Source organism: Ruegeria sp. CK3 (assembly GCF_056536565.1).
In genome coordinates this window covers 284,345-336,333 of record NZ_JBQFPV010000007.1, presented here as the reverse complement: position 1 = coordinate 336,333, position 51,989 = coordinate 284,345, and the positions used below count along the sequence as shown (strand labels likewise).

Here is a 51,989-nt window from a genome sequence, read left to right as displayed (position 1 = left end):
TGGCGATGGCGCGGTGCAGGGTCAGCGTTTGGAAGTTCTCTTGCTTCAACCGCCGCTCGATATCTTCGGCCCAGTGCCAGCATAACCCGCGAGGGCGCAGGCCCTTGTTGACCTTGGCATTGTGGATCAACGGAGGATCGGTGATCTCGTATTCCTGCACCAGCTGCGCGGTGTAAGAATACGCAATGCGGGCGGCCCGGTTGGCCTCAGCCGGGTCGATATCGGGACCGAGGCTTTGGATTTCCGAGGCAAGACGCTGAACTTCATCACCGGTGGACGGTGGCGGGGCCGCACAGGCGCCCAAAGTCACGAGGGCCAGAACGCAGGCCAAAGCTCTGATCATTGTGATGTCCCTCGACCGATAGACCGTGAAACATGATCATAGAACCGCTTCGGCGCGGACGGAAGACTGAGCTTAACTTTTTGGGCGTGCGGCCTTTTCGGCGATACCGCTAAGGCCCTGACGCCGCGCCAACTCCGCCAGCACATTGTCCAGCGCAACGTCGCGCGAGGCCAGCATGACCAGAAGGTGATACAGCACGTCAGCGGCCTCGGCCGTCAGCCCGTCTTTGTCATTCTTGACGGCTTCGATGATGGCCTCAACGGCCTCCTCGCCGAATTTCTCAGCGCATTTCTCTGGACCCTTGGCCAGCAGCTTTGCAGTCCAACTGCTGTCCGGGTCCGCCCCTTTGCGCGCCTCGATTGTGGAGGCCAGATCGTGCAGAATGCTCATGTCAGCCTCATCGGGATACCGGCGGTGGCCATGTGTTCCTTGGCCTCGCGGATGGTGTATTCACCAAAATGGAAGATCGAGGCCGCAAGTACGGCGCTCGCCCCGCCCTCGGTGACGCCTTCGACCAGATGGTCCAGATTGCCAACCCCACCCGATGCGATCACAGGCACATCCACCGCGTCGCTGATTGCGCGGGTTAGCGGCAGGTTGAACCCTGACTTGGTTCCGTCCCGATCCATCGAGGTCAGCAGGATTTCTCCAGCACCTTTGGCAACCACGGTTTTCGCGAACTCGACCGCGTCGATGCCGGTGGGCTTGCGGCCACCATGGGTGAATATCTCCCATTTTCCGGGGCTGACGGTTTTGGCGTCGATGGCGCAGACGATGCATTGGCTGCCGAACTGGTCTGCCGCCTCGGCAATGACATCCGGGTTGGCGACAGCGGCCGAGTTGAAGCTGACTTTGTCAGCCCCTGCCAGCAGCAGGGCACGCACGTCATCCTTGGTACGCACGCCGCCACCCACGGTCAGAGGAACAAAGCACTGCTCCGCCGTGCGCTGAACTACATCGAACATGGTACCGCGGTTCTCATGCGTTGCATGAATGTCCAGAAAACAGATCTCATCTGCGCCAGCGGCGTCATAGGCCTTGGCCGATTCCACCGGGTCGCCTGCGTCGCGCAGACCCACGAAATTCACACCTTTGACCACACGGCCATCGGCAACATCCAAACAGGGAATGATACGGGTTTTCAGCATGCGCTTTCCTTTGTTGCCCGCACCCTTACCGGCAAAGCCCCGCCGATGCCAGACTTGTGATTGTCACCCTTCTCAAACCTGTGAAAACTGTCCCCAAATTCATCAGGAGATCAATAAGATGCGAAACCTTATTCTGACCACCACTTTCCTTTTTGCAGGAGCAGTTGCCGCAATGGCTGACGATATCATCAAAGTAGAAACCACAAAATCTGTGCCCGAGGCGCTGGACGCACTCGAAGCCGCTGTGGGCAACGCAGGCGCAACGGTCTTCGCGCGCATCGACCACGCAGCCGGTGCCGAAAAAGTCGGCACGCCGATTCCGCCCAATCAGGTGCTGATCTTCGGCAACCCAGCCCTCGGGACACCCGCGATGCAGATCGACCCGCGTGCAGGCCTGTTCCTGCCGCTAAAAGTGCAGGCCTATGAGGATGCGAACGGGCAGGTCTGGCTGGCTTATGAAGACCCAAAAGAGACGATGGATGACCTTGATGAGGTCGAAAACTCGCCCGTGATCGAGAAAATGCGCGGTGCGTTGAAGAAACTGACCTCGGCTGCCGCGCAGTAAGGCGTTTAGCTCAGGGCGCGAATGGCCTCGGCCAGGTCAATCGCGCCATCATACAGCGCCCGGCCCGAGATCGCGCCGTTCAGCTCAACACCACAATCGCGCAGGGCGATAAGATCGTTCAATGAGCTGACGCCACCCGAGGCAATGACCGGAATGGATACGGCTTGGGCCAGCGCGGCTGTGGCTTCGATATTCGGGCCTTGCATCGCGCCGTCGCGGTTGATGTCGGTATAGATGATTGCCGCAACGCCAGCATCTTCGAAGCTGCGGGCCAGATCGGTGACCTGCACATCGGTTTCCTCGGCCCAGCCTTTGGTTGCGACCATGCCGTTGCGAGCGTCGATGCCAACTGCGACCTTACCGGGGAAGGCTTTTGCGGCCTCACGCACCAGATCAGGGTTTTCGACCGCAACAGTGCCCAGAATAACCCGCGCCAAACCCTTTTCGATCCAAGTCTCGATAGTGGCCATGTCCCGAATACCGCCTCCCAGTTGGGCGGGCACATCGCAAGCCTTCAGGATCGCCTCGACCGGAGCAGCGTTGACCGGCTCGCCCGCGAAGGCACCGTTCAGGTCGACGAGGTGCAGCCACTCACATCCCGCTTCAACAAAGGCACGGGCCTGCGCGGCCGGGTCCTCGTTGAAAACGGTGGCTTTGTCCATTTCTCCGCGCAGCAGGCGAACAGCGTTGCCGTCTTTCAGGTCAATTGCGGGATACAGGATCATGTCGAGCGGCCTTATCTGAATGTTACACGGGCGGCGTATCGCACAAGCGGGTTAGCGACGCAAAGTCAATCTTGCCCGTAGCCCGACACCGGGCCAGAGTGAACCCAAATCAGGGAGGTTATCATGAAGAAACTTGCACTTTCGATTGCTTTTGCATCACTGGCCACAGGCGCGATGGCGGCAGATCCGGCGGATGGGCTGTGGAAAACACAACCGGGCGACACAGGTGGGTACCTGCACGTGTCGATCAGCGAATGCGGCAGCGCAATTTGCGGCACTATCGACAGCGCCTTTGATGGCAATGGCGACCAGATACTGGACTATGAAAACCTGGGTAAACAGATCATCTGGGACATGGTTGCAGAAGGCAGTGGCAGCTATGACAACGGCAAGATCTGGGCCCCGGATCGCGACAAGACCTACAACTCCAAAATGACACTGGACAACCAGAACCAGCTTACGGTCAAAGGCTGTGTCGCAGGCGGATTGGTCTGCCGGGGGCAGACCTGGACCCGCATTCAGTAACGCCCTAGGGCGCCCAAGTCAGGAAGTTGCCGATCATACGCAGGCCAACATCCTGGCTTTTCTCGGGGTGAAATTGCATCCCAAGCATCGTGTCGCGGCCAATTACGGCCGTGACGTCCTGCCCATAGTCCACATAAGCCAGCCTTTGCGCCGGATCCTTGACACGGAAATGGTAGGAGTGGACGAAATAGACATGATCGCCGGATTTCACACCATTAAACACCGGGTGATCGCTATCCAAAACCAGATCGTTCCAGCCCATATGCGGCACCTTGAGCGAAGCGTCCGAAGGCTCGATCCGCAGCACGTCCCCAGCGACCCAATTCAGACCATCGGTTTCGGTATATTCATGGCCTTTTGAGGCCATCAACTGCATCCCGACGCAGATACCGAGGAAGGGGCGACCTTTCTGTTCGACCGCCTCAACCATCGCGTCATAGATGCCCTTGTGTCCACGCAGCTCGGCGGCGCAGGCCGGGAACGCTCCGTCTCCGGGTAGCACCAGCCGGTCCGCGCGCGCGACAACATCCGCGTCCGAGGTCACAACGACCTCACCCGCGTTCAGTTCTTTCGCCATACGCTGAAAAGCTTTTTCGGCCGAGTGCAGGTTGCCGCTCTCGTAGTCGATGATCGCGGTGAGCATTTGAGTCCTTTCTGTGCGCAACTTGTCCGAAAACCGGTGCCCACTTTTCGGGTTACGCTTACAACGCGCCCTTCGTTGACGGAATCGCATCCGCCTTGCGCGGGTCGGTTTCGACCGCATCCCGCAGTGCGCGGGCAACGGCCTTAAAGGCAGCCTCAGCGATGTGGTGGCTGTTGAAACCGTGCAGCTGGTCGATATGCAGCGTGATGGCGCCATGGGTGCTGAGCGCCTGAAAAAACTCGCGAACCAGTTCGGTGTCGAACGTGCCGATCTTCTGGGTGGGCAGGTCCACGTTCCAGATCAGGAACGGGCGCGCGGACAGGTCCAGCGCACAACGCACCTGAGCGTCGTCCATGGGCAAGTGACACTCGCCGTAGCGGCGGATGCCTTTCTTATCGCCCAATGCCTGCGTAAGAGCCTGACCCAGCGCGATGCCGGTGTCTTCGACCGTGTGGTGGTCGTCGATGTGATAGTCGCCCTTGGCGCTGATCGTCATGTCGATCAGCGAATGACGCGCCAACTGATCCAGCATGTGGTCAAAGAAGCCAACGCCGGTCTGGTTGTCATACTGGCCGGTGCCGTCCAGATTGACCTCGACCGAGATCTCGGTCTCGGCGGTCTGACGGCTGATCTTTGCGCTGCGCATGGGCGAATTCCTTTTGCTACAGGCGCGCTTATAGACGGGGTTGGGCGAGTTGATCCAGTGCCCGCAGCGCATTCGTTTCAAACTGTTGCAGGGGATTGCACACAGGTCCGGGCCATGCCAGCCTGCCGGAAACTCAAGTCAAAAGGCCCGGCACATGTCCACCTGCGTTTTCATCCAAATCCGCTGCAAACCCGGCACCACCTACAAGGTAGCCGAAGAGATCGCCCTGCGCGAGATTCACTCGGAGCTTTACTCCACCAGCGGCGAATACGATCTGCTGCTGAAACTCTATATCCCAGAAACCGAGGATGTCGGCCATTTCATCAACGAACATCTTCTGGTGATTCCAAACATCGAACGATCCTTGACCACGATGACCTTCAAAGCGTTCTGAGATGAACCTGCACTCATGATGCGGCAGAATCGGCCCGGTCGCGAAAGACCTCCGGGCCAATGCCAAACACAGACGCGCCGCGTTCAGTCAAAATCAATCAGTTTGGAAGGTTTGTATCTGGAGCGGGCGAGGCGATTCGAACGCCCGACCCTAACCTTGGCAAGGTTATGCTCTACCCCTGAGCTACGCCCGCATCAGATACATATGTTGGTCCGAAGACCTTAACTCAATGGAGCGGGCGAGGCGATTCGAACGCCCGACCCTAACCTTGGCAAGGTTATGCTCTACCCCTGAGCTACGCCCGCGCCGTTGAGTGAGGAGGGATGTATAAATTCCCGCGCGAGCCTGCAAGCGGAAAAAGACAAAAACCTGCAAAAATCTTTCGACGGAAATTCGGAGTTGATGCGTTGAATGGGTAATGAGGCTTACAAGGCGAAGGGACGCGTGATGAAATCAAGGGCTTTGGTAGAAATGAAGACGGCACTGTTGGCTGCGCTGATTGTTTTCGCGGTATTGCTCTGCCCGCCCGAGGATAATCCGTTGGCCGAGGCCCCCTCCCCTATGTATGAGCGGCAGGTATTGACTGGTTAGGCCACCTTACCAGGTTTTGCCAAAAGGGTACCGCATTCGGCTAGGGCGTAGTTCAAGCCGGCCTCTGCGGACAGGTGGCACGCCTCGATTTATTTGCGATGTCTCCAGCAGCCAACCACCTGCTTGCCAGTTACGGCATTTACCGATGAAGGCGCAGGCTGTAACACCGGAGCAAGGAGCCCGGCAAGAACAGGACGAAGATGCAGGTTGTTATCCACGCAGGCGTGGCCTTTTCCGACAATGACCGGTTGATCGAAACCCTAATGGCGAACGCGTCGGTTCTGAACCAGCAGCGGGTCATTCCTCTGGACCTCGCGCAGGGAAGGCAGTTTGTGAAAATTGCGTCAGATTCCATGACAACCGGCGTGCCTCTGCCAGAGGTTCTGATGGGCCTGAACGAGGTTCTTCCCGACCGCACCACCTGTGATCGCTCTGTCCTGTCCAGCGACAAGGTTTTTGGCCCCAGGCGAGCCGCGATTCTGCACGGGCAATTTTATCCCAATGCAGCCGAGCGGATTGCGTTCCTGGACCGTGTTCTAGAGGCGGATCAAATCGAGCTGTGTTTCGCGCTGGTGAACCCAGCGAGCTTCATCTCGAAACTGCTGATGTCACTGCCCGAAGAGCGGCGGAAAGCCGTTCTAGGGAACACCGACCTGAGCAGCCTGAACTGGCTGACCATGATCAACGACCTGCGAGAAAGAGCTCCGAACGTTCAGATCACGCTCTGGGCCAATGAAGACACTCCGCTTATCTGGGGCGATATCCTCAGAACGCTTGCCGGACTACCGGACAAGGCGGCCCTGCAACATGAATACGCGTTCCTTGCCTCAGTGCTGACGGACGCGGGCCGCGCAGAGCTGACGCAACTGCTGGAACAAATTGCCTGGCAGGATCGGGACATGCTGCGGGAAAGTCTGACCCATCTGTTTGATGAACATGCCGACACCGCCCAGATCGAGGAAGAGCTGGAGATTCCGGGCTGGACTTCAGACGTGGTCAGCGCGTTTTCCGAGATCTATGAACAGGATCTCGCGGCACTACGCGCCATGCCCGGCGTAAGGGTTCTGCAGCCCTGACACGGGCTGCATTTCGCTACATACCCAGCGCTTCCTTATACATTTCGAGAACCGCCTCTTCTTCGGCGATATCATCCTTGTCGCGCTTACGCAGAGCGACCAATTTGCGCATGACCTTGGTGTCGTAGCCGCGCGCTTTCGCTTCGGCCATGACCTCTTTCTGCTGCTCGGCCAGATCTTTCTTTTCGGCATCCAGACGCTCGATCCGTTCGATGAACTGGCGCAGCTCGCCTGCAGTCACGCGGTAGTTGGCGGCGGCCTGATCTTCGGTCATGTCTTCCATGTAGGTCTCTCCCAGAGGCTGAATTGCGATGCTGAGACATCGGGCATGGTGCCGGATACATCGCCGGTGCCCGGGTCGCAAGCACCCAATCCCATGGGCGGGCTTGTCGGCAGGCCCCTGATCCGCTAAGCGCAAAAACACGGCACCAGCAAAGGCAGGCAACCATGTTCGAAATCATCACCTGGGGCGGCGCCGCCCTGTCAGTGGCCGGGCTTGTCGGTCTGATCTGGTGTATTCTGCGCGTGATGAAGGCCCGCAAAGCGGGCCTTTCAGATGACGAACTGCGCGCTGTTGTTCAGGGTGTTCTGCCCTGGAACCTTGGGGCGTTGTTTCTGTCGGTCATGGGGCTAATGCTGGTCATCCTCGGCATTTCGCTGGGATAACCCGACCGATCAGATCGGCAAATTGTCAAACCGCGCTTCCATTGCGTCCTCGCACAGGGCCGCATCCAGTCGGCGCATGCGCGACGGAACATGCATCCCCTGCTGACGCATGCGATCTACGATCTTGCTGAAACTAGGCTGCAGCGCCAATCGGGTATCCAGACACGCGTTCTGAAGCTTTTGCTCTAGCTCTTGCGCTTCGAAATAGAGGCTATCTGTCGTCATTGTGATCCTCCCAATTGTCAGTATCCCCGATATAGGTAACGCGGATACGACACGAAGATGCTACCGGAAACGATGGCGGTTTATTGCCCGCTAAAATAGCCTGTTCGGCAAATCTGCGCGTCTGGGTTAAAGTTTAGGCAAATTTCATCTGTCGTGCCTTGACGGACATCAAAAACCGAACTGGCTCTTGTATCATATTCTGTTTTTCTTATATGTCGTCTAAGTGGAGGAAACCATGAAGCCAAAAGTGAAAGCGTTCTTCGACGACCAGACCTTTACGGTCTCGTACGTCGTCCACGAAGACAGCAGCCGCGCTTGTGCGATTATCGATAGCGTTCTGGATTTCGATCATGCTTCGGGCCGGACGGGGACAAGTTCTGCCGACCAGATTATCGCTTATGTGCGCGCCAACGACCTCAAGACCGAGTGGATTTTGGAAAGCCATGTGCATGCAGACCACCTCTCGGCTGCGCCATATCTGCAGCAGGAACTGGGCGGCAAAATCGGGATCGGACATCACATCGTCGAGGTGCAGGAAACCTTTGGCAAAATCTTCAACGAAGGGACCGAGTTCCAGCGCGATGGCAGCCAGTTTGATGCCCTCTTCCGCGAGGGCGACAGTTTCCACATCGGACAGATGCGAGGCGATGTGCTGCACACACCCGGTCATACGCCGGCCTGCCTGACCTATGTGATCGGCGATGCCGCCTTTGTCGGCGACACCTTGTTCATGCCCGACTTCGGCACCGCACGATGCGATTTCCCAGGCGGCTCGTCCGAGACCCTTTTTGCTTCAATCCAGAAAATCCTGTCTCTGCCCGATGAGACCCGAATTTTTGTGGGGCACGACTACAAGGCTCCGGGCCGGGATGAGTATGCGTGGGAGACGACGGTGGGCGAGCAAAAAGCGCTGAACATCCATATCGGGCAAGGTCGCAGCATCGAAGAGTTTGTTGAAATGCGGGACGCACGCGACGCGACCCTCTCCAAACCCAGGCTGATTCTGCCGTCGCTTCAGGTCAATATGCGCGCGGGTCAGATGCCCCCGGCCGACGAACAGGGCGATGTTTTCCTGAAATTGCCGATCAACAAGCTGTGACCTGCGCCACCAGTATAGGATGGATATAGAATGAACCCGGACTGGATATGGGGCCTGTGTGGCGGCATCCTGATCGGCTGCGGCGCTGCGCTTTACCTGCTTGGCAATGGCCGGATCATGGGGGCCAGTGGCATTCTGGGAGGTTTAATCGACGGCCCGGCAAGGCGCGAGAAACTGGTATTTGTCTTGGGGCTGATCGGTATGCCGCTGATCATGAGCCGTCTGATGAGCGAACAGCCTCAAACTCACCTGACAGAAAATCTGGGCCTTCTGGTCGTTGCCGGGTTGCTCGTTGGCATTGGCACGCGGTTGGCCAACGGTTGCACATCGGGTCATGGGGTCTGCGGCATCTCTCGGTTTTCTCTGCGCGGGATTGTTGCGACCCTAATCTATATCGCTGCTGGAGCGGTGGTTTTGGCCTTGTTCCGCCACGGTTTGGGGGTGATCTGATGCGGTTGTTGATCGCTTTGCTGTCGGGCGCGCTTTTTGGCGCGGGGCTATTGCTGTCGGGGATGACGGATACCCAAAAGGTACAAGGCTGGCTGGATATCTTCGGCGCATGGGACCCGACTCTGGCCTTTGTCATGGGCGGCGCGATTCTTCCCATGTTGGTCGCGTGGCGCGTGACCAAGACCCGCCAACCGTTGACTGGCGGCACATTTCCCGCACCTGCACGGACCGAACTTGACCGAGGGCTGATCCTCGGCTCAGTCCTGTTTGGCGCAGGCTGGGGATTGGTCGGCCTATGCCCCGGCCCAGCCATGGCGGCACTATCCTATGGCGGGACCAGCAGCGCCGTCTTTCTGGTTGCGATGGCGGCGGGGATGCGGTTGGCGCCGGGGCTGCGCGCGCAACTGGACAGGGCGGCCAACGCGGCCTAATCAATTGGCATGGAGATTCGACCAATAACCCCCCGCTACGCCGTGTCCCCGCAGATCACTGTCGAGGACGTGCCCGCCATTGCCGAGGCCGGCTTCGTCAAGGTTATCTGCAACCGACCCAATGCTGAAGTTCCCGAGATCATGCAATCAGATGCCATCGGAGACGCGGTCCGCGCAGCCGGGCTGGAATACGAGGTGCTGGAACTGACCCACCAGACCATGACACCCGAAAACGTCGCCCGGCAGCGGGGTATGGCCGAAAATTGCTCTGGCCCGGTTCTGGCGTATTGCGCGTCCGGCACGCGTTGCTCGGTCGTTTGGGCTCTGGGTCAATGCGACCAGATGAGTACGGATGAGATTCTGACTGCTACCACCAATGCTGGATACCAATTGGAGCAGCTGCGCCCCACTCTGGATCAACTGCGCAACACGTCAGACTAGATCAGACCTCCCCATCCTTCGGGCCATCGAGGCCCGCCAGTTGCGAGATTTCTGCAACCATTCGATCAGGTTCAACAAGGCTCAGGTCGTCGTCGACCGGATCGGCAACTGAGGGGCTCGCGACCAGATCGAGAGGGTCGGACAGGATATCTACGTCTGTGTCAGCCATTTCGCCCCGGACATTAGCGGGGCGGGTTTCTATGAATTCGGCGGACTCCAAAGCATCCAGCGCGGGCAGCGGTGCGTTTTCGTTCAGCCGAACGGCGCGCATCCCGCCCGACTGGCCCAGTCGCCCGACCGAGGCGCGGGTGCGCTCGATCGTCAGAACCTCAGTCCGATCCAAGCGTGCGCCGGTCAGCGGCAACAGGCTGCCTACCTCAAGCGTGGAAAGATGTGCCAACGGCAACCTCATCCGGCACACCACGGCGTTCAGCTCGGCCCGGACGACGCCTGATGACTGCTCCAGCCGAGGGCCAGTGTCGATATCCAGCTCGACCTCAGCTTCGTCGGGCGCCGGCGGATCGGGCAGCACGATCGTGATCTGGCCCTGACGCAACCCGCCTCCCAGTTCCACAGTCAGGTCAAAAACGCGGCAGCTATCTGCCACCAGCGACAAGGTCAGACCGCGCAAATCCACCGCCCGTGAGGCATACTCATACCCTGTCAAACCCGGCTGATCTGCCGCATCGACCAGACCGACAGCACGGCGCAACGCATCCTCGACCAGTGGTGCGGCCATGGCGGCATCCGTATCCGTAAAGCCTCGCGCGGCGGGCGCGTCCGGTGTAACCTCACCAATGGTTTGGGTCTGAACGATGGCCGAGACGCAGTTCAAATCCAGACAGGCCGCAGCAATCCCCTCTGGCCCCGTAAATTTCAGCAGCAACCAATCCTCGGCCAATGTGGCCGCAAGCCCGTTCTGCGCCCGATCTGCCTGTTTTGCCCCAATAACAGCCAGCGGAAGGTTCAAACGCTCACCTGCGGCCCGTGCAAAGCCCAAGCGCAGCGCCCGCAGGATCGAGCGGGGTCGATCCCCCAGATCCCCCTGCCCCAATGACAATTTGCGCGCCAGAGCGGCGCCGGCCGTGTGTGCCATGGCTTCGCTACCATTCGATTTCTTGTCGAGAGTCTCGGTGTAACCCGACAGAGGTTACGAACTTCTTTAAACCAAACTATTGCGCCGCTTGTCGGTAGGCCAAAGGAAGGCTTACCCGGAACGCCGCGCCCCCCTGCCCCGGCAGATATGTAATATCGCCGCCCAAACGGTGCATAATCTCGCGGCAGATTGCCAAACCAAGTCCGGCACCGCCGGCCTTGTCCCCGCCGACCCGAGCGAATTTCTCGAAGATCATCGACCGCGCCTCAGGCGGGACACCGCTGCCATTGTCGATGAAGTCCACAACCAGCTGCCCGCCCACATCATGCGCCGAGATCGTCAAAACGGGCTCATCGGCATCACAGTATTTCCGAGCGTTGGAGATTAGGTTGATAAACACCTGCCCCAAGCGATCGAGATCAGTTTGCAAGGGGATACGCTCGGATGGCTTGCTGCGCCGCACAACGAGCCTCTGATCCATGCCCGCCAGCGCGCTGGAGATCGACCGGTCAAGAACCGAACGCAACGTATCGTCGCCAAGGTTCAGCCTGACCTGCCCGTTCTCCAGAACGCTGAGGTCAAGCAGATCGTCCAGCAGACGTGTCAGGCGCAGCGCCTCGTCGTGAATGATGGCGGCATATCGGGTCTGTTCTTCGTCGCTCAGCCCCTGGGTGTCGCGCATAATCTCGGAAAACGCCCGGATTGAGGTCATCGGCGTGCGCAATTCATGACTGACCTGGCTGAGGAAGCTGTCTTTCTGCTCAGATATTTGGGTTAGCTTGGCGTTGGCATCGCGCAACTGGCGTGCCGTACGGCTAAGTTCGGCAGATTTCTCTTCCAACTGACTGGAGTATTCCAGCAATTGCGCAGATTCGTCGGCAACTGCCAGGAGGTCCTCGACCGAAACCGAGGCTCCTCCCACGATCTGCCCGATCATGGCATGCGCGGTGGCCGCCCCTACTGAGCCGCTGAGCTCCCGTTCAAGCCGGGCCAAAAATCCGGGTGTCGGCTCGGGCAAGGGCGAGCGTCCGCCCTGAACCTCGGCCTCGCGCTGGAACAGTTCCTGGGCGGGCGATGTGCCCAGAATGCGTTGCGTCATGATCATCAGATCTTCGCTTTGTGCAACCGACCCGGTCCAACCGCGCGGCGCGACCGAGTGGTCAAATACATTGACAAATTGTGCACCCTGAAGCCGCTCCAAAGGGCTGGGAAAGCTCAGCAGGGACGCAACACAGAACACAATCGCATTCAGGGAAATTGACCACATGACCGAATGCACCATTGGGTCGATACCTTCGATCCCGAACAGGGCCTGAGGTCGCAGCCATGCAATGCCAAATGGTCCGTTCAGCAACACACTCTCAGGCATCCACGACGCCCCCATTCCGGGAAGAAGCAGCGTGTAGATCCACAGCACAAAACCCACGGTCAAACCTGCCAGGGCACCGGTTCTGGTGGCTCCGCGCCAGAACAATCCGCCGACCATCGCTGGCAGGATTTGCGAAATACCGCTAAAGGCCACCAATCCGATTGAGGCAAGCGCCGCGCCGCCGCCAGACAGGCTGTAGTAGAAGTAACCGAGCGCCATGATCGCAGCGATCGAGATACGCCGCGCCATTAATACGATGTTGCGAACGTCTCCGGGGACAGACCCGACCCTCTCATGCGTGTTCAGCCAGATCGGCATTACGACGTGGTTCGACACCATCGTCGACAGGGCCATTGCCGTTACGATCACCATCGAGGTCGCCGACGAGAACCCCCCGATAAAGGACAGCATCGCCAGCCCGTCCTTGCCCTGCGACAACGGCACGGTCAGAACGAACAGATCCGGGTTGGACCCTTCCGGCAACATATCGAGCCCGACAACGGCGATGGGGACGACAAACAGGCTCATCAGTAGCAGGTAGAGAGGAAAGGCCCAGGCGGCGGTGCGCAGATGGCCCTCGTCATCATTCTCAACTACCATCACCTGGAACATACGCGGCAGGCACACAAAGGCGGCGGCGGACAGGAAAATAAAGGTTGTCCAGCGACCGGCATCCACTTGCCATTTGCCAATCTCGGAGGCGTCGATCCGCTCCATCATCGGGCCGAAACCACCGGCAACACCCCAGACGACGAAGATGCCGACAGCCACCAGCGCAAACAGTTTGACCACCGACTCGACCGCAATGGCAGTGACCACGCCGTGGTGACGCTCATTGGCGTCCAGGTTGCGGGTGCCGAATAGGATCGCAAACATCGCCAACCCAGCCGCCACCCAGAACACGCTGGAGCCTTCGCGGTAGAGGCCCGAGGGTTCGGCCTCGGCAAAGATCGAGAAAGACAGGGTAATCGACTGCAATTGCAGCGCGATATAGGGCGTACCGCCGATCACGGCCAGAATCGTGACGCACACCGCAAGTGTGTTCGACTTGCCATAGCGCGAGGACAAAAGGTCCGCGATCGAGGTAACGCGCTGGCTGCGCCCGACCCGCACCAGTTTGCGCAGCCCCCACCACCAGCTGACCATAACCAGCGTCGGCCCGAGATAGATTGTCACGAACTCCAACCCCGAACGCGCCGCATTGCCGACCGCGCCGTAAAAGGTCCAAGCCGTGCAGTAGATCGAGAGGGACAGCGTGTAGATCAAAGGAGAACGCAGCCATTTGCCCCGCCCGGCCGCTGCCATCCTGTCTGCGGCAAATGCCACGCCGAACAGCAGAACCACATAGCCCAGACAGACCAGAATCAGGACGTTCAGCGTTGCCATCAGCCCGCGTCCGCCTCTGAACTGTCATCCGCGCCGGTGCGCCGGGCAATGAGTCCAAAAAACAGGCTGACTAGAATCAGACCGATCCAGCAGGCGAAGATGTAGAAGATCGCCGACGACAGCGGCACACCGCCGGTTTCAGACTCGGCATCCGGCCACAGCAGCGGTAGCAGCAGCAGCGCACCACCTAGAAATGGCAGCAACCGAGCCGAATCAGCCAGCCTGCGACGGCGATAGCTTTGCCGTTCCAGAAACAACGAGGGCCGCGCACCAGACGACGTGCGGTCGTGACCCTCGGGCGACGTCATAGCTGCGTCGCCTGCGCATGCAGATCGCGTACAGCGGTCAGCACCTCAGCGTTGGAAAACGGTTTGGTCATGAAGCGGCTAACACCCGCATTCTCGGCCATCTCACGATCTCTGGACTGCCCGCGCGCGGTCAGCATCAGAACCGGCAAGTCCTGCATGTCGTCCAAGGCACGCAGATCGCGCAGGATGTCCATCCCGCTCTTGCCCGGTAGCATCACGTCCAGAATCACCAGATCGGGCTGTGCGCCCTGAATCACCTGAAGCGCATCTGCGCCATCGCCATGTGTCTCGACCTGCCACCCCTCACGAGTCAGCAAGAACCGGATGGCCTCGGCGATGTTGGGCTCATCCTCAATTAACAGAACCTTACGGCTCATTTGTGTATATCCTCCCGATGACTGGCCTCCACCCCGGAACCAGTCATCGCCAGATTAAGCGGTTGTTCGGGAACCTGTCAAAAGCCTTCGCTGAGAATCGACGGCTCGCGACGAGAACCGCAATCACCGCTTGGGCAAATTCGGCAGCTTGGCCCGACTCGTGTCGCCTCTGGGTTCGGTTCGGCCTCGACCAGCGGCCATATCAGCATGGCCGCGCGATACGATGGTTCCTGGTCATATCCGGACACGCCGTGCGGCCAAGCATAAGCATGACATTCGAACATTGCAGCGGCACGCCCCTGCTGCGCGACCTGCCGTCTGATCGGAACCAGAGGCCGGTTCAGCGCAGAAAACAGCGGCCAATGCGGGCAGGCCTCGCCATGGCGCGGCAATGACAAGCCGGAAACAGGCTTCAGAAACAGGATACTGCCTGAACCGTCGCAAATCACCAGCCCCACTGGGCGGTTCAGCACCTCTTCTGGCAGGCTGGCTAGGCGTCGGAACACTGTCGGCAGATCGACCGAGAATCGATGCGCCAGTTCCAGAGGGTTCGGATCACCATCTGCCAGCGTGGTTTTGAGGGCATCCAGCGGCATGGCCTTGGCATCAGCCTCACTCTGCTTAAGCCATTCCCCTGCAAGGTTACGTGCAGCCAAGGTATTTAGACCCTCTAGATCAATGACCTCTGCCCCTTGCCCGGCGTCGAGTTCGGGAAAACTGTAGCCGCGCGACTCAAGAAACACCTCGACCTCTTCCAGCGGTGCGCCACGCGGGTCTTTCGACGTATCGCTTTCGTCCAGATAGGTCACCAGCGCTTTAGAGCTGTCGGCCAGTCGTTCGGCATCCTGATGAAGGTTCTGGTGGAACCGATCCTGCCACTCGGCGTCGATATCCTGCGGGTCTGCCAGAATCGCTGCTGTCGACCGAATCGCCGCTGCAGTCGACAGCACTTCGTGCATGGAGGCCGCCAGATGCGGGTCATGGGTCAACCGATCCGAAAGCGTTGCAACCGTCCGTTCCAGCGACACCACACGACGATGCATCTGCGCCAAAACCCCGGACCAACCGGGAAAGCGGCCTGCGAATTCCTCAAGCGTTTCAATCTCGGCTTGCTGGCCCACCGCATCGGCCGCCGCTTCGCGCAAAGCCGATATCAAGGTCGCTTCGATCCCTTGCGTCAACACGGAGGGCTCAACTGCCAGCGCCCCTGCAATATCGACCAGCAATTTGCCCCCAATCCGGCGGCGGTTGTGTTCGATCAAGTTCAAATAAGAGGCCGAGATCCCCACCTGACGCGCAAGCTCTGCCTGCCTCAGACCCGCGATCTGCCGTCTTTCGCGGATCCGACTACCGGTCAGCAAATCCCGCATGATCAAGGTCCTCTGTCACGTTCAGCTATCTTTGGTTGGCCGTGTTTTCAGTTTATTCTATCATTTTCTTAAGGTTACGCACCAGTTTTCAGGCCGAATTGACAAAATTAACAACTTACGGCCCTCGGCGCCGCCGCCAGAGGCGCTTCGCCCCTTCTCATTTCCTGCATTTACCGCCACCATATGGGTATGAGCGATCCAGCTTTTGAATATGCACCCATCGGCCTTGTCGAATTGGAAAACCGCATCATCCGACGGTGCAATTTGCAATTTGCGCGCACCTTTGGCGGGGATGAAGCCGAGTACAACAACATGCCCTTGCTACATCTCTACCCCTCGGTGGCAGATTGGGAGAGAATCGGGCAACGCAGCCTGCAGGTGATGCGCGATACCGGCTACTACACCGATGAACGGGTGATGCGCCGCCGGAACGGAGACCTGTTTTGGTGCCGCGCGCGTGGACGTTCGCTTACACCTGATGATCCGTTTCGCCATGGAATCTGGAGCTTTTCCGACATCTCGGAGGAGCGGCCTCTGGTGGAACTGACCGTGCGCGAGCGCGAAGTTGCGATCCTATCTTGCCGCGGCCTGTCTGCTAAGGAAATCGGGATGGAACTGGGCCTGAGCTACCGCACGATCGAGGCCTACCGCGCCCGGCTGCTGGAAAAATTCGGCGCCCGCAAACTGCCGGAACTGGTTGCAAAGCTCTCTGGTATGCCCCTGTAGGCACAACTGCCCGTCACAAACCATCCAAACCCCCTATTTTCAGGCATAAACGGCGCTTTCCATGGCTGCTCGCTTGGCTTATAACGCTGCGTAATCAGATCGAAGCCCGCGTAGATACAGACGGGCCAAAGGGGAACCTTCGAGGATACTCATGACAGATACCAAACACGAAGCGGATGTGGCGTTCATCAAAGCCTTGGCCGAACTGCTGCGCGAAAATGACCTGACCGAGCTGCAGGTCAAACGCGAATATGGCGAGGAAGACAGCCTGAACGTGCGCGTCAGCCGCGCGACGCAAGCGGTTGCCGCTCCGGTTCAGGTTGCCGTTCCGGCTGCAGCCGCAGCACCTGTCGCTGCCGCGCCGGCCCCTGCAGCAGCCCCCGCAGCCCCGGCCGCAGAGGTGGAAGACCCGGCCAGCCATCCCGGCGCTGTGACCTCGCCTATGGTCGGCACGGTTTACATGCAACCCGAGCCCGGTGCGCCCTCTTTCGTTTCGGTCGGTGCGTCTGTTTCCGAAGGAGACACGCTGCTGATCGTCGAAGCTATGAAGACGATGAACCACATCCACGCGCCCAAATCGGGCACCGTGAAACGCATTCTGGTCGGCGACGGCGACGCTGTGGAATTCGGCACCCCTTTGGTCATCATCGAGTAAGGCGGGCCCATGTTCGACAAGATCCTGATTGCCAACCGAGGCGAGATCGCCCTGCGCGTCATCCGCGCCGCGCGCGAGATGGGGATTAAGACGGTCGCCGTCCACTCCACCGCCGACAGCGACGCAATGCATGTGCGCATGGCGGACGAATCGGTCTGCATCGGCCCCCCGCCCAGCCCGCAAAGCTATCTGTCCGTCCCCGCCATCATCTCGGCCTGTGAGATCACCGGCGCGCAGGCGATCCATCCCGGCTATGGCTTCCTATCCGAGAATGCCGAGTTTGTGCAAATCGTCGAAGACCACGACATCACCTTCATCGGCCCAACTGCGGAACATATCCGTGTCATGGGTGACAAGATCACCGCAAAGGACACGATGAAGGCACTGGGTGTGCCGTGTGTTCCCGGCTCCGACGGTGGCGTTCCGACGTTGGAAGACGCCAAGCGTATCGGTGAAGAATTCGGCTATCCCGTTATAATCAAAGCCACCGCCGGTGGCGGCGGACGCGGCATGAAAGTCGCGATGAGCGCGGATGAGATGGAAAGCGCCTTCATGACCGCACGTGCCGAAGGTAAAGCAGCCTTTGGCAACGATGAGGTCTATATCGAGAAATACCTCACCACACCGCGCCATATTGAGATTCAGGTCTTCGGTGACGGCAAAGGCAACGCCGTCCATCTGGGCGAACGCGACTGCTCGCTTCAGCGTCGTCACCAGAAGGTGTTCGAAGAGGCTCCAGGCCCCTGCATCACCCCCGAAGAGCGCGCCAAGATCGGCAAAATCTGCGCCGATGCGGTGGCAAAGATCAATTATATCGGCGCAGGCACCATCGAGTTCCTCTACGAAAAAGGCGAGTTCTACTTCATCGAGATGAACACCCGCCTGCAGGTGGAACACCCGGTGACCGAGGGTATCTTCGGCGTCGATCTGGTGCGCGAACAAATCCGCGTGGCCTCGGGCTTGCCGATGTCGTTCGGGCAGGATGACCTTGAGATCAATGGCCACGCCATCGAGGTTCGGATCAACGCGGAAAAGCTGCCCAACTTCTCGCCCTGCCCGGGCAAGATCAGCGCGTATCACGCACCGGGTGGCCTAGGCGTGCGGATGGATTCGGCGCTCTATGATGGCTACTCGATCCCGCCCTACTACGACTCGCTGATTGCCAAGCTGATCGTTCAGGGCCGCGACCGCGCCGAAGCGCTGGCCCGTCTGGAACGCGCTTTGGGAGAGCTGATCGTAGACGGCATCGACACCACAGTGCCTCTGTTCCACGCGCTGTTGCAGGAGCCGGACATCCATAGCGGCGACTACAATATCCACTGGCTGGAGCATTGGCTTGCGGAGAATATGGCCGACTAACCCCACAGGGCCGGTAGGCGCGCGCCGCCCGGCCCTTGGACGCTTTTCATGAGCCTGTCACCAGAACTTTTGCTGCACGGCTATTCGATCGGCATTTTCCCGATGGCCGAGCATCGCGATGACCCGGACCTGTTCTGGGTCGACCCCAAACTCCGCGGGGTTTTCCCGCTGGACGGTTTCCACATCTCGCGCAGCCTTGCACGGCGGATACGGAGATGCGGCTTTACTATCTCGATCAATCAGGATTTCGAAGGCGTCGTCGATGGGTGTGCCGATCGTGCGGACACATGGATTAACGCCGAGCTGCGCGACCTGTATCGACAGGTGTACAACGCAGGCCAAGCGCATTCTCTGGAAGTATGGGAAGACGACCAGCTTGTCGGAGGCGTTTTCGGAGTGGCTCTGGGCGCTGCGTTCTTTGGCGAGAGCATGTTCTCACGTCGCACCGACGCCTCGAAAATTGCGCTGGCTTATCTGGTGGACCGCCTGCGACAGACCGGTTTTCAGCTGTTCGATGCACAGTTTCTGACCGCCCATCTAGCCTCACTCGGCGCGATCGAAATCCCCCGGAGCGACTATAGAAAAGCGCTGGAAGAAGCGATTGGCGATAGCGCCGACTTTGCCGCCGAGGTGCCTCAGTCCGCCGATGGAGTGATACAGCGGATCACCCAAACGTCGTAGCGCGAATGATCTAAGGCATTCAGTGCCGGAGAGGTCGCGATCATCCAACCGTCAAACAACTGCTCCGCCTTGCCTTGTTCCCAGATGGTCAGGAAGGCAAACGCATCCCCGGTCGGGTTATCGACGGGATAGCGGCAATCCCCCAAAGCGACATCCAGACCAAAGACATCCTGTGTCTGACCGGTCTGTAGCTCAACATCCACGGTCTGACCGTTGACCTTATCCAGGCCGCGCAACATCGCGCCGGGTCCGGACTGAACCGTTTGCTGTGCCGTCGCGGATGTCGCGGCCAGCGCCAACGCAAATGCCAGAGCGCGCATCATTCGCTGCCGTCTCCGGCGACGAACTTCACAAGCAACGAGATCAGGCTGACCGCGCCCTGTGTATCTTCGATTTGATCACCGGGCTCAAAGTAGAACGGAGAACCGCCTGGCATCACCTCAACAAAATTGCCCCCCAACAGCCCTTCGGAAGAAATCACGATGGCGCTGTCATCTGGCACGAGGACACCGTCCGCGACCGAAAAGGTCGTATCAGCGCGGTAGGTCTCAGGGTTCAGGGTCACGTCGGTAACGGTCCCGATTTTGACACCCGCAAGTCGCACATCGGTTCCGACATTGACCCCTTCCAGCGACCGGAAGGACGCCCCAAGCTCATATCCGGCACTGCCTTGTGACAGGCCGGTGGATTGGCTGGCATAAACACCAAACGCGACGGCGCAGGCCAGGACGACACCGCCGACGAATACTTCGGTCCAGTTGTGGGTCGACATTGCTCGCCTCGTCTTATTCCGGGCTCCAGGCCTCATAGTCTTTGCGCTCAACAGGCTCTGCTCGGCGCAATGACCCCGCAGGGGTGTAAGCAAGCGCGGTGCCTGTCAGGTTCTCCTGATGCGGTTTTTCCCAGGCCTTGTGCGCCAGCGGTTTGTCTGTCGGCGGCTCATCCCAGGTGCGGTGAAGCCAACCATGCCAATCTGGATCAACCCTGCTGGCTTCAGCCTCACCATTGAAAATTACCCAGCGTTTGCTGTCATCGGCGGTTCTATAGAAGACGTTGCCTTCATTGTCCTCACCAACTTTAACACCTTTACGTGCGGTGAAAATCTGTGTGTTCAGGGTTGCCCCGTTCCACCAGGTTACGGCCCGCAAAAAAGTGTTCAGGATGCCCATGATCCGCCTCCGGCAATTCGGTCCCGAGAAGGTATGACCCAAAGGCGCGCCAAGGTCCAGTACCCGCCGCGCGACTGCGTCACTGCGGCAATAAAGCGGTCACTTCGATCTCGATTCGGTATTTGGGGTCGATCAAACCGCATTCAATCATCGTCGCGGCTGGAGGATTGGCTCCAAAAACCTCGGATAACACGGGCCAGCAAGGCTCGAACTCGGTCCGGTCGGGCAGCATGTAGGTCACACGAACAACATCGGCGAAACCTGCGCCAGCCTCTACCAATGCTTTCCCAATGACGTCCAATGCTGATCTGCATTGATCGACAACGCCACTACCCTGCCCAACAGTGCCGGAAACGTGAACCCACCCTCCGGCCACCACTGCTCGGCAATAGCCAACCTTGCCCTCAAATTCACCACCTGAAGAGATACGCTTGATTGCGGACACGGCTCATTTCTCCGAGAATTTGAATGTCATGAGGTTTTGCGAGGCTCTGCCTCGCGCTCCAGGATATTTATGGCCAGATGAAGTAAAGGATCCCCTGTTCATCTGGCTGGAAATACCTCGGGGGAGGCGCCTGAAGGGCGGCGGGGGCAGCGCCCCCTTACCCCTTAGCCAGCTGACGCCGACTCTGGCACGGCATCCGCATAGATGATCAAGGGTTGCGAGTCAGAGGTCACGGCTTCTTCGTTTACCACCACTTCGGTCACATTTTTGAGGCCCGGAAGTTCGAACATCGTATCCAGCAGGATATCTTCGAGGATCGAACGCAGCCCCCGAGCGCCGGTTTTTCGCTCGATCGCTTTCTTGGCGATCGATTTCAGCGCCTCATCGGTAAAGGACAGTTCAGCATCTTCTAGCTCGAACAAACGCTGGTATTGTTTGACCAAAGCATTCTTGGGTTTGGTCAGGATGGTGACCAGAGCGTCCTCGTCCAGATCCTCCAACGTCGCCAGAACCGGCAGACGACCGACGAATTCCGGGATCAACCCGAATTTCAGCAGATCTTCCGGCTCGAGGTCCTGGAAGATTTCGCCAACGCCACGCTCGTCATTGTCACGTACGTCAGCGCCAAAGCCCATTGCCGAGCCTTTGCCGCGCTGCGCGATGATCCTATCCAGACCGGCAAAGGCACCGCCACAGATGAACAGGATATTGGTGGTGTCCACCTGCAGGAACTCCTGCTGCGGATGTTTACGGCCGCCCTGAGGTGGAACTGAGGCGACAGTTCCTTCCATCAGTTTCAGCAACGCTTGCTGAACACCCTCACCCGAGACGTCACGGGTGATCGACGGGTTTTCGGACTTGCGTGTGATCTTGTCGACCTCGTCGATATAGACGATGCCACGCTGCGCGCGTTCGACATTGTATTCGCTGGCCTGAAGCAGCTTCAGGATGATGTTCTCGACGTCTTCACCCACATAACCAGCTTCAGTCAGCGTCGTCGCATCGGCCATGGTGAACGGCACATCCAGAATACGCGCCAGCGTCTGGGCCAGCAGCGTCTTGCCGCAACCGGTCGGGCCGATCAGCAGGATGTTCGACTTGGCCAGTTCAATATCGCTGCCCGCTTTCTGGGCGTGGTTCAGACGTTTGTAGTGGTTGTGGACCGCAACCGACAGAACCCGCTTGGCTGTGGCCTGACCGATCACGTAATCGTCCAGAACCTCACAGATATCCTTGGGTGTCGGCACCCCGTCCGAGGACTTCAGACCGCTGGCCTTTGTTTCCTCGCGAATGATGTCCATGCACAGCTCGACGCATTCATCACAGATGAAAACGGTCGGGCCTGCGATCAGCTTACGCACCTCATGCTGGCTTTTTCCACAAAAGCTGCAGTAGAGCGTGTTTTTGCCGTCACCGCCTGAATTCGTCGCCATGATCTACCTTTCGGGCTTCGTCTCTGCGCCCCTACCTGTGGGGCACGCTTGCGCATGTTCGTGCAGCTTAGGCCAGCGCTCTGGCGGCTACAATCTCAAAATGGCCCCGCACTTGGCGCGCGGGACGCGTTTCTTAGGCCTCTTCCGTGTCCATCTTGGCACGGTTTTCGACGATCTCGTCGATATGGCCCCAATCCTTGGCCTCTTCGGGACTCATGAAGTTGTCACGATCCAGAGCCTTTTCAACGGCCTTCTTGGTCTGACCCGTGTGACGTACGTAGATGTCATACAAGCGATCTTTTAGCTTCTGCGTCTCGGCAGCATGGATCATGATATCGCTGGCCTGACCCTGATATCCGCCGCTGGGCTGGTGAACCATGATCCGGCTGTTGGGCAACGAAAAGCGCATACCTGTCTCACCGCCGGCCAGCAGAACCGAGCCCATCGAGGCCGCCTGACCGATGACCAATGTGGAACATTTCGGCTTGATGTACTGCATTGTGTCGTAAATCGACAAACCGCTGGTCACCACGCCGCCGGGCGAGTTGATGTAGATCGAGATTTCCTTGTTCGGGTTTTCCGCCTCAAGATGCAGCAACTGCGCGACGATCAAATGGCTCATCCCGTCGTGAATCGGACCGTTGATGAAGATGATCCGCTCTTTGAGCAGGCGCGAGAAAATATCATAGGCGCGCTCCCCCCGGCTGGTCTGCTCAACGACCATGGGCACGAGCGTATTCATATAGGTATCTACTGGATCGAACATTCGGAACCTGCCTGCTTTGCTATGGATCGGGACATTATCCCAACAAGAGTTACCCGAGTCTTAGTGTCGCCACTGGGGGGCTGCAAGGGGGGCCAGCAAGAACGACCTTGCAAACTGTTCGCAAGATACAGCGGAGCTTGTCTTTGGCTCACCTTGCACAGAGGCCGAAAACGGCGCTTTTTTGTTCACCGCTTCTTTGATCACAGTATTTTGATGCATGCATATAGGCGCAAAAGTGCAAAATCAGTAAATTGGATGTACTCATACAGCAAGTAGTATATGGCAGGCATCACCCATAGCGGGATCGTAAGGAACGAAGAATAGATGGCACTCCCCCAAGTAACCCAGGACACCCCTTCAGCAGAGCTTGACCACATGGTCGAAAACGCGGCGAGGGCGGCGAATTTTCTGAAGGCAATTAGCCACGAAGGGCGTCTGATGATCTTGTGTCACCTGGCCTCTGGCGAGAAATCTGTCACCGAGCTTGAGACCCTGTTGTCCGCCCGCCAGGCCGCCGTGTCGCAGCAGTTGTCGCGTTTGCGGTTGGAAGGGCTGGTGACGCCCCGCCGCGACGGCAAAGCGATCTATTACCGACTGGCCGATGACAAGCCCCGTCGGATGCTGGAAACCGTCTATGAGCTGTTCTGCAGCGAAAACACAGGGCACTAATAGTTTGCCCGGCAGACCGCAGGCGTAGACGCAGCGCGACCTCCGGAAAACCACAAAAGTGCTAGCCTCCTCAGTAAGATACTGCTACCGAAGGCCTGATCGAGCATGAAGGAGAAAAACATGATCCGCGCAATTCTGATTGGCCTGAGCCTGTTTGCACTGACCGCCTGCGAAACCGCCAAAGGTGCAGGTAAAGACATCGAAAAAGCGGGCGATGCGATCCAGAACGCAGCCTCGGACGTGCAGGAAAACCTCTGATTTATACCTTCATCTTGCGGGTCGCAGGATGGCGCACGCAATATATTGTTGATGCGGTGGGCTGAACTGGCTATTATGCAAGCACAGGTGCATAGACGCGGCATTGCATCATCTGACGTTTACACGGGGCTCTTTTGCACACGCGAAAGAGCCCCGTTCCCATTCTGACGAGGGGTGGGTGGTAGCCTGCATGAAGCCAGCAAGGGAAAAGGCGTCAGGTGCGCAGACGCGGTCTTTGCATGCGCCCTTGCGGGCAACCCCTGACGCCTTACCCGGACGAAGTTTGTCCTAAGACCACTTCGATCCAGTTGCCCCGGCCCCCGAGGGAACCGCAGCCGCCGCCACAAACTCGAAAGTCGCCGCGACGCACAAAGCCCATTTGAGAAGATGATCCGTCGACCCAAGACACGAAGCCCCAACTCGATACACCACCCACTGGTAAGCCCTTGCAAAAAAACGTCAATCCTGAGATCAACCTTCCCTGCGCAGACCCCCTTGGCCTTTGCATCCCGCCTTCTGATCCGAGGAACTCCAGCGGTGAAACCAATCTTGCATTGCACCCGTAATCGGGCAAGAAAATAGCACTGCAGCATGGAAATCAGACGGGGATAAGTTGTTGATATCTGCCGGGAGGGTACTGTGGATAACTCCGGATTTCTTGACAACCACCTAGGGTTAGAAATGCAAAACTCTTTTCACCAAATTCTGACCGGAATTTTGCGATTTGCTGCAGACGCAAAGGGCAACAGACAATAAACTGATCGCAAATTCCAGAAACTGGCAACGCCACAACGTCCGCAAAACCGAATCGTTCGGACTGAAACAGGGCTAAACTCCCTACCTAATCACCTACGCTGTCGAACAAATGGACAAGACGGTTTTCAGAGCGAGGCTTGCGCCCGGTATTGATCCTTAGCCGACGCTATAAAAACACCGACCGTGCTGATGTCGGTCGGGGAGGCAAAGCAGATATCTTCGCAAAAGATCGACTGGGCAAATCCTCCCAGCAGAATCTGCGGCATACTGCGGATAGGATGCCATTATGAAATGGGGCTTGGACCGGACGGCGAATTTTTCACCGCGCGCGACTTCGCGCTGAAGGATCGCGAGATCCGAATACCCCGAGTCGAGGAACACCGCGTGTAAACCCGGCATATCATGGATCATGTCGCGAGCGGCGAAATTACCGTCCGGTCCGCCTCCTCCCTATGGAGACGAGTTTTCCGATATTGAGAAGCGTTCCGACCCGGACGGTTTACCTACTATTCTGTCGCAGTCAAAATCAGGCGACAGTCCGTACCCCCTACAGTCCGTCCGGGCCGAAAACGCTTCAGTTCACCTGACGTTCCAGAACGGTGCTGTAGGTAGTTCCAGTCCGCAGGCTACGGAAATCCGCGTAGATTCGCCCATCCTCGTAGCGCGCGTCGATCAAGGCGTTTACGCCAATCGCCGGCTCGGCCGAGCTTTCCACGATCCCGATCTTTCCAGAGCCATCCTGGCTGATGGAACCGGTGGCCTCGTACATCGTCCAGTCATCCATGGCATTGCGTCGCCACATACTCGGCCCCCAGAACACATTGTCGTTCTGAGCCTGAATTTCGAGCACCCATTCCGACTGGTTAAATCGTGGAGCATCGCCGGTAGCCGAATTCGACGGCGAAACTGTAGTCTGGCTGGCCGTCCAAACACCGCGCAGATCAGGCGTGGTTTCGGCAGCAGCGGCAGTACCAAGGGCTAAGCTCGTGGCCAGAGCGGCTGCTCCGGCAGTCATAAATCTGGTCATGGTCTCTTTCTCCCTGAAATCGGTGCTATCTCTGGCTGTGTTCAACAGATTGGTAGGAGTGCGACGGGTTACAACTTTCCTGAAGGAACCTTCATCAAGCGTTCATGCTGTGTTTGATCGTGCTGCCCGCTTTCCGCTCTATACATCCGGCGCCTCACTCGGTAAGGAGAGCCCTTCGACGATCATCCGCGTATAAGACGCTCTGAGGGTGACCGCAGCATCCCAATGAGCCGAGCCATGAAACAAACACTTCAAGACGCCCTTGATCGCAAAGGGTATGACACGCTGACCCCTGTCCAAACCGCCGTATCCGCGCCCGACCTGCAAGGGCGTGACATGTTGGTTTCGGCGCAGACCGGATCGGGCAAAACCATTGGCTTCGGCCTTGCCATCGCCCCGACCGTTCTGGGCGACGTGGATGTCTTCGATAAGGCGGGCGCGCCTTTGGCACTGGTCATCGCACCAACGCGCGAATTGGCGATGCAGGTCAAACGCGAACTGGCGTGGCTCTATTCGGATGCAGGCGCGTTCATCGCGTCCTGTGTCGGCGGCATGGATATGCGAGACGAGCGGCGGGCGTTGGCGCGCGGCGCGCATATCGTGGTCGCAACGCCGGGCCGCCTGCGCGACCATATCATGCGCGAGTCGATTGACCTGACCGCTGTGCGCGCAGTGGTTCTGGATGAAGCCGACGAAATGCTCGACCTGGGCTTCCGCGAAGATCTTGAGTTCATTCTGGAACAGACGCCCTCCGAACGTCAGACACTGCTGTTTTCCGCTACAGTTCCTCGCGCCATCGCATCCCTCGCCGCCCGCTATCAGCGCGATGCCGAGCGTGTCAGCACCGTCAGCGAGCGCACGCAACATGCCGATATCGAATACCGCGCAATGAATGTGGCCCCGCGAGATGGCGAGAATGCAATAATCAACGTGCTGCGCTTCTATGAGGCCCCCAACGCCATCATCTTCTGCAACACCCGCGCCATGGTCAGCCGCCTTACGGCGCGGCTGTCGAATCGTGGCTTCTCGGTCGTGGCCCTGTCCGGAGAGCTGACGCAAAGCGAACGTTCGAATGCGCTGCAAGCCATGCGCGACGGACGCGCCCGCGTCTGTGTTGCGACCGATGTGGCCGCGCGCGGCATCGACCTGCCGAACCTTGATCTGGTGATCCACGCGGAACTGCCGAACAGCCATGAAACGCTGTTGCACCGCTCGGGTCGAACCGGACGCGCCGGGCGGAAGGGCGTCAGCGCGCTGATCGTGCCGCCTGCATCGTTCAAAAAGGCGCAGCGCCTGCTGAAATTCGCCAAGCTGACCGCCGATTGGGGGTCTGCGCCCTCAGCCGATGAGGTTCAGGCGCAGGACATGCAGCGGATGTTCAGCTCGGACGACTGGACCGTGGATGTGACCGAGGGCGAAAGTGCTCTGGTTGATGATCTGGTCTCGCGCTTTTCACCGCAGCAACTGGCGGCGGCCTATCTGCGTCAATACGGGCGCAAGCACTCCGCCCCCGAAGAGCTGAGCGACGCACAAGATACCGCGCCAAAGCCGAACGTTCCCTTCGGCCCAAGCGTGTGGTTTTCGTTGTCGGAGGGACACAACGAAAACGCCTCGCCTCGCTATTTGCTGCCCATGTTGTGCAAGGCGGGCAAGATTACCAAAGACGATATCGGCGCGATCCGCATTGCTGACACCGAAAGCTACATCGAGATTCGCGAAAGCAGCGTTGAAGGCTTCCTGAAGGCCATCGGCCCCGAGATGACGGTCGAAGGCACCAAGACCCTGGTGCAACTGGACGCGCCGCCTGCCCTTGCCGGTGGTGGCCGCAAAGGTCCCAAGCGCGACTTCAAAGGCAAGAAGCGCCCCGAACGTGCTGAACGTCCGGCCCGCGCGGCTGAGCCACAGCCCGCAAAACCGCGCCGCAAACCTGCCGAGAAACCCAAGCCCGAAACGCGGCCCAAACGGGATGAGGCCCCCTCGGGCGATCAGGACAAGAAACATGCGCGCCGTCCGAAGGGCCCGCCTCCGCCCAAAGGCAAGCCAAGCAGCAAGAAAAACCGCGCGCGGGCGACTGCGATGAAGGGTGGCAACGCGATGCCCAAGCGGAAAAAGTAGGCCGCTTTAGCGCACGTGACTGGTTGTGCAAGCGAAGAAATTTATTTTCCTCGCCGCACCATATATTGACAACACGCCACCACCAACCCCAATATGGTGTTGCTTCGGTTCTTTCGATTCCTGTTGAAAGCTAAGAGGGAAACCGGTGAAAAACCGGCGCTGCCCCCGCAACTGTAAGCGGATAGTTCGGCTGAATACGCCACTGAAAGCGTGCTTTTGGGAAGGCCAGTCCGAACGTCAATCCGCGAGCCAGGAGACCTGCCGCAAGCAAAGAAAGAGAACCGCGAACGGAGGGTTCGGGGGCGTGTTCAGGGTTCATTTTGCCCGCAGCGTCCTCGGCATTCATTAAAAGGACAGAGGACGACATGAGCATTACCGTATATTCCAAACCCGCATGCGTACAATGCACCGCCACCACCCGCGCGCTGGATGCAAAAGGCATCACCTATGACGTCATCGACCTGACCCAAGATGACAGCGCCATGACCCATGTGACCGAGCTGGGCTATCGTCAGGCCCCTGTCGTTGTGGCGGGCAGTGATCACTGGTCGGGTTTCCGCCCGGACATGATCGCCCAACTGGCCTGACCCATGGCCGCGCCGATCCCGGCGCTGGTCTATTTCTCATCGAAATCCGGAAACACCCACCGCTTTGTCTCGCGGCTGGGCCTGACTTCTTTCCGCATTCCGAGCGGGATGGACCCGCTGCCTGACCCCGCACACCCCTATGTGCTGATCAGCCCCACCTATGCCGATGGCGAAGGGCGCCGGGCGGTTCCGAAACAGGTGATCCGGTTTCTGAACGACCCGGACAGACGCACCGGGATCGTTGGGGTGATCGGCACAGGCAACCGCAATTTCGGTGCGACCTACGCTTTGTCCGGTCGCATCATCGCCCAGAAATGCAACGTACCGCTGCTCTCCACGTTTGAGCTGGCCGGCACAGAGACCGACATCGCCCGCGTCCGCGCCGGGCTGGAAAAACTAGGGAGAAACCTATGCTCGACAGCAGCGTAAACGAGCAGGACTATCACGCATTGAACGCGATGCTGAACCTCTACGATGGTGAGGGTAAGATCCGCTTCGATGCCGACCGTATGGCCGCGCGGCAGTATTTCCTGCAGCACGTCAACCAGAACACCGTGTTCTTCCACTCGCTGGATGAAAAGCTCGGGTATTTGGTGTCCGAAGGCTACTACGAAGAGGCCGTTCTGGACCAGTATTCCAAGAACTTCATGCGCAAGATCTGGGATGCGGCCTATGCCAAGAAATTTCGGTTCCCGACCTTTCTAGGCGCATTTAAGTATTACACCTCATACACGCTGAAAACCCGTGACGGGCAGCGGTTCCTGGAACGCTATGAGGACCGCGTCGTCATGACCGCGTTGGCGCTGGCGCGCGGCGATGAGGCGCTGGCCCTGTCCTTCATGGAGGAAATCCTCGACGGTCGCTTCCAACCCGCCACGCCTACCTTCCTGAACGCGGGCAAAGCCTCACGCGGCGAGCTGATCTCGTGCTTCCTGCTGCGGCTTGAGGACAACATGGAGAGCATCGGGCGCGGCATCAACTCGGCCCTGCAACTGTCTAAGCGCGGCGGAGGTGTGGCGCTGCTGCTGACCAACATCCGCGAGCACGGCGCGCCGATTAAGGGCATTGAGAACCAATCCTCGGGCGTGATCCCGGTGATGAAACTGCTGGAGGACAGCTTCTCCTACGCCAATCAGCTTGGCGCGCGGCAAGGTGCGGGTGCGGTGTATCTGAACGCGCACCACCCGGACATCATGCGCTTCCTCGACACCAAGCGCGAAAACGCGGATGAGAAGATCCGTATCAAAACGCTGAGCCTTGGCGTGGTGATCCCTGACATCACTTTCGAGCTGGCGAAGAAAAACGCCGATATGTATCTGTTCTCGCCCCATGACGTGGAAAAGGTCTATGGCGTGCCGTTCTCGGAAATCTCGGTGACCGAGAAATATCACGAGATGGTCGATGACAAGCGCATCCGGAAATCCAAGGTCAATGCGCGTGAATTCTTCCAGACCATTGCCGAGATCCAGTTCGAATCCGGCTATCCCTACGTGATGTTCGAAGACACGGTGAACCGGATGAACCCCATTGCGGGCCGGATCAACATGTCAAACCTGTGCTCCGAGATTTTGCAGGTCAATGAGGCGTCGGAATTCAACAATGACCTCAGCTATGCGCATCTAGGCACGGATATCTCTTGCAACCTCGGCTCGCTGAACATTGCCAAGACGATGGATGGCGGTGATCTGGGCCGTACTGTCGGCGCTGCGATCCGCGCGCTGACGGCGGTGTCCGAAATGTCAGCAATCGACTCGGTGCCGTCGGTGCGTCGAGGCAATGATGAAAGCCACGCAATTGGTCTGGGGCAGATGAACCTGCACGGGTTCCTTGCCCGCGAACATATCCACTATGGCTCGCCTGAGGGGGTCGAGTTCACATCCGTGTACTTCGCAACCGTGGCGTATCACGCGATCCGCACCTCTTGCGATCTGGCGCAGGAACGCAACGCATCATTCAAGGGGTTCGAGAACTCCGACTACGCCTCGGGCACCTTTTTCGACAAATACACCACCCGTGACTGGCTGCCCGAAAGCGAGCGGGTGAAGGCTCTGTTCGATGGCATGACCCTGCCCACAAGCGACGACTGGGCAGCGTTGAAGGCAGATGTGATGAAACACGGCCTTTATAACCGCAACCTTCAGGCGGTGCCGCCGACCGGCTCGATCAGCTATATCAACAATTCGACCTCTTCGATCCATCCCATCGTCTCGAAGATCGAAATCCGTAAAGAGGGCAAGATCGGCCGCGTCTACTATCCGGCGGCTTTCATGAACAATGACAACCTCGAATACTACCGCGACGCCTATGAGATCGGCCCCGAGGCGCTGATCGACACATATGCCGCGGCCACCGAGCATGTGGATCAGGGCCTGTCTCTGACCCTGTTCTTCCCGGCCGAAGCCACGACCCGCGACATCAACCGCGCGCAGATCTACGCGTGGAAGAAAGGCATCAAAACCATTTATTACGTGCGTCTGCGCCAGGAGGCCCTTGAAGGGACCGAGGTGCAGGGCTGCGTATCCTGCTCGCTGTAAGGGGCCACTAACATGAAAGACATGATCCAAACCAAGATCCCCCGCGCCATCAACTGGAACCGGCTGGAGGATGACAAAGACCTTGAGGTCTGGAACCGCCTGACGGTCAACTTCTGGCTACCAGAGAAGGTACCGCTGTCCAACGACATCCAAAGCTGGGCCACGCTGACGGATCACGAAAAGCAGCTGACCATCCGCGTCTTCACCGGCCTGACCCTGCTGGACACGATCCAGAACACGGTCGGTGCCCCTGCTTTGATGCCCGATGCCGTCACTCCGCATGAAGAGGCCGTGCTGACCAACATCGCCTTTATGGAGGCGGTGCACGCGCGCAGCTATTCCTCGATCTTCTCGACGCTCTGTTCGACCAAGGAGATCGACGAGGCCTTCCGTTGGTCCGAAGAAAACCCGCATCTGCAGGCCAAGGCCGAGGCGATCCTGAACACATACGCTCCGGGCAACGATCCGCTGAAACGTAAGATCGCGTCGGTGTTTCTGGAGAGCTTCCTGTTCTATTCCGGCTTCTACCTGCCAATGTACTGGTCCAGTCGCGCCAAGCTGACCAACACCGCCGACCTGATCCGCCTGATCATCCGCGATGAAGCCGTGCATGGTTATTACATCGGCTACAAATTCCAGCGCGGCTACGAGAAGCTCTCTGAGGCCGAACAGCAGGAGTTGAAGGACTATGCCTTTGGTCTGATGTTCGAGCTTTACGGGATCGAGAACCAATACACCGAGGAACTGTATGACGAGCTCGGCCTGACCGAGGACGTGAAGGTCTTCCTCCACTACAACGCTAACAAGGCGCTGCAAAACCTTGGATTCGAGGCCCTGTTCCCGCCGGAAGTTTCCGAAGTGAATCCGGCGATTCTGGCCGCCCTCAGCCCGGATAGCGAGAACCACGACTTCTTCTCGGGCTCTGGCTCCTCTTATGTCATCGGCAAGGCCGTAGCGACCGAGGACGAAGATTGGGATTTCTGATGGCAAAGGACACTCTAACCATCGTTCGGGACTGGCACGAAGCCTTCGAAGTGCCGGTCGTGGACGCACCCGCAATCCCCGAGACGCGTGCACAGATGCGGTTGGCGATCCTCGAAGAGGAAGTCGCGGAGCTGCGCGCAGCGGTGGAGGATGGCAATCTGGTCGAGGTGCTAGATGCCCTGTGTGACATCCAATACGTGCTGGACGGCACCTTTCTGGAATTCGGCCTACACAGTTTCAAACAAGCGGCGATGGAGGAGGTCCATGCCTCGAACATGTCCAAGCTGGGCGCCGATGGGAAACCGGTTCTGCGCGAAGATGGCAAAGTGCTGAAAGGTCCGGCCTTCCGCCGGCCCGACCTCGCCCGCATCCTTAAGGGTGGCTAACGCCTTCTCGGCTGGGAAGTTTCGCTATCGGTTCAAACGAATAGGGCGGGGAAATCCCCGCCCTTTTTCACGTCAATTGACCTTCGACTGGATCAGCTGCAGTTCAGCGGAACCGCAAAGCCCGAGCTACGATCGGACGAGCCTTTGCTGTAGACATCTCCTGCAGGCAGGCAACCGGTAAAGCGTTCGGTCTCTCTACCAAACGCCGCCCCCACAGAGTTATCAACCCGAGTGCTGTTTGAGCGAGTCCGAACAACTCCGAACAGGGTGCCGTTCACATTCACCGTGCTCAGATACAGGTTCTGACTGCTTCCCGATAGTTCCACCGCGTTTGCAGGCGACTGACCGCCGTTTTCGATCGCCACACCGGCAATCTTATCGATCCCGACCTTGTCGGATAGGACTGAGACAGTCGGCAATTCCGCAAGCTCAGCCGGGACATTGGTCGCTGGCGGTAAGAAGGCGACGGCTCCCGGAACATCGGACACCGTGCGCGGTTCACCATCAATCCCGGTGAACCCGACACCTTGGCGATTGAAGGGGTCTTCACAAGCCGCGAGGGTCAAAACGGCGATTGTCGGTAGCAAGATTTTTTTCATGGCGGTCAACATTTTGTGGCGATTTGCTAAACCGTAGCGGTAGCGAGATGCAAAAAGCAAGCCGCGGCAGGTGCGAAGGGGCCTGGCGCTGATGCGTCCCTGCAACGGACCTGTTCCTGTCACATGGCGAAGCCAGCGTTCGCGTCACAAAGAAAAAGGGCTCTGACAACTCAGAGCCCTTTTCAAAATGTCCAATTGGAACGGCAGATTACTTAATCTTGCCTTCCTTGTACTCGACATGTTTCCGAACGACCGGGTCATACTTACGAATGGTCATTTTCTCGGTCATCGTACGCGCGTTTTTCTTGGTCACGTAGAAGTGGCCCGTGCCCGCGGTCGAGTTCAGGCGGATCTTGATTGTCGTCGGCTTCGCCATGGTTATCTCCTGCGTCCGAAAAGGCAGGGCCTTCCGGTTGAATTCCTATGAGCGTGCGCTTTTACCCCGTCGCGCGCCCGAGTCAACCGGATTCCGCAAGTGAGGCGCACAAAAGCTGAGTTCCATGCTCGCACCGGATTTGGTGCAATCACGCTTTCGTGATATGGTCGCGCAATTCGAACGACCAGAAGCCGGCACCAAGCCCGGCAGTCGAGGCATCCAGATCAGGCGCGACCCTATGACGGCAGACTACGTGTAAGCGTGTTTGGGGGTTAATCATGACAGAATGGAAACTGCAGGCCGAAGAGCTGGCCAATTGTAACTGCAACTTCGGCTGCCCATGCCAGTTCAGTGTTCTACCCACCCACGGCAATTGCGAAGCCGTCGTGGTGTTCGATATTGAATCCGGCCACTATGGCGACACGGATCTTGCCGGTGTGCGGGCAGCGGGCGTGTATCACTGGCCCGGCCCGATCCATGAAGGCAATGGTCAAATGCAGTTGATCATAGATGAAAACGCCTCTGCCGATCAGCGCGCCGCGTTGCAGGCGATCATGTCCGGCGAAGACACCGATGAAATGGCGACCATGTGGTACGTCTTCAGCGCAATGGCGCCCAAGAAACACGAAACTCTGTACGTTCCGATCGAACTGGACTGGAGCCGCGAGGACCGGACTGGCTATGCGAACGTGACCGGTGTGTTCGATGTGAAAGTCAGACCGATCCCCAATATCGTGACAGGAGACCCGCATCGTGCGGCGTTCCATCTTCCCAACGGGTTCGAATATCGCACCGCCGAGGCGGCCTCGGGCTCGGCCCAGACCACGGGCGCTGCGATAAGCCTGGCCTTTGATGCCACCCACGCGCATCTGGCCCATCTCAACATCTCAGGACATGGGGTTCTGGGCGCTTAGGCAGGGTGTCCAATGACTGAATCCCCAACACCGAGCCATTTGGTCGATCGGGTGCTTCGGCATGACCGTGGCGTTGTTCTAGTCTGTGTCGCGCTGATCATTTTGGCGGCATCGTGGTATACGATTGCCGGGGTTGGCATGAACATGACCGCCGTGGACATGACGCGGATGGCCCGCCCAATTGGCAACCCAATGCAGATGGCGACCGAGGTACATTGGACGGCAGCTTATGCCGTGCTGATCTTTCTAATGTGGTGGGTGATGATGATCGCGATGATGACACCCAGTGCCGCCCCTACTGTTCTGCTGTTCATGGCGTTGAAACGGGTCGGGCCGGATAAGGCCAATACGGCTCGGCTGAGCCTGTTTTTTCTGGCCGGCTATCTGGTGGCCTGGGCCTTGTTCAGCGTGCTGGCAACCGGCGCACAATGTCTGTTGGAAGTTGTTGGACTGTCCGATGGCCCGATGATGACCATCCGCTCCCGGACGGCGGCCGGGTGCGTTATGATCGCAGCGGGGCTGTACCAACTGTCTAGCCTCAAAACCGCCTGTCTACGCCATTGCCGCAGCCCGGCGCGTTTTCTGGCCGACCATAACAGACCCTACGCCTATGGCGCATTCCGGACTGGCGCGCTGCACGGAGCTTATTGTCTGGGCTGCTGCTGGGCCCTGATGCTGTTGCTGTTCGTGGGCGGAGTGATGAACCTCTATTGGATTGTCGGCGTCGCCATTTACGTCGCGTTGGAGAAGTTGATGCCGCGCGCCATGTGGCTGGTGCCTGCAACCGGTGCGGCGCTGATCATTCTTGGCGTCTGGCTGGTGGCCGTGCCTTAGCACACGCCCCGGATCCGATTTCAGGCCAAAGGACCGGCCCAATCAAAGGTCCCTCAACTTTAGTCAGGAGGCATCCATGCCTATTTTTATCACCTATGCATCCTATTCACAAAAAGGCGCGAAGGGGATGGTCGGCAAACCATCCGATCGGACGGACGCCGTAAAAGCGCTGTTGAAGAAGGTCGGTGCCAAGCTGTTGGCCTTCTACATTACGACGGGGGATAACGACGTGGTTGTCATCAGCGAAGCACCAGACGAGACGGACGCAGTTGCGGTGGGCATGGCAGTCGCCGCCTCGGGTGCTGTATCCAATATAGAAACCGTAAGGGCCTGGAAAGCCAAGGACTTCGTGGCGGTTCAGAAAAAGGCTGCGAAACTGGTCGGGGCCTATACGCCACCCGGAAACTGACAATAGGATACGCGCGGAGGGCCTGTAAGCCGGATCTTGTTCCGGGGTTGCCCCCTTCGATGACCATTCCTCTAGGCCGCGCATTGCTGCGCGGCTCAAGCTGCCAACCCGGTCCCTCTCGGCCAAGACGCGCTTAGCGGTGGTATCGGCGGACGCCGACCATCCCGCGCGGGGACCCTATTTGGCATTGCTCCCGGTGGGGCTTGCCGTGCCGCCGCTCTTGCCAGCGGCGCGGTGGGCTCTTACCCCACCGTTTCACCCTTACCTTTGACCGAAGTCGCAGGCGGTCTGATTTCTGTGGCGCTTTCCGTCGGGTTGCCCCGCCCGGGCGTTACCCGGCACCGTTGCCTTGTGGAGTCCGGACTTTCCTCTCGGGTCTTGCGACCCCAGCGGCCATCCGGCCCTCCGCGCAGAGGGGTGGGTATGCTGTGTTCCCGGTCGCGTCAAGGGTGGATGGGGTGGAGGAAGGGGCCAGCCCCTTCTTGGCCTTTGGCCAATTCATCCCCGAAATATTTTTGGCCAGATGAAGAGCGGATCAGGTTGTGCGTGGGGTCGACCTGAGCGCCTTGAAATCGGCAAGTGAGAGCGGACCTGTACCCCAGGGGCGGTATCGTAGGCGGATGGCAGCCAGAAGCGTCTCGTTCGGGACATCGGCAGTGAAACCTGCGGCGCGGGCCAGTGTGCGGAAGTTGTCGCACGTGATGTCTGCCGGGGCGGTTTGGGTTCCGCGTGCGGCGGCCAAACCCTGACGTTCGAGCCGCTGCCAGTCGAACTTTGATCCGGGGTCGCTTTTTCGGCCGGGGGCCATGTCAGAATGGCCAATCACGCCCTCGGGAGGAATCGCCCAGCGCGACATGATCTGAGGCAGGAGGGTTTCCAGTGTTGCCAATTGCAAATTCGAGAAAGGGTGTGCTCCGGTGTTATCCAGTTCGATCCCGATGGAGCGCGAGTTGATGTCGGTCTGACCGTGCCACTCGCCCGCACCGGCGTGCCATGCACGGTCTTCTTCGCGCACCATCTGCCAGAGCATACCGTCAGAACCAATCAGGTAATGCGCCGATACCTCGGCTTGTGGGTCACAGAGGCGCTCCAGCGCAGCCTGAGCGCTATCCATCGCGGTGTAGTGCAGGACAATCAGCGCCGGTGTCAGGCCGTCGCGGCGGGGGCCGAAATTCGGCGAAGGGTGCCAGATCGGCGCAGGCTTAGTTGTTGATGGCACTGCGGAACGGGCTCGGATCCCAGCTGCAGGCATAGCCGTCGCCATCCGGGTCCAGTCCTTTGCGGTCGCGCTGTGGCCCTCCGTTCGATAGGAAAGCGATCTGGGCCTGATCTGGCGAGGGGAATTGCGCGCAGTTGCGCTGTGCTTTGGCCTGCAGGTTAAACCCCGCGCGGCTATAAACCTGGGTGCCCACTGGGTTGGATGTGCTGAGCGCGTATTGCACGATGTTGGGCTGGCCGTCGGTACCGCGTTCAGGCACGGCCGTGGGGGCAACTACTTCGTAGGTCTGGCGGTTCTGTTCGATACGGGCGGCGTCGGATTCGATGCTGCGGCGCTCGGACACGGCTCCGAAATCCTGTTCGTCCGAGATGCCGGTATTGTTGGGCACCGAAGTGACCGTTGGCTGCGTCGAAGTGCTGGCCAAAGCCGCCGCCGTCTGATTGGCAATATCGGCATTGGCACCGGTCGCAACAGTTGCGTTCGACCCCGAACCCGGGGCGCCCAGAGCCTGTTCCGAAACATCCACCGGGGCAAGCAGCGGATTTACGACGTTCCCCTGCCCAGACAGTTGAGCCTCACGCTGGGCCTGATACTCGGGCGTGTTGAAATCGGTTCCGCCAATCGGTGTGACCGTATCACAGGCGGCGATCAGCGAGATCGCCGCGATGAGAGGCAAAGAGCGCATGCTGCGCCTCCGTGTCTGATGTCTTTCAGGCCCGAGGCTTACCACCATTTCGACGGTTTTGCCACAAAACCAGCGGCGTTTTCCAACGCATAGGCGGTATTGAGCAGATCGCCTTCTTCCCAGGGCCGACCGATCAGTTGCAGACCCAGCGGCAGCCCTTGCTTATCGAGCCCTGCGGGCACCGAGATCCCCGGCAGACCGGCGAGGTTCACAGTCACGGTGAAGACGTCGTTCAAGTACATTTGAACGGGATCGGCCTCGGTCATCTCGCCCAGACCGAAGGATGCGGACGGGGTGGCCGGTGTCAGAATCGCGTCGACGCCTGCCGCGAAGACATCCTCGAAATCCTTCTTGATCAGGGTACGGACCTTGCGGGCGCGGTTGTAGTAGGCGTCGTAGAAGCCCGCCGACAGCACATAGGTGCCGACCATCACGCGGCGCTGCACCTCGTGACCGAAGCCCTCGGCGCGGGTTTTCTCGTACATCTCGGTGATGCCGTCACCCTGAGACAGCTGCGCGCGGCGACCATAACGCACGCCGTCATAGCGGGCGAGGTTCGAGGACGCCTCGGCAGGCGCAATCACATAATACGCAGGCAGTGCGTATTTGGTGTGCGGCAGCGAGATATCGACGATCTCGGCGCCAGCGTCTTTCAGCATCGCGGCGCCATCGGACCAGAGCTTTTCGATCTCGGCAGGCATACCGTCCATGCGGTATTCTTTCGGGATACCGATCTTTTTGCCTTTGACATCACCGGTCAGCATCGCCTCGAAATTCGGGACAGCCAGTTCGGCGCTGGTGGAATCCTTGGCGTCATGGCCACACATGGTTTCCAGCATGATCGCCGCGTCGCGGACATTCTTGGTCATCGGACCGGCCTGATCCAGCGAGGAGGCAAACGCGACGATGCCCCAGCGCGAGCAACGGCCATAGGTCGGCTTGATACCGGTGATGCCAACAAAAGCTGCAGGCTGGCGGATCGAACCGCCGGTATCGGTGCCGGTCGCGGCGAGACAGAGGTCGGCGGCCACGGCAGAAGCCGAACCACCCGACGAGCCTCCCGGTGTCAGCTGCGCGTTGTCATTGCCGCGACGCCACGGGCTGACTGCGTTGCCATAGACGGAGGTTTCGTTGGACGAGCCCATGGCGAATTCGTCCATGTTCAGCTTGCCCAGCATAACAGCACCAGCATCGGCCAGTTGCTGAGACACGGTGGATTCGTATTCGGGCTTGAAGCCTTCCAGAATTTTGGATGCCGCCTGCGAGGGTACGCCCTTGGTGCAGAACAGATCCTTGATGCCGATCGGCAGACCGCACATCGACGGCGCGTCGCCGCCCTTGATCCGCTCATCCGCAGCCTTGGCGCGCTCCAGCGCGATCTCGGGCGTTTTGTGGACAAAAGCGTTCAGTGCGTCGGCGTCATCAATGGCCTTCAGGCAGGACTCGGTCAGTTCCACCGAGGTCACGTCACCCTTGCGCAGCGCATCGCGGGCCTCGGCCAGGCCCAGTTTGTTCAGATCGCTCATGTCTTACTCCACCACTTTGGGGACTGCGAAAAAGCCTTCGCGGGCGTCGGGGGCGTTGGCCAGAACCTTGTCCTGCTGGTTTCCGTCGGTGACCACATCTTCACGACGTTTCAGACGCATCGGCTCGACCGAGACCATCGGCTCGACACCTTCGACATCCACTTCGTTCAGTTGCTCGATGAACCCAAGGATGGTGTTGAATTCGGACGCCAGCGCGGGCAGCGCGTCATCCTCGACCTTGATCCGGGCCAGTTTGGCCACCTTGGCGGCGGTGCTTTGGTCAATCGACATCGGAAAACCTCATATGCGTTAGGGGGCATTTACCCGTCCGGGGTCCGGGTCGCAAGAGCGCGATAGGGTCTGCCCTGGCATCAAGGGACGCGGTGCCTTTTTCATTTTGCATACCTCCCATGCAAAAAAGTAAACCGTTTAGTTCATTTTTACTCTTGAAAAACTGAACTGAACTGTTCATTTCTATTCCACGGCACAGCCAAAACCCGGAGTAGAGACATGAAAACCTTCCTGATTGCATTTGCAGTGACCACCACTGTTGTCGCGTCGCAAGCACAGGCTTTTGGCCCGACAATGAATACCCTGACACCTGATCTGACTTTCCCCACACCTGCCCCCGAGGTTGTCAGCCAGGATCAGGTTAAGACGAACAAGTAATAGACCCCCTGCCCCGGGTCGGGCGATAATTGCCCGGCCCGGACGGCTACAATTGACTACTGCTCTTTTCGACGCGACCCGCTACGGTAGACCGAGTGATGCGCCGAACCGTAAACTTGGTTCGGCAAGAACCAACGGAGCAGAAGATGAACGCGCGCAAGAAAGCTGTTCTGGACGCGATTGATGCGGCCAACAGGCAAGACCCCAACATCGAAGACGGCCAACCGGTCGAGCTGATCTATGGTCAGCGCATGAGCACCGAGATGGACAGGCTGTTCCCTGACGCCTCGGACATGTTGCAGATTGCCGCCCGTGGGCAGCATGTTGAACGCTGGAAGCTGGCGCGCAGTGAATATCCCGAAGGCCGCGCCGGGTATCTGGCATGGCGCAAAGCGCAGGGTGTTCATCACGCCGAGGTTGTCATGGGCCTCATGCAGCAGGCCGGGTACGACGCGGACGACGTCGACGCTACCGGGCGCATGCTGCGTAAACAAGGCATCAAGCGCGACGATGAGGTTCAGGCGCTTGAGGATGTCATCTGCTTTGTGTTCCTGAAATGGTATTTTGCGCCTTTCGCCGCAAAACACTCGGCCGAAAAGATTCAGAGCATTGTCGAAAAGACCGCCCGAAAGATGTCGGCCGAGGGCCGCGCGCGGGTTCTGCAGGAGTTCGATCTGCCCGAAAACCTGGCTGCTGCGTTTCAGGACTGAGACGCGCGGATCAGGTGCCTGCGATAGACCTCGATCATCCAGCCCAGCATGGTTGCGTTCAGGATGTGCCAGATGAAATGTGTGCCCAGCGGAAGCTGCATGCACAGTGGCTCATCCAAAGCGCGGAAGGTGATCGAGGCGATCAGGATAAACGCGCCAATCGCGAGCCCTCGGGCCGTTTCCGGTGTGCGATTGCGCAGCAAAAACGCGTAGATCAGAATCAGCAGCGGCACCGGAGCATATGCGGCGGACCCTCCCAACCCCGGCACCAGTTGAAACAGAGGCAGTGTCGCGGCGGCATAGGGGATGAAAAGCGCGGTCACTATCGTGGCGGGCAGAGGACGCATCTGCCAAACGTCCAGATTGATCGCAAAGATATAGACCAGAATATAAAGAAGGATCGGCGCGACATCGGCCATCGCAGCCCAAACCTGCGCGTGGGTGTGAAACAGATAGCTGCCGATCCCGATCGTGGCGAGAACCACGACCAGCAGCATGGCCAGTGGCATCCCCTGCCCGCGCACCCTGCGCCACATGATGAAAGCTGCGATCAGGAACGCGGCGTTGGTCACCGCGTTGATCGGCTCGGCCCAATAGGCGGGGGTAAGGCGTTCGCAATACCCGTCAATTTCCTGAAACCAATCCATGAACTTTTACATAACGGATGCTAGTGTGATGCCAATAGGCATCGCAGGAGGATTTCTCATGAACATCATTTGGTTGGGCCATGGCAGCTTTCGCATTGAAACCGAAGGTCAGGTGCTACTGGTCGACCCGTGGCTGACCGGCAACCCGTCTCTGCCCGAGGATCAGCATGATGCGGCCGTTGAAGGTGCCACGCATATCCTTCTGACCCACACGCATTTCGACCATGTCGTCGACATCCTGCCTTTGGCCAAACACCTGAAGGTGCCGGTGGTCGGTCAGTACGACCTCATGGGCTATTGGGCCGAGGCCGAAGGGATTGAGACCATCGGCTTCAACAAAGGCGGAACGGTCAATCTGAACGGCATCAAAGTCACGATGGTGCCCGCCTCGCACAGCTCGACCTTTTCGACCCCGGACGGGCTGCGCACCGGCGGCAGTGAGGTCGGATTCATGATCGCAGCTGAGGGGCGCATGCTTTATGTCTCGGGCGATACCGATGTCATGGCGGATATGGATTGGATGGGGGACTACTACAAACCCGATATCGGCATTCTGTCCGCCGGCGGACATTTCACAATGGATATGAAAGCCGCCGCCTATTCCGCCAAACGGTATTTCAATTTCAAAACGGTGATTCCCTGCCACTACAAAACCTTCCCCATACTTGAGCAATCCGCGCAGACACTGATCGACGGTCTGCCCGGTGTGGGCGTGATCGAGCCTGAAGTCATGAAAGCGATCTCTCTCTGATGCCTGCGTCAGATTTCAGCGCGCAGGAATACGCGGATCGTCTGAGCAAGACCCGCGCGGCGATGAACGCGCGCGGGATTGAGACTCTGCTGGTCACCGACCCATCCAACATGGCCTGGCTTACCGGGTATGACGGCTGGAGCTTCTACGTCCCGCAGATGGTGATCTTGCCTGCACACGGGGCGCCTCTGTGGTGGGGGCGCACGCAGGACAAGGCCGGCGCCGCGCAGACCACCTGGCTGGACGCGGCGGATTTGCTGGATTGGCCGGAAGAACACGTTCAGCATCCCGACCACCATCCGGTCGACGCTTTGGTTCTCGCGCTGCGCGACCGGGACTGGACCCGAGGGCTGGGTGTCGAGTTGGACAATTACTACTACTCCGCCGCCAGCCACCGCATTCTTGAGCGCGCCTTCGGTGAAATGATCGACGCGACGAGTCTGGTGAACTGGCAGCGTGCGGTCAAAAGCGACGCTGAGATCGACATGATGCGCAAGGCGGGCCAATTGACGGCGCATATGCATGGGGTGCTGCGCGAGGCATTTCGCGAAGACCTGCCCAAGAACCAACTGGTCGCCCAAGTGCAGGCCGCAGGCATCGCAGGCCTGCCCGGTTTGGCGGGCGACTACCCGGCGATTGTGCCAATTGCTCCTTCAGGGCGCGAGGCCTCGGCCTCACATATCACCTGGAATGACAGGCCTTTGGCGCGCGGAGAGGCCACCTATTTTGAGATCTCCGGCTGCTACCGGCGCTATCACTGCCCCGCCAGTCGCAGCCTGTTTCTGGGCGATCCACCGGATGACATCCGCCGGGCCGAAGCGGCGGTTCTGACGGCGATTGAGGCCACTCTGGCAGCCGCCCGCCCCGGCACAACATGCGAGGAAATCGCCAACTGCGTCTATGACAGTTTCGCCCGCGCCGGATATGAAAAAGCCAACCGCACCGGCTATCCCATCGGCCTCAGCTACCCGCCTGACTGGGGAGAACGCACGATGAGTCTACGCCCCGGCGACACCACGGCATTGCAGGAAAACATGACGTTTCACTTGATGCCGGGACTGTGGACTCCGGACTGGGGGCTGGCGATAACCGAGAGCTTTGTGGTGACGCCGGAGGGCGGCCAACCACTGGCCGATATCCCGCGTGAGATGGTAGTTAAATCCTAATCGCGTTGGCTCGCGAAAAAGCGCCTGAGCAGGTCGGCAGCTTCGTCAGCGGCGATGCCATCATAAACCTCGGGCTTGTGATGAGCCTGCGGGTGCGCAAACACCCGTGCGCCATGCGCGACGCCACCGGATTTCGGATCGGACGCACCGTAGTAGATGCGGCGTATGCGTGCTGCCGCCAAAGCCGCTGCGCACATCGCACAAGGCTCCAACGTCACATAAAGGTCATGATCCGGCAGCCTTTCCGAGCCTGCCTCGGCACAGGCGGCGCGCAGCGCCAATACCTCGGCATGAGCGGTCGGATCGTTCAGCTCACGCGTCCGATTCCCGGCGGAGGATACGACCCGGCCATCTGGCGCGACGATCACCGCCCCGACGGGAACCTCCCCTCGTTCGGCGGCCGCGCGGGCCTCGGCCAGTGCCTTGTCCATATGCGATTTAAACACCATGCCCCTGACTGCCTCAGAAACCTGCCTTTCGCAAGCGGGCGGGATGGGGTATGGCCCTGCCATGAGCAACACCCCTCCTCCCGGCGACCGGATCGCCAAAGTCCTTGCCCGTGCTGGCGTCGCCTCGCGGCGCGAGGCTGAACGCATGATCGAAGCTGGCCGCGTCAGTGTGAACGGCAAGGCTATCAAAAGCCCTGCCCTGAACGTGACCGGCAAAGACAGGATCACCGTCGACGGCAAACCGGTGTCGGAACCCGAACCCTCAAGGCTTTGGCTGTATCACAAGCCGACAGGGCTGGTGACCACGACCAAGGACGAAAAAGGCCGCGCGACGATCTTTGACGAACTGCCCGAAGGCATGCCTCGGGTGATGTCCGTTGGCCGGTTGGACCTGAATTCCGAAGGGCTGTTGCTGCTGACCAATGATGGCAGCATCAAACGTAAGCTGGAGCTTCCCTCAACCGGTTGGCTGAGGAAATACCGCGTTCGGGTGAATGGGCGACCCAAGGACGAAGACTTCGCCCCCCTGCGCAAAGGTCTTGTGATCGAGGGCGAGAGGTTTCAGCCCATGACCGTCTCGCTGGATCGTCAGCAGGGCGCGAATGCCTGGCTGACCATCGGCCTGCGCGAAGGCAAAAACCGTGAGATCCGCCGCGCGATGGAGGATATCGGCTTTACCGTGAACCGCCTGCTGCGCGTGTCTTACGGGCCGTTCCAACTGGGCGACCTGAAACCGGGTGAGGTTGAAGAGGTCCGCCGCCGCGTGATGCGCGATCAGTTGGGTCTGGATGGGAATGAAAAACCCGAAGGAACGGCGAAACGAGCGACCCGACCGCAGCGAAAACGCCCTCCGATCGGCAAGAAACCCCGCAAGTGATGCGGGTTTGGCAACCTTCCCCCTAGCGCCAAGCCCTCGTATCCCCTAAATTTTCTGGGAATGCTGCTATTTGGGGGGCTGAATGTCCGGGAGCGGAGTGCAAAAACTGGCCTATGCGGCCCTTCTGGTGCTGCTTTTTGGCGTCTGCACTGGCCTGCTTGGGGGTCTGTAGCCATGGCCAAACGGTTCGGTGGCAAATACAGCCCTCAGGGTGAGGGCTCGCCAGACAGCCCGCTGCCGCGCGGCCAGTTCGACGGCGCGCGGGTCGAGCCAGCGGGCGCGCGGGCAAACATCCTGTTCATCCCCGCGATCCCTCTGGTCTTTTTATCGCTGAATGACGGCGCGATTGGCATGACCATGGGGCTTGTTGCAGCTGGCATGCTGACCGCCGCCGCGTTTTTGCTGCGCGAAGGGTTGCGGGCCGAAGCCGCCTATAACGCCCGCAAAACCGCGCGTCGCCCAGCTTTCCCTCGTAAGATCTTTGCCAGCGTTCTGACCGGGTTGGGGGCTGCGCTCGCGTCCTACCGTACCGAATTTTTGGACGCCGAGACCGCAGCGCAAGCAAGCCTTGTAGCCCCGATCCTGTTTGGCGCCGCCGCCGCGACTCTGCATTCCGTGTCCTTCGGCTTGGATCCCATGAAAAACAAGGGGATGGAGGGTGTCGACACGTTCCAGCAAGACCGTGTCGCCCGCGTCGTCGATGACGCTGAAAAGCATCTGGCCGAAATGACCGATGCGATCAAACGCGCCGGAGATCGCCGGATTGAGGCGCGTGTCGAGCGGTTTCAGGACACCGCCCGCGATCTGTTCCGCACGGTCGAAGAAGATCCGCGCGATCTGGCGGGCGCACGGAAGTATCTGACCGTCTATCTACAGGGCGCGCGTGATGCGACGGTCAAGTTCGCGGATGTCTACGCCCGCACCCGCGACGGGCAGGCCTTGGCAGACTACTCCGCCCTATTGGATGATCTGGAACAGAATTTCGCCGCGCGTACGCGCAAAATGCTATTGGATGACCGTAGTGATTTGACGGTCGAAATCGACGTGCTGCGTGAAAGACTGCAGCGCGAAGGCGTCCGGCTGGACTGACCGGCCCTTTATATTTGAGCGAGGAACTCCCCTATGTCCGACGAGATCAAGAACAAAGCGGTTGAGGCCGAAACACTGGTACAAGAGGTCACCGCGGTGGCGCTACCCGAACCGCAGGCCGAGGTCGTCTCGCTTGAAGAGGCCGATGAACCCGTTAGCGCCGAGATCCGCAAGCGCATGGATGAGATCGACATGGGCAACACCAATTCGATCGTCGCCTTCGGCTCGTCCGCGCAGGCCGAATTGCAAGAGATCAGCCAAGCCATGCTGGCGGATGTGCGCAACAAGGATGTTGGCCCCGCAGGTGATAGTCTGCGCAACATCGTCACCACGATCCGGGGGTTCTCGGTCAGTGAACTGGACGTGCGGCGCGAACGCAGCTGGTGGGAGAAGTTACTGGGCCGCGCAGCCCCATTCGCCAAATTCACCGCACAATACGAAGAGGTGCAGGGTCAGATCGACCGCATTACCGACGATTTGCTGTCTCACGAACACACTCTGTTGAAAGACATCAAATCGCTGGACCTGCTCTATGAAAAGACGCTGGGGTTCTATGATGAACTGGCGCTTTACATCGCTGCGGGCGAGGAAAAGCTGACCGAGTTGGATAGCCACGAAATCCCCGAGAAAGAGGCCGAGGTGCAGGCAGCGCCCGAAGACCAGCAGGTCATGAAAGCGCAGGAGCTGCGCGACATGCGCGCCGCACGCGACGATCTGGAACGCCGGGTGCATGACCTGAAACTGACCCGGCAGGTGACGATGCAATCGCTGCCCTCGATCCGGTTGGTTCAGGAAAACGACAAATCTCTGGTGACGAAAATCAACTCGACCTTGGTCAACACGGTTCCGCTGTGGGAAACCCAGTTGGCACAGGCCGTCACCATCCAGCGCAGCGCCGAAGCCGCCGCCGCCGTGCGCGACGCCAATGATCTGACCAATGAGCTGCTGACCTCGAACGCTGCCAACTTGCGCGAGTCGAACAAGATGATCCGCGAAGAGATGGAGCGAGGCGTGTTCGACATCGAAGCCGTCAAACAGGCCAACGCTGATCTGATCGGCACGATCAATGAAAGCCTGGCGATCGCGGACGAAGGCAAAGCCAAACGTGCTGCCGCCGAGCAGGAGCTTCAGAAGATGGAGGCCGAACTGCGCGACACGTTGGCAGCTGCCAAAGCACGGCGTGACGGGACCGGCGACAATGCCGGAACGGCTGTTCCGGGATAAGGTGGGCTGGGCGTGCGGCCACTAACCTGTCTCAAAACGGGCGTTGGTGTTCTGAGCCTGCTGGCGCTTGCGGGGTGCGAAGAGGCGCTGACCTCTTCGGTCGTTCCTCAGGTGCGGCCTTCGGCTCCGCCGACTGTGGCGAACGCCTATGTGCCGCCATCTGCGGCCAGTCAGGACCTCGCGCGGTTCTATCAGCGGATCGAGCGGGACCTGCTGACTCGCGGCCTGCTGCGTACCGATGGCGGCGGACCAGACACCCCTTATGATGCCGACGACCTGAGCCGGAACTTTGAGGCCATCGCCTTCTATAGCGAATATCCTGATCACACTGTCTCGCTCGGGTCGCGGCAAACGGATGGGCAACTCAGCCGCTGGTCAGGACCAGTTCGCATCCAGACCGAGTTCGGACCCTCGGTCCTGCCCGCGACTCGCTCCAGTGACGCGGATCAGGTGCAGTCCTATGCCGCACGGCTGGCCAAACTGACCGGCCACCCGATCTCGACCGTTAGTCGCAAGGCCAATTTCCACGTGTTCTTTGCTGGCAAAGATGACAGCGCCTATGTTGTCACGCGTCTCAAGGAACTGGTGCCCAACATCAGTCAAGCCTCTTTGGATTTAGTCGCCAACCCGCGTGCGAGTTTCGACTGTTTTGTGTTTGCTTCGGCCACCCGCAACGATCCAAACAAATACGTGCGTGCTGTGACGCTGATCCGGTCGGAACTGCCCGATCTGGTGCGGCGCAGCTGTATTCACGAAGAGATTGCGCAAGGGCTGGGCCTGTCCAATGACAGCCCCGCCGCGCGGCCTTCGATCTTCAACGATGATGATGAGTTTGCTTTGCTGACAAGTCATGATGAGAAACTACTGACAATGCTCTATGACCCGCGTCTTTCGCCCGGAGTGACGGTTGATCAGGCCCGCCCCGTGGTACGGATCATTGCACGTGAATTAATGGGGCAGCCGCTCTGACCCCAAGGACAGGAGAACCCAAATGGGAATATTCGATTTTCTGACCGGCGAATTTATCGACGTCATCCACTGGGTAGACGACACCCGCGACACGATGGTCTGGCGGTTCGAACGCGAAGGGCACGAGATAAAATACGGCGCCAAGCTGACGGTACGCGAAGGACAGGCCGCCGTGTTTGTTCATGAAGGGCAGTTGGCAGATGTGTTCACCCCGGGCCTCTATATGCTTGAGACCAACAACATGCCGATCCTGACGACTTTGCAGCATTGGGATCACGGCTTTCAGTCTCCGTTCAAGTCCGAGATCTACTTCGTCAACACGACGCGTTTCAACGATCTGAAATGGGGGACTAAGAACCCCATCATGTTGCGCGACCCCGAGTTTGGCCCTACTCGTATCCGCGCCTATGGCACTTACACAGTGCGCGTTAAGGACCCAGCCAAATTTCTGGTCGAGATCGTCGGGACCGATGGTGAATTCACCATGGACGAGATCAGCTTTCAGGTCCGCAATATCATCGTGCAGGAATTCAGCCGTGTGATTGCCGGGTCTGGCATCCCGGTTCTGGACATGGCCGCGAACACCGCCGATCTGGGCAAGCTGATCGCGGCCGAGGTGTCTCCGGTACTGGACGGCTATGGGCTGGAGATGCCTGAGTTCTATATCGAGAACATCTCTCTACCGCCTGCGGTCGAAGCGGCGCTGGACAAGCGGACCTCGATGGGGCTGGCAGGCGATCTCGGCAAGTTCACCCAGTATTCGGCGGCAGAGGCGATGACGGCGGCGGCCAACAATCCCGGTCAGGGCGGCGGCATGGGCGCGGGTCTTGGCATGGGGATGGGCATGGCCATGGCCAATCAGATGGCGAACATGGCAGCGGGCCAGCCGAGCGGCCCGTGGGGAGCGCCCGCCCCCGCTGCCCCGCAAACATCCGCGCATGCGGCCCCGCCGCCTCCTCCGCCCGTTGAGCATGTATGGCATATCGCGGTGGACGGACAGACCAGCGGGCCGTTCTCGAAGGCCAAGATGGGGCGTATGGCTTCGGACGGGGAACTGACACGTGAGACACATGTTTGGACTGCAGGTCAGGACGGCTGGAAAAAAGCGGGTGAGGTGCAGGAATTGGCGCAGCTATTCACGATCCTGCCTCCGCCCCCGCCGGGTGCCTAAGTGGTAGCAGGCGGACGGATGACTGAAGAACATCGCTTTCCCTGCGACCAATGTGGTGCGGATTACCGGTTCAATCCCGGCGATGGCACATTGACCTGTGACCATTGCGGCCACTCCGAACCCATTGGCTCAGGCCCATGGGGCGGCGCAAGCCTGCGCGAGCTGGATTTTGACTCCGCCATCGCGGACCGTCTGCCGGAAAGCGAGATTGAGGAAACGCGGGTTCTGTCTTGCCCGAACTGTGCCGCTCAGGTCGAGTTCGACCCGAATACCCACGCAGCGGAATGTCCGTTCTGTGCCACTCCTGTGGTGACGGATACAGGCGTCAACAGGCATATCAAACCCAAAGGCGTCCTGCCTTTTGCGCTGGATGAACGGTCCGCCCATAAGGCGATGGGGGATTGGCTGGGTCGGCTTTGGTTCGCGCCGAACGGGCTGAAGGACTATGCTCGCAAGGGGCGAAAAATGCAGGGCATCTATGTGCCCTACTGGACCTTCGACGCGGACACCAAATCCAGTTATCGCGGCGAACGCGGCACCGTCTACTACGAAACGCGCACCGTCATGCGCGACGGGAAGCGGGTGCAACAACAGGTGGCCAAAGTGCGCTGGAGCCCGAAATCCGGTCGTGTCGCTCGGTTCTTTGATGACGTTCTGGTGTTGGCGTCACGCTCTCTGCCCAAGCAATACACCGACGCGCTGGAGCCCTGGGATCTGCCGGCGCTCGAACCCTACCAGCCGCAATACCTCGCGGGGTTCCGGGCCGAGGCGTATTCGGTCGAGTTGCCCGATGGGTATTCCGAGGCGCGGGCACATATGGCGCGCGTGATCGAACGTGACGTGCGCTTTGACATCGGTGGCGACCGGCAGCGTATTCACGCGGTGGACACGGATGTACGCGATGTGACGTTCAAGCATATCCTGCTGCCCATCTGGATGGCTGCCTATAAGTATCGCGGGCAAACCTATCGGTTTGTGGTCAACGGGCGCACTGGCCGGGTGCAGGGGGAACGACCGTGGTCTGCGATCAAGATAACCATTGCAGTGGTCCTCGGCCTGCTGGTGGCGGCAGGCGTGGGGTACGTGATGGCGACGTCGCAGGGGTGAGCCCAGCAAAATCACACAGGCAGACGTTTTCCCGACTACGCGCAAGACGCTGGATGACAAGTGGGCCTCCGGCGGCTAAACCGACTGCTGAACGCATGCGATTTGGGGAGAGCGATGCGCGCAGTCTTACAACGGATCTCTAGAGCGTCAGTCTCGGTGGATGGCGCTGTTGTCGGTCAATCGGGACCGGGCCTGATGATTCTCGTATGCGCGATGCAGGGCGACAGCGAAGAGAATGCCTCGAAACTTGCTGCGAAAATCTCCAAGCTGCGAATCTTCAAGGATGACGCAGGTAAAATGAACCGGTCTGTTGTGGACATTGGCGGCGCGGCCTTGGTTGTCAGTCAGTTTACCCTTGCTGCGGATACGGCCAGCGGTAACCGGCCCGGATTTTCGCAGGCCGCTGCGCCGGATATCGGAAAACACCTTTATGAAACCTTTGCCAAGAACCTCGCCGCGTGCGGAATCGCGGTTGAGACAGGGCAATTTGGGGCCGACATGGCCGTTGAGCTGGTCAATGATGGGCCAGTGACAATCTGGATGGAGAATTGATGACCCGCGCTGAACAGGCAATCGCACTCTGGCAAGCCGGAGTCGCGGCGGTAGACGGATACACGGCAACCCGCAAAGCACTCTCCGATGTTGCAAAACCGGATCGGATTCTGGCAGTTGGCAAACCCGCGGCGGCGATGGCCCGAGCGGCATTGGATCATTTCGGAGACATCCCAACGCTGGTGGTCACCAAGGACGATCATGGGCGCGACCTGCCGGAGGGCGTCGAGGTGATCGAGGCCTCACATCCAGTCCCGGACAGCCGCAGCCTTGCAGGCGGCAGGGCACTGCGCCTCGCGGTCGAGGCAATGCCGCCCGAGGCGCATTTGCTGCTGTTGGTGTCGGGCGGCGCGTCCTCGCTGGCCGAAGACTTGATAGGTGGCAAAACGCTTGAGGATCTGGAGGCGTTGAACAAAAAGCTGCTGTCCGAGGGACTTGATATCGGGGCGATGAATGCGGAACGACGCAAGATTTCGCAGGTCAAAGGCGGAGGATTGCTGTCCCGGCTCAAAGGCCGACAGGTCACGGTTCTAGCGATCTCGGACGTGCCGGGGGATGACCTGAACGTTATCGGCTCGGGCATCGGTGCGCTGCCTGAACAGGTTTCTTACGAGGCCGAAGCGCAGATCATTGCCTCGAACGCCCATGCCCGTGCGGCAGCCGCTGAAGCGGCCGAGGATGCGGGTCTGTCGGTGTTGGCCAATGAAGAGGCCCTGCATGACGACTATCAGGCCGTCGCCACCGCAATCGGTGAGAAGCTGCGGCAGATGGGATCAGGCGTCATGGTTTTCGGCGGCGAGCCGACTGTTGTGCTGCCCCCAAACCCCGGACAGGGTGGGCGCAATCAGGCTTTGGCACTGGCACTGGCGCACGAGATTTCCGGCCTTGAAGATATCACGGTCGTGGTCGGAGGAACCGACGGAACGGATGGCCCAACCAACGCAGCAGGCGGGGTTGTTTCTGGCGCCACTTGGGCCAAAGGCGCGGACGAGGCGCTGGCTGCCGCCGATAGTGGGGCCTTCCTGGAAAACGCAGGCGCTTTGCTGGTGACCGGGCCGACAGGAACCAATGTCATGGACCTGATTGTCGCAATTCGGGATTAGAATGACGTATTTTCCCGATACCGACCTAGGCAACCAATAGATCATTTTCGGCATAGCGGAGAACGCAAAGACACGGCGCTATGACGGCTTTGATAAACACGGTATTGTCAGGCAAGGCACATTTGCGACACGGAATTCCACTTGCCCGACCCGCTGAAATGCGTCAACGTTGACTCACGCGTCAATAAAAAGCCCGAAAACGGGCGAACACAACCAACTGGGAGCTTCTGTATGAACGAACAACTCACTCACATGTCCAAACAGGTGACGGCAGGCAAACTGACCCGTCGCGAGTTCATGGGCAAAGCCGCCGCTCTTGGCGTTTCGGCAGCCATGGCCAGCACGATGTTTGCCGACGCGGCCCGTGCAGCCGGCCCGAAAAAGGGTGGCGATCTGAAATTCGGCCTGCAGGGCGGCGAATCGACCAACTCGCTGGACCCGGCGACCTATGCAAGCTCGGTCCCGTTCCAGAACGGCAAACAGTTTGGCGACCAACTTGTCGAAGTTGCACCCGACGGC

The 51,989-nt window shown here is 59.2% G+C and carries 67 protein-coding genes, 2 tRNA genes, 1 other RNA gene and 1 riboswitch (2 of these 71 running past the window's edge); of the genes, 38 read left to right on the top strand and 32 right to left on the bottom strand.

Going from position 1 to position 51,989, the window contains the following annotated elements:
- The 3 genes from ACR0C3_RS12740 to hisF all read right to left on the bottom strand — a co-directional run.
- Window positions 1-343, bottom strand: partial view of a hypothetical protein gene (locus tag ACR0C3_RS12740; RefSeq protein WP_480758771.1) — the 5' portion only. 224 nt of this gene lie to the left of the window's left edge; 343 of the gene's 567 nt are visible here — the first part of the coding sequence; its start codon is at window positions 341-343; its stop codon lies off the left edge, out of view.
- A gap of 72 nt (window positions 344-415) precedes the next feature.
- Entirely contained in the window at window positions 416-733 is a 318-nt protein-coding gene (locus ACR0C3_RS12735; protein WP_480758769.1) for a phosphoribosyl-ATP diphosphatase, read from the bottom strand.
- Window positions 730-1,491: an imidazole glycerol phosphate synthase subunit HisF gene (hisF, locus tag ACR0C3_RS12730; RefSeq protein ID WP_170480242.1), complete on the bottom strand. Its 762-nt coding sequence runs from the start codon at window positions 1,489-1,491 to the stop codon at window positions 730-732. The genes ACR0C3_RS12735 and hisF overlap by 4 nt, the downstream gene beginning before the upstream one ends.
- A 118-nt stretch (window positions 1,492-1,609) precedes the next feature.
- On the opposite strand from hisF, the gene ACR0C3_RS12725 reads away from it, so the two are divergent.
- Window positions 1,610-2,056, top strand: a complete 447-nt coding sequence (locus ACR0C3_RS12725; RefSeq protein ID WP_480668693.1) for a DUF302 domain-containing protein — start codon at window positions 1,610-1,612, stop codon at window positions 2,054-2,056.
- 5 nt (window positions 2,057-2,061) lie between these two features.
- On the opposite strand, the gene hisA is transcribed toward ACR0C3_RS12725, so the two are convergent.
- On the bottom strand, window positions 2,062-2,781 hold the full coding sequence (gene hisA, locus ACR0C3_RS12720) for a 1-(5-phosphoribosyl)-5-[(5-phosphoribosylamino)methylideneamino]imidazole-4-carboxamide isomerase (protein WP_480758767.1): 720 nt from the start codon (window positions 2,779-2,781) through the stop codon (window positions 2,062-2,064).
- 123 nt (window positions 2,782-2,904) lie between these two features.
- Between hisA and ACR0C3_RS12715 the strand changes: the two genes are divergently transcribed.
- Entirely contained in the window at window positions 2,905-3,306 is a 402-nt protein-coding gene (locus tag ACR0C3_RS12715) for a DUF2147 domain-containing protein (protein WP_480758766.1), read from the top strand.
- Between the two features lie 4 nt (window positions 3,307-3,310).
- On the opposite strand, the gene hisH is transcribed toward ACR0C3_RS12715, so the two are convergent.
- Window positions 3,311-3,949 carry an imidazole glycerol phosphate synthase subunit HisH gene (gene hisH, locus ACR0C3_RS12710; RefSeq protein WP_480758764.1) on the bottom strand — a complete coding sequence of 213 codons (639 nt, stop codon included), beginning with the start codon at window positions 3,947-3,949 and terminating at the stop codon, window positions 3,311-3,313.
- 58 nt (window positions 3,950-4,007) lie between these two features.
- Window positions 4,008-4,595, bottom strand: a complete 588-nt coding sequence (hisB, locus tag ACR0C3_RS12705) for an imidazoleglycerol-phosphate dehydratase HisB (RefSeq protein ID WP_480758763.1) — start codon at window positions 4,593-4,595, stop codon at window positions 4,008-4,010.
- A 154-nt stretch (window positions 4,596-4,749) separates the two neighbouring features.
- Between hisB and ACR0C3_RS12700 the strand changes: the two genes are divergently transcribed.
- Window positions 4,750-4,989: an Lrp/AsnC family transcriptional regulator gene (locus ACR0C3_RS12700; RefSeq protein ID WP_050602861.1), complete on the top strand. Its 240-nt coding sequence runs from the start codon at window positions 4,750-4,752 to the stop codon at window positions 4,987-4,989.
- Window positions 4,990-5,107: 118 nt separating this feature from the next.
- Here ACR0C3_RS12700 and ACR0C3_RS12695 read toward each other — a convergent pair.
- Together ACR0C3_RS12695 and ACR0C3_RS12690 are read right to left on the bottom strand one after the other, a co-directional pair.
- Window positions 5,108-5,182 (bottom strand) — tRNA-Gly (locus ACR0C3_RS12695).
- A 37-nt stretch (window positions 5,183-5,219) separates the two neighbouring features.
- Window positions 5,220-5,294 (bottom strand) — tRNA-Gly (locus ACR0C3_RS12690).
- A gap of 106 nt (window positions 5,295-5,400) precedes the next feature.
- On the opposite strand from ACR0C3_RS12690, the gene ACR0C3_RS12685 reads away from it, so the two are divergent.
- Together ACR0C3_RS12685 and ACR0C3_RS12680 are read left to right on the top strand one after the other, a co-directional pair.
- Complete coding sequence (locus ACR0C3_RS12685) at window positions 5,401-5,580, top strand: hypothetical protein (RefSeq protein ID WP_480758761.1); 180 nt, start codon at window positions 5,401-5,403, stop codon at window positions 5,578-5,580.
- A gap of 200 nt (window positions 5,581-5,780) precedes the next feature.
- On the top strand, window positions 5,781-6,656 hold the full coding sequence (locus ACR0C3_RS12680) for a hypothetical protein (protein WP_480758760.1): 876 nt from the start codon (window positions 5,781-5,783) through the stop codon (window positions 6,654-6,656).
- Between the two features lie 16 nt (window positions 6,657-6,672).
- Here ACR0C3_RS12680 and ACR0C3_RS12675 read toward each other — a convergent pair whose 3' ends face one another.
- The gene (locus ACR0C3_RS12675; RefSeq protein WP_170374913.1) at window positions 6,673-6,939 is read right to left on the bottom strand and encodes a DUF2312 domain-containing protein; all 267 of its coding nucleotides are present in this window, start codon (window positions 6,937-6,939) and stop codon (window positions 6,673-6,675) included.
- A 164-nt stretch (window positions 6,940-7,103) separates the two neighbouring features.
- Here ACR0C3_RS12675 and ACR0C3_RS12670 point away from each other — a divergent pair, with 164 nt between their 5' ends.
- Window positions 7,104-7,322: a hypothetical protein gene (locus tag ACR0C3_RS12670; RefSeq protein ID WP_170468076.1), complete on the top strand. Its 219-nt coding sequence runs from the start codon at window positions 7,104-7,106 to the stop codon at window positions 7,320-7,322.
- 9 nt (window positions 7,323-7,331) lie between these two features.
- Here ACR0C3_RS12670 and ACR0C3_RS12665 read toward each other — a convergent pair whose 3' ends face one another.
- A complete protein-coding gene (locus tag ACR0C3_RS12665; RefSeq protein WP_480758759.1) occupies window positions 7,332-7,547 on the bottom strand; it encodes a hypothetical protein in 216 nt (71 codons plus the stop codon).
- A 235-nt stretch (window positions 7,548-7,782) separates the two neighbouring features.
- On the opposite strand from ACR0C3_RS12665, the gene ACR0C3_RS12660 reads away from it, so the two are divergent.
- From ACR0C3_RS12660 to ACR0C3_RS12645, 4 genes are read left to right on the top strand one after another with little or no spacing between them, the layout of a single operon-like run.
- A complete protein-coding gene (locus tag ACR0C3_RS12660) occupies window positions 7,783-8,646 on the top strand; it encodes an MBL fold metallo-hydrolase (RefSeq protein WP_170468081.1) in 864 nt (287 codons plus the stop codon).
- A 30-nt stretch (window positions 8,647-8,676) separates the two neighbouring features.
- A complete protein-coding gene (locus tag ACR0C3_RS12655; protein ID WP_170468083.1) occupies window positions 8,677-9,096 on the top strand; it encodes a YeeE/YedE family protein in 420 nt (139 codons plus the stop codon).
- Complete coding sequence (locus ACR0C3_RS12650) at window positions 9,096-9,527, top strand: DUF6691 family protein (protein ID WP_170554091.1); 432 nt, start codon at window positions 9,096-9,098, stop codon at window positions 9,525-9,527. The genes ACR0C3_RS12655 and ACR0C3_RS12650 overlap by 1 nt, the downstream gene beginning before the upstream one ends.
- Window positions 9,528-9,536: 9 nt before the next feature.
- A complete protein-coding gene (locus ACR0C3_RS12645) occupies window positions 9,537-9,968 on the top strand; it encodes a TIGR01244 family sulfur transferase (protein ID WP_170691780.1) in 432 nt (143 codons plus the stop codon).
- Between the two features lies 1 nt (window position 9,969).
- Here ACR0C3_RS12645 and ACR0C3_RS12640 read toward each other — a convergent pair whose 3' ends face one another.
- The 5 genes from ACR0C3_RS12640 to ACR0C3_RS12620 form a co-directional block, all read right to left on the bottom strand.
- Entirely contained in the window at window positions 9,970-11,064 is a 1,095-nt protein-coding gene (locus ACR0C3_RS12640) for a FliM/FliN family flagellar motor C-terminal domain-containing protein (RefSeq protein WP_480758757.1), read from the bottom strand.
- 76 nt (window positions 11,065-11,140) lie between these two features.
- Window positions 11,141-13,819 (bottom strand): ATP-binding protein, encoded by a 2,679-nt coding sequence (locus tag ACR0C3_RS12635; protein ID WP_480758756.1) that lies wholly within the window; start codon window positions 13,817-13,819, stop codon window positions 11,141-11,143.
- Entirely contained in the window at window positions 13,819-14,127 is a 309-nt protein-coding gene (locus ACR0C3_RS12630) for a hypothetical protein (protein WP_480758755.1), read from the bottom strand. Before ACR0C3_RS12630 ends, ACR0C3_RS12635 begins: the two co-directional genes overlap by 1 nt.
- Window positions 14,124-14,504, bottom strand: a complete 381-nt coding sequence (locus ACR0C3_RS12625; protein WP_170468096.1) for a response regulator — start codon at window positions 14,502-14,504, stop codon at window positions 14,124-14,126. Before ACR0C3_RS12625 ends, ACR0C3_RS12630 begins: the two co-directional genes overlap by 4 nt.
- Before the next feature lie 77 nt (window positions 14,505-14,581).
- Complete coding sequence (locus ACR0C3_RS12620) at window positions 14,582-15,874, bottom strand: helix-turn-helix domain-containing protein (RefSeq protein WP_480758753.1); 1,293 nt, start codon at window positions 15,872-15,874, stop codon at window positions 14,582-14,584.
- A gap of 189 nt (window positions 15,875-16,063) precedes the next feature.
- Here ACR0C3_RS12620 and ACR0C3_RS12615 point away from each other — a divergent pair, with 189 nt between their 5' ends.
- From ACR0C3_RS12615 to aat, 4 genes are all read left to right on the top strand, one after another.
- A complete protein-coding gene (locus tag ACR0C3_RS12615) occupies window positions 16,064-16,600 on the top strand; it encodes a LuxR C-terminal-related transcriptional regulator (RefSeq protein WP_170460784.1) in 537 nt (178 codons plus the stop codon).
- A gap of 151 nt (window positions 16,601-16,751) precedes the next feature.
- Entirely contained in the window at window positions 16,752-17,255 is a 504-nt protein-coding gene (gene accB / locus ACR0C3_RS12610) for an acetyl-CoA carboxylase biotin carboxyl carrier protein (RefSeq protein WP_480758752.1), read from the top strand.
- A gap of 9 nt (window positions 17,256-17,264) precedes the next feature.
- The gene (accC, locus tag ACR0C3_RS12605; RefSeq protein ID WP_170460778.1) at window positions 17,265-18,614 is read left to right on the top strand and encodes an acetyl-CoA carboxylase biotin carboxylase subunit; all 1,350 of its coding nucleotides are present in this window, start codon (window positions 17,265-17,267) and stop codon (window positions 18,612-18,614) included.
- Between the two features lie 48 nt (window positions 18,615-18,662).
- Window positions 18,663-19,295 carry a leucyl/phenylalanyl-tRNA--protein transferase gene (gene aat, locus ACR0C3_RS12600; RefSeq protein ID WP_480758751.1) on the top strand — a complete coding sequence of 211 codons (633 nt, stop codon included), beginning with the start codon at window positions 18,663-18,665 and terminating at the stop codon, window positions 19,293-19,295.
- On the opposite strand, the gene ACR0C3_RS12595 is transcribed toward aat, so the two are convergent.
- The 6 genes from ACR0C3_RS12595 to ACR0C3_RS12570 form a co-directional block, all read right to left on the bottom strand.
- A complete protein-coding gene (locus ACR0C3_RS12595; protein WP_480758750.1) occupies window positions 19,250-19,618 on the bottom strand; it encodes a DUF2155 domain-containing protein in 369 nt (122 codons plus the stop codon). The two genes, aat and ACR0C3_RS12595, sit on opposite strands and share 46 nt — an antisense overlap.
- Window positions 19,615-20,067: an outer membrane lipid asymmetry maintenance protein MlaD gene (gene mlaD / locus ACR0C3_RS12590; RefSeq protein WP_480758748.1), complete on the bottom strand. Its 453-nt coding sequence runs from the start codon at window positions 20,065-20,067 to the stop codon at window positions 19,615-19,617. The genes ACR0C3_RS12595 and mlaD overlap by 4 nt, the downstream gene beginning before the upstream one ends.
- Window positions 20,068-20,080: 13 nt before the next feature.
- On the bottom strand, window positions 20,081-20,464 hold the full coding sequence (locus ACR0C3_RS12585) for an NADH:ubiquinone oxidoreductase subunit NDUFA12 (RefSeq protein WP_170468109.1): 384 nt from the start codon (window positions 20,462-20,464) through the stop codon (window positions 20,081-20,083).
- A 79-nt stretch (window positions 20,465-20,543) separates the two neighbouring features.
- Window positions 20,544-20,909 carry a RidA family protein gene (locus tag ACR0C3_RS12580; protein WP_480758747.1) on the bottom strand — a complete coding sequence of 122 codons (366 nt, stop codon included), beginning with the start codon at window positions 20,907-20,909 and terminating at the stop codon, window positions 20,544-20,546.
- Window positions 20,910-21,073: 164 nt separating this feature from the next.
- The gene (gene clpX, locus ACR0C3_RS12575; protein ID WP_170374874.1) at window positions 21,074-22,342 is read right to left on the bottom strand and encodes an ATP-dependent Clp protease ATP-binding subunit ClpX; all 1,269 of its coding nucleotides are present in this window, start codon (window positions 22,340-22,342) and stop codon (window positions 21,074-21,076) included.
- A gap of 133 nt (window positions 22,343-22,475) precedes the next feature.
- Window positions 22,476-23,108, bottom strand: a complete 633-nt coding sequence (locus ACR0C3_RS12570; protein ID WP_170662077.1) for an ATP-dependent Clp protease proteolytic subunit — start codon at window positions 23,106-23,108, stop codon at window positions 22,476-22,478.
- Between the two features lie 324 nt (window positions 23,109-23,432).
- On the opposite strand from ACR0C3_RS12570, the gene ACR0C3_RS12565 reads away from it, so the two are divergent.
- Both ACR0C3_RS12565 and ACR0C3_RS12560 read left to right on the top strand, forming a co-directional pair.
- Complete coding sequence (locus ACR0C3_RS12565; protein ID WP_170718966.1) at window positions 23,433-23,777, top strand: ArsR/SmtB family transcription factor; 345 nt, start codon at window positions 23,433-23,435, stop codon at window positions 23,775-23,777.
- 120 nt (window positions 23,778-23,897) lie between these two features.
- Window positions 23,898-24,035 (top strand): entericidin A/B family lipoprotein, encoded by a 138-nt coding sequence (locus ACR0C3_RS12560; RefSeq protein WP_170374868.1) that lies wholly within the window; start codon window positions 23,898-23,900, stop codon window positions 24,033-24,035.
- Between the two features lie 881 nt (window positions 24,036-24,916).
- Here ACR0C3_RS12560 and ACR0C3_RS12555 read toward each other — a convergent pair.
- Entirely contained in the window at window positions 24,917-25,057 is a 141-nt protein-coding gene (locus ACR0C3_RS12555; protein ID WP_480758744.1) for a hypothetical protein, read from the bottom strand.
- A 308-nt stretch (window positions 25,058-25,365) separates the two neighbouring features.
- Window positions 25,366-25,818: a hypothetical protein gene (locus ACR0C3_RS12550; RefSeq protein WP_170374865.1), complete on the bottom strand. Its 453-nt coding sequence runs from the start codon at window positions 25,816-25,818 to the stop codon at window positions 25,366-25,368.
- Window positions 25,819-26,055: 237 nt separating this feature from the next.
- On the opposite strand from ACR0C3_RS12550, the gene ACR0C3_RS12545 reads away from it, so the two are divergent.
- From ACR0C3_RS12545 to ACR0C3_RS12520, 6 genes are all read left to right on the top strand, one after another.
- Entirely contained in the window at window positions 26,056-27,933 is a 1,878-nt protein-coding gene (locus tag ACR0C3_RS12545; RefSeq protein ID WP_480758742.1) for a DEAD/DEAH box helicase, read from the top strand.
- An 88-nt stretch (window positions 27,934-28,021) separates the two neighbouring features.
- A riboswitch (cobalamin riboswitch) is annotated at window positions 28,022-28,213 on the top strand.
- Window positions 28,214-28,298: 85 nt separating this feature from the next.
- Entirely contained in the window at window positions 28,299-28,520 is a 222-nt protein-coding gene (nrdH, locus tag ACR0C3_RS12540) for a glutaredoxin-like protein NrdH (RefSeq protein ID WP_170374861.1), read from the top strand.
- A 15-nt stretch (window positions 28,521-28,535) separates the two neighbouring features.
- Window positions 28,536-28,949, top strand: a complete 414-nt coding sequence (gene nrdI, locus ACR0C3_RS12535; protein WP_480758783.1) for a class Ib ribonucleoside-diphosphate reductase assembly flavoprotein NrdI — start codon at window positions 28,536-28,538, stop codon at window positions 28,947-28,949.
- A complete protein-coding gene (gene nrdE / locus ACR0C3_RS12530) occupies window positions 28,931-31,054 on the top strand; it encodes a class 1b ribonucleoside-diphosphate reductase subunit alpha (protein ID WP_480758741.1) in 2,124 nt (707 codons plus the stop codon). The genes nrdI and nrdE overlap by 19 nt, the downstream gene beginning before the upstream one ends.
- A gap of 12 nt (window positions 31,055-31,066) precedes the next feature.
- A complete protein-coding gene (gene nrdF / locus ACR0C3_RS12525; RefSeq protein WP_170374857.1) occupies window positions 31,067-32,038 on the top strand; it encodes a class 1b ribonucleoside-diphosphate reductase subunit beta in 972 nt (323 codons plus the stop codon).
- Window positions 32,038-32,424 (top strand): pyrophosphohydrolase domain-containing protein, encoded by a 387-nt coding sequence (locus ACR0C3_RS12520; protein ID WP_480758740.1) that lies wholly within the window; start codon window positions 32,038-32,040, stop codon window positions 32,422-32,424. The genes nrdF and ACR0C3_RS12520 overlap by 1 nt, the downstream gene beginning before the upstream one ends.
- A gap of 92 nt (window positions 32,425-32,516) precedes the next feature.
- On the opposite strand, the gene ACR0C3_RS12515 is transcribed toward ACR0C3_RS12520, so the two are convergent.
- Entirely contained in the window at window positions 32,517-33,023 is a 507-nt protein-coding gene (locus tag ACR0C3_RS12515) for a hypothetical protein (RefSeq protein ID WP_170374852.1), read from the bottom strand.
- A 208-nt stretch (window positions 33,024-33,231) separates the two neighbouring features.
- Window positions 33,232-33,399 carry a 50S ribosomal protein L33 gene (gene rpmG / locus ACR0C3_RS12510; RefSeq protein ID WP_037309480.1) on the bottom strand — a complete coding sequence of 56 codons (168 nt, stop codon included), beginning with the start codon at window positions 33,397-33,399 and terminating at the stop codon, window positions 33,232-33,234.
- Window positions 33,400-33,677: 278 nt separating this feature from the next.
- Between rpmG and ACR0C3_RS12505 the strand changes: the two genes are divergently transcribed.
- The 3 genes from ACR0C3_RS12505 (at window position 33,678) to ACR0C3_RS12495 (ending at window position 35,556) form a co-directional block, all read left to right on the top strand.
- Window positions 33,678-34,313 (top strand): DUF1326 domain-containing protein, encoded by a 636-nt coding sequence (locus ACR0C3_RS12505; RefSeq protein WP_170718957.1) that lies wholly within the window; start codon window positions 33,678-33,680, stop codon window positions 34,311-34,313.
- 12 nt (window positions 34,314-34,325) lie between these two features.
- Complete coding sequence (locus tag ACR0C3_RS12500) at window positions 34,326-35,147, top strand: DUF2182 domain-containing protein (protein ID WP_480758738.1); 822 nt, start codon at window positions 34,326-34,328, stop codon at window positions 35,145-35,147.
- Window positions 35,148-35,223: 76 nt separating this feature from the next.
- Window positions 35,224-35,556: a GYD domain-containing protein gene (locus ACR0C3_RS12495; protein ID WP_170374847.1), complete on the top strand. Its 333-nt coding sequence runs from the start codon at window positions 35,224-35,226 to the stop codon at window positions 35,554-35,556.
- Window positions 35,557-35,565: 9 nt separating this feature from the next.
- On the opposite strand, the gene rnpB is transcribed toward ACR0C3_RS12495, so the two are convergent.
- The 5 genes from rnpB to gatC all read right to left on the bottom strand — a co-directional run bounded on the left by rnpB (window position 35,566) and on the right by gatC (window position 39,277).
- An RNA gene (gene rnpB / locus ACR0C3_RS12490) (RNase P RNA component class A) lies at window positions 35,566-35,965 on the bottom strand.
- A 126-nt stretch (window positions 35,966-36,091) separates the two neighbouring features.
- Window positions 36,092-36,808, bottom strand: a complete 717-nt coding sequence (locus ACR0C3_RS12485) for an N-acetylmuramoyl-L-alanine amidase (protein WP_480758736.1) — start codon at window positions 36,806-36,808, stop codon at window positions 36,092-36,094.
- Window positions 36,759-37,460: a hypothetical protein gene (locus ACR0C3_RS12480; protein ID WP_480758735.1), complete on the bottom strand. Its 702-nt coding sequence runs from the start codon at window positions 37,458-37,460 to the stop codon at window positions 36,759-36,761. Before ACR0C3_RS12480 ends, ACR0C3_RS12485 begins: the two co-directional genes overlap by 50 nt.
- Before the next feature lie 38 nt (window positions 37,461-37,498).
- Window positions 37,499-38,986, bottom strand: a complete 1,488-nt coding sequence (gene gatA, locus ACR0C3_RS12475) for an Asp-tRNA(Asn)/Glu-tRNA(Gln) amidotransferase subunit GatA (RefSeq protein ID WP_480758733.1) — start codon at window positions 38,984-38,986, stop codon at window positions 37,499-37,501.
- A gap of 3 nt (window positions 38,987-38,989) precedes the next feature.
- A complete protein-coding gene (gene gatC, locus ACR0C3_RS12470; protein WP_170325838.1) occupies window positions 38,990-39,277 on the bottom strand; it encodes an Asp-tRNA(Asn)/Glu-tRNA(Gln) amidotransferase subunit GatC in 288 nt (95 codons plus the stop codon).
- A gap of 219 nt (window positions 39,278-39,496) precedes the next feature.
- Here gatC and ACR0C3_RS12465 point away from each other — a divergent pair, with 219 nt between their 5' ends.
- Together ACR0C3_RS12465 and ACR0C3_RS12460 are read left to right on the top strand one after the other, a co-directional pair.
- Entirely contained in the window at window positions 39,497-39,655 is a 159-nt protein-coding gene (locus ACR0C3_RS12465; RefSeq protein WP_480758732.1) for a hypothetical protein, read from the top strand.
- Between the two features lie 146 nt (window positions 39,656-39,801).
- On the top strand, window positions 39,802-40,365 hold the full coding sequence (locus tag ACR0C3_RS12460; RefSeq protein ID WP_480758731.1) for a DUF4202 domain-containing protein: 564 nt from the start codon (window positions 39,802-39,804) through the stop codon (window positions 40,363-40,365).
- Here the strand turns inward: ACR0C3_RS12460 and ACR0C3_RS12455 are convergent.
- Window positions 40,356-41,012, bottom strand: coding sequence for a ceramidase domain-containing protein (locus ACR0C3_RS12455; protein ID WP_480758730.1), 657 nt, complete (start codon window positions 41,010-41,012; stop codon window positions 40,356-40,358). The two genes, ACR0C3_RS12460 and ACR0C3_RS12455, sit on opposite strands and share 10 nt — an antisense overlap.
- A gap of 58 nt (window positions 41,013-41,070) precedes the next feature.
- Here ACR0C3_RS12455 and ACR0C3_RS12450 point away from each other — a divergent pair, with 58 nt between their 5' ends.
- Both ACR0C3_RS12450 and ACR0C3_RS12445 read left to right on the top strand, forming a co-directional pair.
- Window positions 41,071-41,763, top strand: a complete 693-nt coding sequence (locus ACR0C3_RS12450) for a metal-dependent hydrolase (protein WP_480758728.1) — start codon at window positions 41,071-41,073, stop codon at window positions 41,761-41,763.
- Entirely contained in the window at window positions 41,763-42,929 is a 1,167-nt protein-coding gene (locus tag ACR0C3_RS12445; protein ID WP_480758727.1) for a M24 family metallopeptidase, read from the top strand. Before ACR0C3_RS12450 ends, ACR0C3_RS12445 begins: the two co-directional genes overlap by 1 nt.
- Here the strand turns inward: ACR0C3_RS12445 and ACR0C3_RS12440 are convergent.
- Window positions 42,926-43,378 (bottom strand): nucleoside deaminase, encoded by a 453-nt coding sequence (locus ACR0C3_RS12440; RefSeq protein WP_480758725.1) that lies wholly within the window; start codon window positions 43,376-43,378, stop codon window positions 42,926-42,928. The genes ACR0C3_RS12445 and ACR0C3_RS12440 overlap by 4 nt on opposite strands.
- On the opposite strand from ACR0C3_RS12440, the gene ACR0C3_RS12435 reads away from it, so the two are divergent.
- The 9 genes from ACR0C3_RS12435 to ACR0C3_RS12395 all read left to right on the top strand — a co-directional run.
- A complete protein-coding gene (locus ACR0C3_RS12435) occupies window positions 43,377-44,255 on the top strand; it encodes a pseudouridine synthase (RefSeq protein WP_480758723.1) in 879 nt (292 codons plus the stop codon). The genes ACR0C3_RS12440 and ACR0C3_RS12435 overlap by 2 nt on opposite strands.
- Window positions 44,256-44,429: 174 nt before the next feature.
- A complete protein-coding gene (locus tag ACR0C3_RS12430; protein WP_480758722.1) occupies window positions 44,430-45,344 on the top strand; it encodes a 5-bromo-4-chloroindolyl phosphate hydrolysis family protein in 915 nt (304 codons plus the stop codon).
- 33 nt (window positions 45,345-45,377) lie between these two features.
- A complete protein-coding gene (locus tag ACR0C3_RS12425) occupies window positions 45,378-46,568 on the top strand; it encodes a toxic anion resistance protein (RefSeq protein WP_480758720.1) in 1,191 nt (396 codons plus the stop codon).
- 12 nt (window positions 46,569-46,580) lie between these two features.
- A complete protein-coding gene (locus ACR0C3_RS12420; protein ID WP_480758718.1) occupies window positions 46,581-47,537 on the top strand; it encodes a DUF2927 domain-containing protein in 957 nt (318 codons plus the stop codon).
- Window positions 47,538-47,559: 22 nt separating this feature from the next.
- Window positions 47,560-48,708 carry an SPFH domain-containing protein gene (locus ACR0C3_RS12415; RefSeq protein ID WP_480758717.1) on the top strand — a complete coding sequence of 383 codons (1,149 nt, stop codon included), beginning with the start codon at window positions 47,560-47,562 and terminating at the stop codon, window positions 48,706-48,708.
- Between the two features lie 18 nt (window positions 48,709-48,726).
- The gene (locus tag ACR0C3_RS12410) at window positions 48,727-49,815 is read left to right on the top strand and encodes a TFIIB-type zinc finger domain-containing protein (RefSeq protein WP_480758716.1); all 1,089 of its coding nucleotides are present in this window, start codon (window positions 48,727-48,729) and stop codon (window positions 49,813-49,815) included.
- A 114-nt stretch (window positions 49,816-49,929) separates the two neighbouring features.
- A complete protein-coding gene (gene dtd, locus ACR0C3_RS12405; RefSeq protein WP_480758714.1) occupies window positions 49,930-50,367 on the top strand; it encodes a D-aminoacyl-tRNA deacylase in 438 nt (145 codons plus the stop codon).
- Window positions 50,367-51,470 (top strand): DUF4147 domain-containing protein, encoded by a 1,104-nt coding sequence (locus ACR0C3_RS12400; RefSeq protein WP_480758713.1) that lies wholly within the window; start codon window positions 50,367-50,369, stop codon window positions 51,468-51,470. Before dtd ends, ACR0C3_RS12400 begins: the two co-directional genes overlap by 1 nt.
- 231 nt (window positions 51,471-51,701) lie before the next feature.
- Window positions 51,702-51,989: the 5' portion of an ABC transporter substrate-binding protein gene (locus ACR0C3_RS12395; protein ID WP_170468167.1), read on the top strand. It continues 1,299 nt past the right edge of the window; only the first 288 of its 1,587 coding nucleotides appear in the window; it begins with the start codon at window positions 51,702-51,704; its stop codon lies beyond the right edge, outside the window.

Coding starts and splice junctions, on each gene's coding strand:
- ACR0C3_RS12615 (WP_170460784.1), top strand. CDS start 16,064: ATGAGCGATCCAGCTTTTGAATATGCACCCATCGGCCTTGTCGAATTG.
- ACR0C3_RS12500 (WP_480758738.1), top strand. CDS start 34,326: ATGACTGAATCCCCAACACCGAGCCATTTGGTCGATCGGGTGCTTCGG.
- ACR0C3_RS12485 (WP_480758736.1), bottom strand. CDS start 36,808: ATGCCTGCAGCTGGGATCCGAGCCCGTTCCGCAGTGCCATCAACAACT.
- accC (WP_170460778.1), top strand. CDS start 17,265: ATGTTCGACAAGATCCTGATTGCCAACCGAGGCGAGATCGCCCTGCGC.
- ACR0C3_RS12450 (WP_480758728.1), top strand. CDS start 41,071: ATGAACATCATTTGGTTGGGCCATGGCAGCTTTCGCATTGAAACCGAA.
- ACR0C3_RS12630 (WP_480758755.1), bottom strand. CDS start 14,127: ATGACGTCGCCCGAGGGTCACGACCGCACGTCGTCTGGTGCGCGGCCC.
- mlaD (WP_480758748.1), bottom strand. CDS start 20,067: ATGTCGACCCACAACTGGACCGAAGTATTCGTCGGCGGTGTCGTCCTG.
- ACR0C3_RS12460 (WP_480758731.1), top strand. CDS start 39,802: ATGAACGCGCGCAAGAAAGCTGTTCTGGACGCGATTGATGCGGCCAAC.
- ACR0C3_RS12700 (WP_050602861.1), top strand. CDS start 4,750: ATGTCCACCTGCGTTTTCATCCAAATCCGCTGCAAACCCGGCACCACC.
- ACR0C3_RS12480 (WP_480758735.1), bottom strand. CDS start 37,460: ATGCGCTCTTTGCCTCTCATCGCGGCGATCTCGCTGATCGCCGCCTGT.
- ACR0C3_RS12645 (WP_170691780.1), top strand. CDS start 9,537: ATGGAGATTCGACCAATAACCCCCCGCTACGCCGTGTCCCCGCAGATC.
- ACR0C3_RS12660 (WP_170468081.1), top strand. CDS start 7,783: ATGAAGCCAAAAGTGAAAGCGTTCTTCGACGACCAGACCTTTACGGTC.
- ACR0C3_RS12650 (WP_170554091.1), top strand. CDS start 9,096: ATGCGGTTGTTGATCGCTTTGCTGTCGGGCGCGCTTTTTGGCGCGGGG.
- ACR0C3_RS12665 (WP_480758759.1), bottom strand. CDS start 7,547: ATGACGACAGATAGCCTCTATTTCGAAGCGCAAGAGCTAGAGCAAAAG.
- ACR0C3_RS12685 (WP_480758761.1), top strand. CDS start 5,401: ATGGGTAATGAGGCTTACAAGGCGAAGGGACGCGTGATGAAATCAAGG.
- hisA (WP_480758767.1), bottom strand. CDS start 2,781: ATGATCCTGTATCCCGCAATTGACCTGAAAGACGGCAACGCTGTTCGC.
- ACR0C3_RS12455 (WP_480758730.1), bottom strand. CDS start 41,012: ATGGATTGGTTTCAGGAAATTGACGGGTATTGCGAACGCCTTACCCCC.
- ACR0C3_RS12515 (WP_170374852.1), bottom strand. CDS start 33,023: ATGAAAAAAATCTTGCTACCGACAATCGCCGTTTTGACCCTCGCGGCT.
- ACR0C3_RS12670 (WP_170468076.1), top strand. CDS start 7,104: ATGTTCGAAATCATCACCTGGGGCGGCGCCGCCCTGTCAGTGGCCGGG.
- ACR0C3_RS12675 (WP_170374913.1), bottom strand. CDS start 6,939: ATGGAAGACATGACCGAAGATCAGGCCGCCGCCAACTACCGCGTGACT.
- hisF (WP_170480242.1), bottom strand. CDS start 1,491: ATGCTGAAAACCCGTATCATTCCCTGTTTGGATGTTGCCGATGGCCGT.
- dtd (WP_480758714.1), top strand. CDS start 49,930: ATGCGCGCAGTCTTACAACGGATCTCTAGAGCGTCAGTCTCGGTGGAT.
- nrdE (WP_480758741.1), top strand. CDS start 28,931: ATGCTCGACAGCAGCGTAAACGAGCAGGACTATCACGCATTGAACGCG.
- ACR0C3_RS12735 (WP_480758769.1), bottom strand. CDS start 733: ATGAGCATTCTGCACGATCTGGCCTCCACAATCGAGGCGCGCAAAGGG.
- ACR0C3_RS12550 (WP_170374865.1), bottom strand. CDS start 25,818: ATGACCAGATTTATGACTGCCGGAGCAGCCGCTCTGGCCACGAGCTTA.
- ACR0C3_RS12585 (WP_170468109.1), bottom strand. CDS start 20,464: ATGGGCATCCTGAACACTTTTTTGCGGGCCGTAACCTGGTGGAACGGG.
- ACR0C3_RS12440 (WP_480758725.1), bottom strand. CDS start 43,378: ATGGTGTTTAAATCGCATATGGACAAGGCACTGGCCGAGGCCCGCGCG.
- ACR0C3_RS12625 (WP_170468096.1), bottom strand. CDS start 14,504: ATGAGCCGTAAGGTTCTGTTAATTGAGGATGAGCCCAACATCGCCGAG.
- ACR0C3_RS12545 (WP_480758742.1), top strand. CDS start 26,056: ATGAAACAAACACTTCAAGACGCCCTTGATCGCAAAGGGTATGACACG.
- gatA (WP_480758733.1), bottom strand. CDS start 38,986: ATGAGCGATCTGAACAAACTGGGCCTGGCCGAGGCCCGCGATGCGCTG.
- hisH (WP_480758764.1), bottom strand. CDS start 3,949: ATGCTCACCGCGATCATCGACTACGAGAGCGGCAACCTGCACTCGGCC.
- ACR0C3_RS12570 (WP_170662077.1), bottom strand. CDS start 23,108: ATGTTCGATCCAGTAGATACCTATATGAATACGCTCGTGCCCATGGTC.
- nrdH (WP_170374861.1), top strand. CDS start 28,299: ATGAGCATTACCGTATATTCCAAACCCGCATGCGTACAATGCACCGCC.
- ACR0C3_RS12555 (WP_480758744.1), bottom strand. CDS start 25,057: ATGCCGCAGATTCTGCTGGGAGGATTTGCCCAGTCGATCTTTTGCGAA.
- hisB (WP_480758763.1), bottom strand. CDS start 4,595: ATGCGCAGCGCAAAGATCAGCCGTCAGACCGCCGAGACCGAGATCTCG.
- ACR0C3_RS12620 (WP_480758753.1), bottom strand. CDS start 15,874: ATGCGGGATTTGCTGACCGGTAGTCGGATCCGCGAAAGACGGCAGATC.
- ACR0C3_RS12595 (WP_480758750.1), bottom strand. CDS start 19,618: ATGATGCGCGCTCTGGCATTTGCGTTGGCGCTGGCCGCGACATCCGCG.
- accB (WP_480758752.1), top strand. CDS start 16,752: ATGACAGATACCAAACACGAAGCGGATGTGGCGTTCATCAAAGCCTTG.
- ACR0C3_RS12560 (WP_170374868.1), top strand. CDS start 23,898: ATGATCCGCGCAATTCTGATTGGCCTGAGCCTGTTTGCACTGACCGCC.
- ACR0C3_RS12640 (WP_480758757.1), bottom strand. CDS start 11,064: ATGGCACACACGGCCGGCGCCGCTCTGGCGCGCAAATTGTCATTGGGG.
- ACR0C3_RS12655 (WP_170468083.1), top strand. CDS start 8,677: ATGAACCCGGACTGGATATGGGGCCTGTGTGGCGGCATCCTGATCGGC.
- ACR0C3_RS12425 (WP_480758720.1), top strand. CDS start 45,378: ATGTCCGACGAGATCAAGAACAAAGCGGTTGAGGCCGAAACACTGGTA.
- ACR0C3_RS12495 (WP_170374847.1), top strand. CDS start 35,224: ATGCCTATTTTTATCACCTATGCATCCTATTCACAAAAAGGCGCGAAG.
- ACR0C3_RS12725 (WP_480668693.1), top strand. CDS start 1,610: ATGCGAAACCTTATTCTGACCACCACTTTCCTTTTTGCAGGAGCAGTT.
- ACR0C3_RS12435 (WP_480758723.1), top strand. CDS start 43,377: ATGCCCCTGACTGCCTCAGAAACCTGCCTTTCGCAAGCGGGCGGGATG.
- ACR0C3_RS12410 (WP_480758716.1), top strand. CDS start 48,727: ATGACTGAAGAACATCGCTTTCCCTGCGACCAATGTGGTGCGGATTAC.
- ACR0C3_RS12520 (WP_480758740.1), top strand. CDS start 32,038: ATGGCAAAGGACACTCTAACCATCGTTCGGGACTGGCACGAAGCCTTC.
- ACR0C3_RS12400 (WP_480758713.1), top strand. CDS start 50,367: ATGACCCGCGCTGAACAGGCAATCGCACTCTGGCAAGCCGGAGTCGCG.
- nrdF (WP_170374857.1), top strand. CDS start 31,067: ATGAAAGACATGATCCAAACCAAGATCCCCCGCGCCATCAACTGGAAC.
- ACR0C3_RS12445 (WP_480758727.1), top strand. CDS start 41,763: ATGCCTGCGTCAGATTTCAGCGCGCAGGAATACGCGGATCGTCTGAGC.
- ACR0C3_RS12680 (WP_480758760.1), top strand. CDS start 5,781: ATGCAGGTTGTTATCCACGCAGGCGTGGCCTTTTCCGACAATGACCGG.
- ACR0C3_RS12715 (WP_480758766.1), top strand. CDS start 2,905: ATGAAGAAACTTGCACTTTCGATTGCTTTTGCATCACTGGCCACAGGC.
- aat (WP_480758751.1), top strand. CDS start 18,663: ATGAGCCTGTCACCAGAACTTTTGCTGCACGGCTATTCGATCGGCATT.
- rpmG (WP_037309480.1), bottom strand. CDS start 33,399: ATGGCGAAGCCGACGACAATCAAGATCCGCCTGAACTCGACCGCGGGC.
- gatC (WP_170325838.1), bottom strand. CDS start 39,277: ATGTCGATTGACCAAAGCACCGCCGCCAAGGTGGCCAAACTGGCCCGG.
- clpX (WP_170374874.1), bottom strand. CDS start 22,342: ATGGCGACGAATTCAGGCGGTGACGGCAAAAACACGCTCTACTGCAGC.
- ACR0C3_RS12415 (WP_480758717.1), top strand. CDS start 47,560: ATGGGAATATTCGATTTTCTGACCGGCGAATTTATCGACGTCATCCAC.
- ACR0C3_RS12565 (WP_170718966.1), top strand. CDS start 23,433: ATGGCACTCCCCCAAGTAACCCAGGACACCCCTTCAGCAGAGCTTGAC.
- ACR0C3_RS12505 (WP_170718957.1), top strand. CDS start 33,678: ATGACAGAATGGAAACTGCAGGCCGAAGAGCTGGCCAATTGTAACTGC.
- ACR0C3_RS12465 (WP_480758732.1), top strand. CDS start 39,497: ATGAAAACCTTCCTGATTGCATTTGCAGTGACCACCACTGTTGTCGCG.
- ACR0C3_RS12635 (WP_480758756.1), bottom strand. CDS start 13,819: ATGGCAACGCTGAACGTCCTGATTCTGGTCTGTCTGGGCTATGTGGTT.
- ACR0C3_RS12430 (WP_480758722.1), top strand. CDS start 44,430: ATGGCCAAACGGTTCGGTGGCAAATACAGCCCTCAGGGTGAGGGCTCG.